Origin of the sequence: Leclercia sp. (assembly GCF_036780805.1) — a bacterium.
In the GTDB taxonomy this organism is placed as follows: Bacteria; Pseudomonadota; Gammaproteobacteria; order Enterobacterales; family Enterobacteriaceae; genus Enterobacter.
In genome coordinates, this window is the sequence record NZ_DAIQCE010000001.1 from 519,044 (window position 1) to 574,907 (window position 55,864).

59 protein-coding genes and 1 pseudogene (2 of these 60 cut by a window edge) are annotated in these 55,864 nt (G+C 57.1%); 33 read left to right on the forward strand and 27 right to left on the reverse strand.

Features of this window, described 5'->3' with window-relative positions; all coding sequences use genetic code 11:
- On the forward strand, positions 1-1,167 hold the 3' portion of the coding sequence (edd, locus tag V7Q49_RS02335; protein ID WP_333849122.1) for a phosphogluconate dehydratase. It extends 645 nt beyond the left edge of the window; 1,167 of the gene's 1,812 nt are visible here — the last part of the coding sequence; the start codon falls outside the window, past its left edge; its stop codon occupies positions 1,165-1,167.
- 39 nt (positions 1,168-1,206) lie between these two features.
- Positions 1,207-1,848 carry a bifunctional 4-hydroxy-2-oxoglutarate aldolase/2-dehydro-3-deoxy-phosphogluconate aldolase gene (locus V7Q49_RS02340; RefSeq protein ID WP_106993318.1) on the forward strand — a complete coding sequence of 214 codons (642 nt, stop codon included), beginning with the start codon at positions 1,207-1,209 and terminating at the stop codon, positions 1,846-1,848.
- 89 nt (positions 1,849-1,937) lie between these two features.
- Here the strand turns inward: V7Q49_RS02340 and purT are convergent, their stop codons facing one another.
- Positions 1,938-3,116 carry a formate-dependent phosphoribosylglycinamide formyltransferase gene (gene purT, locus V7Q49_RS02345; protein WP_333849123.1) on the reverse strand — a complete coding sequence of 393 codons (1,179 nt, stop codon included), beginning with the start codon at positions 3,114-3,116 and terminating at the stop codon, positions 1,938-1,940.
- Positions 3,117-3,264: 148 nt separating this feature from the next.
- Between purT and yebF the strand changes: the two genes are divergently transcribed.
- The 3 genes from yebF (at position 3,265) to ptrB (ending at position 6,528) form a co-directional block, all read left to right on the forward strand.
- Positions 3,265-3,618 carry a protein YebF gene (yebF, locus tag V7Q49_RS02350; RefSeq protein ID WP_333849125.1) on the forward strand — a complete coding sequence of 118 codons (354 nt, stop codon included), beginning with the start codon at positions 3,265-3,267 and terminating at the stop codon, positions 3,616-3,618.
- A gap of 87 nt (positions 3,619-3,705) precedes the next feature.
- Complete coding sequence (locus tag V7Q49_RS02355; RefSeq protein WP_333849126.1) at positions 3,706-4,356, forward strand: tellurite resistance TerB family protein; 651 nt, start codon at positions 3,706-3,708, stop codon at positions 4,354-4,356.
- A gap of 90 nt (positions 4,357-4,446) precedes the next feature.
- Entirely contained in the window at positions 4,447-6,528 is a 2,082-nt protein-coding gene (gene ptrB / locus V7Q49_RS02360; protein ID WP_333849130.1) for an oligopeptidase B, read from the forward strand.
- Here ptrB and exoX read toward each other — a convergent pair.
- The 3 genes from exoX to V7Q49_RS02375 form a co-directional block, all read right to left on the reverse strand.
- Positions 6,510-7,172, reverse strand: a complete 663-nt coding sequence (exoX, locus tag V7Q49_RS02365; protein WP_333849131.1) for an exodeoxyribonuclease X — start codon at positions 7,170-7,172, stop codon at positions 6,510-6,512. The two genes, ptrB and exoX, sit on opposite strands and share 19 nt — an antisense overlap.
- A 24-nt stretch (positions 7,173-7,196) precedes the next feature.
- Positions 7,197-7,853 carry a nitrilase-related carbon-nitrogen hydrolase gene (locus V7Q49_RS02370; protein ID WP_333849132.1) on the reverse strand — a complete coding sequence of 219 codons (657 nt, stop codon included), beginning with the start codon at positions 7,851-7,853 and terminating at the stop codon, positions 7,197-7,199.
- Between the two features lie 107 nt (positions 7,854-7,960).
- The gene (locus V7Q49_RS02375) at positions 7,961-8,191 is read right to left on the reverse strand and encodes a DNA polymerase III subunit theta (RefSeq protein ID WP_333849133.1); all 231 of its coding nucleotides are present in this window, start codon (positions 8,189-8,191) and stop codon (positions 7,961-7,963) included.
- A 134-nt stretch (positions 8,192-8,325) separates the two neighbouring features.
- On the opposite strand from V7Q49_RS02375, the gene yobA reads away from it, so the two are divergent.
- Genes yobA through V7Q49_RS02390 form a run of 3 tightly spaced genes read left to right on the forward strand, consistent with a single transcriptional unit; the run spans position 8,326 to position 9,927 of the window.
- Positions 8,326-8,700, forward strand: a complete 375-nt coding sequence (gene yobA / locus V7Q49_RS02380; RefSeq protein WP_333849134.1) for a CopC domain-containing protein YobA — start codon at positions 8,326-8,328, stop codon at positions 8,698-8,700.
- Position 8,701: 1 nt separating this feature from the next.
- Positions 8,702-9,574, forward strand: a complete 873-nt coding sequence (gene copD, locus V7Q49_RS02385; RefSeq protein WP_333849136.1) for a copper homeostasis membrane protein CopD — start codon at positions 8,702-8,704, stop codon at positions 9,572-9,574.
- A 14-nt stretch (positions 9,575-9,588) separates the two neighbouring features.
- Entirely contained in the window at positions 9,589-9,927 is a 339-nt protein-coding gene (locus tag V7Q49_RS02390; RefSeq protein ID WP_333849137.1) for a YebY family protein, read from the forward strand.
- 400 nt (positions 9,928-10,327) lie between these two features.
- Here the strand turns inward: V7Q49_RS02390 and V7Q49_RS02395 are convergent, their stop codons facing one another.
- Positions 10,328-11,275 (reverse strand): VirK/YbjX family protein, encoded by a 948-nt coding sequence (locus V7Q49_RS02395; RefSeq protein ID WP_333849138.1) that lies wholly within the window; start codon positions 11,273-11,275, stop codon positions 10,328-10,330.
- Between the two features lie 178 nt (positions 11,276-11,453).
- Between V7Q49_RS02395 and pphA the strand changes: the two genes are divergently transcribed.
- Positions 11,454-12,098 carry a protein-serine/threonine phosphatase gene (pphA, locus tag V7Q49_RS02400; RefSeq protein WP_333849140.1) on the forward strand — a complete coding sequence of 215 codons (645 nt, stop codon included), beginning with the start codon at positions 11,454-11,456 and terminating at the stop codon, positions 12,096-12,098.
- Here pphA and V7Q49_RS02405 read toward each other — a convergent pair whose 3' ends face one another.
- The 5 genes from V7Q49_RS02405 to yebS all read right to left on the reverse strand — a co-directional run bounded on the left by V7Q49_RS02405 (position 12,099) and on the right by yebS (position 18,142).
- Positions 12,099-12,290: a YebW family protein gene (locus tag V7Q49_RS02405; protein WP_333850471.1), complete on the reverse strand. Its 192-nt coding sequence runs from the start codon at positions 12,288-12,290 to the stop codon at positions 12,099-12,101. It abuts the gene before it with no gap.
- 104 nt (positions 12,291-12,394) lie between these two features.
- The gene (locus tag V7Q49_RS02410) at positions 12,395-12,634 is read right to left on the reverse strand and encodes a YebV family protein (protein ID WP_032611546.1); all 240 of its coding nucleotides are present in this window, start codon (positions 12,632-12,634) and stop codon (positions 12,395-12,397) included.
- Positions 12,635-12,737: 103 nt separating this feature from the next.
- Positions 12,738-14,180, reverse strand: coding sequence for a 16S rRNA (cytosine(1407)-C(5))-methyltransferase RsmF (rsmF, locus tag V7Q49_RS02415; RefSeq protein WP_333849141.1), 1,443 nt, complete (start codon positions 14,178-14,180; stop codon positions 12,738-12,740).
- Between the two features lie 76 nt (positions 14,181-14,256).
- On the reverse strand, positions 14,257-16,890 hold the full coding sequence (locus V7Q49_RS02420; RefSeq protein WP_333849142.1) for a PqiB family protein: 2,634 nt from the start codon (positions 16,888-16,890) through the stop codon (positions 14,257-14,259).
- On the reverse strand, positions 16,859-18,142 hold the full coding sequence (yebS, locus tag V7Q49_RS02425) for a membrane integrity lipid transport subunit YebS (RefSeq protein WP_333849143.1): 1,284 nt from the start codon (positions 18,140-18,142) through the stop codon (positions 16,859-16,861). The genes V7Q49_RS02420 and yebS overlap by 32 nt, the downstream gene beginning before the upstream one ends.
- Positions 18,143-18,273: 131 nt before the next feature.
- On the opposite strand from yebS, the gene V7Q49_RS02430 reads away from it, so the two are divergent.
- The 4 genes from V7Q49_RS02430 to htpX all read left to right on the forward strand — a co-directional run bounded on the left by V7Q49_RS02430 (position 18,274) and on the right by htpX (position 22,698).
- Positions 18,274-18,771, forward strand: a complete 498-nt coding sequence (locus tag V7Q49_RS02430) for a GAF domain-containing protein (RefSeq protein ID WP_333849145.1) — start codon at positions 18,274-18,276, stop codon at positions 18,769-18,771.
- Positions 18,772-18,868: 97 nt separating this feature from the next.
- Complete coding sequence (gene proQ / locus V7Q49_RS02435) at positions 18,869-19,555, forward strand: RNA chaperone ProQ (protein ID WP_039030800.1); 687 nt, start codon at positions 18,869-18,871, stop codon at positions 19,553-19,555.
- Between the two features lie 19 nt (positions 19,556-19,574).
- A complete protein-coding gene (gene prc / locus V7Q49_RS02440) occupies positions 19,575-21,623 on the forward strand; it encodes a carboxy terminal-processing peptidase (protein ID WP_333849146.1) in 2,049 nt (682 codons plus the stop codon).
- 193 nt (positions 21,624-21,816) lie between these two features.
- Positions 21,817-22,698: a protease HtpX gene (gene htpX, locus V7Q49_RS02445; protein ID WP_333849147.1), complete on the forward strand. Its 882-nt coding sequence runs from the start codon at positions 21,817-21,819 to the stop codon at positions 22,696-22,698.
- A gap of 46 nt (positions 22,699-22,744) precedes the next feature.
- Here the strand turns inward: htpX and V7Q49_RS02450 are convergent, their stop codons facing one another.
- On the reverse strand, positions 22,745-24,118 hold the full coding sequence (locus V7Q49_RS02450; protein ID WP_333849148.1) for an MFS transporter: 1,374 nt from the start codon (positions 24,116-24,118) through the stop codon (positions 22,745-22,747).
- Positions 24,119-24,296: 178 nt separating this feature from the next.
- Between V7Q49_RS02450 and kdgR the strand changes: the two genes are divergently transcribed.
- A complete protein-coding gene (gene kdgR / locus V7Q49_RS02455) occupies positions 24,297-25,088 on the forward strand; it encodes a DNA-binding transcriptional regulator KdgR (RefSeq protein ID WP_333849149.1) in 792 nt (263 codons plus the stop codon).
- A gap of 54 nt (positions 25,089-25,142) precedes the next feature.
- On the opposite strand, the gene V7Q49_RS02460 is transcribed toward kdgR, so the two are convergent.
- Positions 25,143-25,382, reverse strand: coding sequence for a YobH family protein (locus V7Q49_RS02460; RefSeq protein WP_231312098.1), 240 nt, complete (start codon positions 25,380-25,382; stop codon positions 25,143-25,145).
- 158 nt (positions 25,383-25,540) lie between these two features.
- On the opposite strand from V7Q49_RS02460, the gene mgrB reads away from it, so the two are divergent.
- The 7 genes and pseudogenes from mgrB to rlmA all read left to right on the forward strand — a co-directional run bounded on the left by mgrB (position 25,541) and on the right by rlmA (position 30,766).
- Positions 25,541-25,684, forward strand: a complete 144-nt coding sequence (mgrB, locus tag V7Q49_RS02465) for a PhoP/PhoQ regulator MgrB (RefSeq protein ID WP_103180034.1) — start codon at positions 25,541-25,543, stop codon at positions 25,682-25,684.
- 73 nt (positions 25,685-25,757) lie between these two features.
- Positions 25,758-26,048, forward strand: coding sequence for a YebO family protein (locus V7Q49_RS02470; protein ID WP_333849150.1), 291 nt, complete (start codon positions 25,758-25,760; stop codon positions 26,046-26,048).
- Positions 26,049-26,067: 19 nt separating this feature from the next.
- The gene (locus V7Q49_RS02475) at positions 26,068-27,057 is read left to right on the forward strand and encodes an MBL fold metallo-hydrolase (RefSeq protein ID WP_333849151.1); all 990 of its coding nucleotides are present in this window, start codon (positions 26,068-26,070) and stop codon (positions 27,055-27,057) included.
- Positions 27,058-27,584: 527 nt separating this feature from the next.
- A pseudogene (locus V7Q49_RS02480) lies at positions 27,585-27,729 on the forward strand (DUF2627 domain-containing protein).
- A gap of 12 nt (positions 27,730-27,741) precedes the next feature.
- Entirely contained in the window at positions 27,742-27,951 is a 210-nt protein-coding gene (gene cspE / locus V7Q49_RS02485) for a transcription antiterminator/RNA stability regulator CspE (RefSeq protein WP_001062678.1), read from the forward strand.
- 217 nt (positions 27,952-28,168) lie between these two features.
- Positions 28,169-29,887, forward strand: coding sequence for a peptidoglycan glycosyltransferase FtsI (ftsI, locus tag V7Q49_RS02490; protein WP_333849153.1), 1,719 nt, complete (start codon positions 28,169-28,171; stop codon positions 29,885-29,887).
- Between the two features lie 63 nt (positions 29,888-29,950).
- Positions 29,951-30,766 (forward strand): 23S rRNA (guanine(745)-N(1))-methyltransferase, encoded by an 816-nt coding sequence (rlmA, locus tag V7Q49_RS02495; RefSeq protein ID WP_333849154.1) that lies wholly within the window; start codon positions 29,951-29,953, stop codon positions 30,764-30,766.
- Here rlmA and mntP read toward each other — a convergent pair.
- The 5 genes from mntP to manX form a co-directional block, all read right to left on the reverse strand.
- Entirely contained in the window at positions 30,763-31,326 is a 564-nt protein-coding gene (gene mntP, locus V7Q49_RS02500) for a manganese efflux pump MntP (protein WP_333850472.1), read from the reverse strand. The genes rlmA and mntP overlap by 4 nt on opposite strands.
- A gap of 390 nt (positions 31,327-31,716) precedes the next feature.
- Positions 31,717-32,175, reverse strand: a complete 459-nt coding sequence (locus V7Q49_RS02505; RefSeq protein ID WP_333849155.1) for a DUF986 family protein — start codon at positions 32,173-32,175, stop codon at positions 31,717-31,719.
- Between the two features lie 58 nt (positions 32,176-32,233).
- Positions 32,234-33,085, reverse strand: a complete 852-nt coding sequence (locus V7Q49_RS02510) for a PTS mannose transporter subunit IID (protein WP_039030789.1) — start codon at positions 33,083-33,085, stop codon at positions 32,234-32,236.
- Between the two features lie 12 nt (positions 33,086-33,097).
- Positions 33,098-33,895 carry a PTS mannose/fructose/sorbose transporter subunit IIC gene (locus tag V7Q49_RS02515; RefSeq protein WP_333849157.1) on the reverse strand — a complete coding sequence of 266 codons (798 nt, stop codon included), beginning with the start codon at positions 33,893-33,895 and terminating at the stop codon, positions 33,098-33,100.
- A 46-nt stretch (positions 33,896-33,941) separates the two neighbouring features.
- Complete coding sequence (gene manX, locus V7Q49_RS02520; RefSeq protein WP_142489936.1) at positions 33,942-34,913, reverse strand: PTS mannose transporter subunit IIAB; 972 nt, start codon at positions 34,911-34,913, stop codon at positions 33,942-33,944.
- Positions 34,914-35,230: 317 nt separating this feature from the next.
- Between manX and V7Q49_RS23495 the strand changes: the two genes are divergently transcribed.
- Together V7Q49_RS23495 and yoaE are read left to right on the forward strand one after the other, a co-directional pair.
- Positions 35,231-35,389: a protein YoaL gene (locus tag V7Q49_RS23495; RefSeq protein ID WP_442913053.1), complete on the forward strand. Its 159-nt coding sequence runs from the start codon at positions 35,231-35,233 to the stop codon at positions 35,387-35,389.
- Entirely contained in the window at positions 35,377-36,936 is a 1,560-nt protein-coding gene (yoaE, locus tag V7Q49_RS02525; protein ID WP_333849159.1) for a CNNM family cation transport protein YoaE, read from the forward strand. Before V7Q49_RS23495 ends, yoaE begins: the two co-directional genes overlap by 13 nt.
- Here yoaE and V7Q49_RS02530 read toward each other — a convergent pair whose 3' ends face one another.
- From V7Q49_RS02530 to pabB, 4 genes are all read right to left on the reverse strand, one after another.
- A complete protein-coding gene (locus tag V7Q49_RS02530; protein ID WP_333849161.1) occupies positions 36,937-38,529 on the reverse strand; it encodes an EAL domain-containing protein in 1,593 nt (530 codons plus the stop codon).
- A 164-nt stretch (positions 38,530-38,693) separates the two neighbouring features.
- The gene (gene sdaA, locus V7Q49_RS02535; protein WP_333849163.1) at positions 38,694-40,058 is read right to left on the reverse strand and encodes an L-serine ammonia-lyase; all 1,365 of its coding nucleotides are present in this window, start codon (positions 40,056-40,058) and stop codon (positions 38,694-38,696) included.
- A 183-nt stretch (positions 40,059-40,241) separates the two neighbouring features.
- Positions 40,242-40,820, reverse strand: coding sequence for a CoA pyrophosphatase (locus V7Q49_RS02540; RefSeq protein WP_333849164.1), 579 nt, complete (start codon positions 40,818-40,820; stop codon positions 40,242-40,244).
- A 3-nt stretch (positions 40,821-40,823) separates the two neighbouring features.
- Positions 40,824-42,176, reverse strand: coding sequence for an aminodeoxychorismate synthase component 1 (gene pabB, locus V7Q49_RS02545; RefSeq protein ID WP_333849165.1), 1,353 nt, complete (start codon positions 42,174-42,176; stop codon positions 40,824-40,826).
- 61 nt (positions 42,177-42,237) lie between these two features.
- On the opposite strand from pabB, the gene V7Q49_RS02550 reads away from it, so the two are divergent.
- Entirely contained in the window at positions 42,238-42,423 is a 186-nt protein-coding gene (locus tag V7Q49_RS02550) for a YoaH family protein (RefSeq protein ID WP_333849166.1), read from the forward strand.
- Positions 42,424-42,429: 6 nt separating this feature from the next.
- Here V7Q49_RS02550 and V7Q49_RS02555 read toward each other — a convergent pair whose 3' ends face one another.
- The gene (locus V7Q49_RS02555; protein WP_333849167.1) at positions 42,430-42,774 is read right to left on the reverse strand and encodes a RidA family protein; all 345 of its coding nucleotides are present in this window, start codon (positions 42,772-42,774) and stop codon (positions 42,430-42,432) included.
- A gap of 127 nt (positions 42,775-42,901) precedes the next feature.
- Here V7Q49_RS02555 and V7Q49_RS02560 point away from each other — a divergent pair, with 127 nt between their 5' ends.
- From V7Q49_RS02560 to rnd, 5 genes are all read left to right on the forward strand, one after another.
- A complete protein-coding gene (locus V7Q49_RS02560; protein ID WP_333849168.1) occupies positions 42,902-44,812 on the forward strand; it encodes an ATP-dependent DNA helicase in 1,911 nt (636 codons plus the stop codon).
- 66 nt (positions 44,813-44,878) lie between these two features.
- Entirely contained in the window at positions 44,879-45,574 is a 696-nt protein-coding gene (tsaB, locus tag V7Q49_RS02565) for a tRNA (adenosine(37)-N6)-threonylcarbamoyltransferase complex dimerization subunit type 1 TsaB (protein WP_333849170.1), read from the forward strand.
- 37 nt (positions 45,575-45,611) lie between these two features.
- On the forward strand, positions 45,612-46,205 hold the full coding sequence (locus V7Q49_RS02570; RefSeq protein WP_333849171.1) for a Slp family lipoprotein: 594 nt from the start codon (positions 45,612-45,614) through the stop codon (positions 46,203-46,205).
- 204 nt (positions 46,206-46,409) lie between these two features.
- Positions 46,410-48,095, forward strand: coding sequence for a long-chain-fatty-acid--CoA ligase FadD (gene fadD / locus V7Q49_RS02575; protein ID WP_333850473.1), 1,686 nt, complete (start codon positions 46,410-46,412; stop codon positions 48,093-48,095).
- Positions 48,096-48,180: 85 nt separating this feature from the next.
- Complete coding sequence (gene rnd / locus V7Q49_RS02580; protein WP_333850474.1) at positions 48,181-49,296, forward strand: ribonuclease D; 1,116 nt, start codon at positions 48,181-48,183, stop codon at positions 49,294-49,296.
- A gap of 91 nt (positions 49,297-49,387) precedes the next feature.
- Here rnd and minE read toward each other — a convergent pair whose 3' ends face one another.
- Genes minE through minC form a run of 3 tightly spaced genes read right to left on the reverse strand, consistent with a single transcriptional unit; the run spans position 49,388 to position 51,189 of the window.
- Positions 49,388-49,657 carry a cell division topological specificity factor MinE gene (minE, locus tag V7Q49_RS02585; protein WP_032611475.1) on the reverse strand — a complete coding sequence of 90 codons (270 nt, stop codon included), beginning with the start codon at positions 49,655-49,657 and terminating at the stop codon, positions 49,388-49,390.
- 3 nt (positions 49,658-49,660) lie between these two features.
- Positions 49,661-50,473: a septum site-determining protein MinD gene (gene minD, locus V7Q49_RS02590; RefSeq protein ID WP_106993274.1), complete on the reverse strand. Its 813-nt coding sequence runs from the start codon at positions 50,471-50,473 to the stop codon at positions 49,661-49,663.
- A 23-nt stretch (positions 50,474-50,496) separates the two neighbouring features.
- Positions 50,497-51,189 carry a septum site-determining protein MinC gene (gene minC / locus V7Q49_RS02595; protein WP_333849172.1) on the reverse strand — a complete coding sequence of 231 codons (693 nt, stop codon included), beginning with the start codon at positions 51,187-51,189 and terminating at the stop codon, positions 50,497-50,499.
- Positions 51,190-51,314: 125 nt separating this feature from the next.
- Between minC and V7Q49_RS02600 the strand changes: the two genes are divergently transcribed.
- From V7Q49_RS02600 to V7Q49_RS02610, 3 genes are all read left to right on the forward strand, one after another.
- A complete protein-coding gene (locus V7Q49_RS02600) occupies positions 51,315-51,590 on the forward strand; it encodes a YcgL domain-containing protein (RefSeq protein WP_333849174.1) in 276 nt (91 codons plus the stop codon).
- A gap of 47 nt (positions 51,591-51,637) precedes the next feature.
- Positions 51,638-52,297: a fumarylacetoacetate hydrolase family protein gene (locus V7Q49_RS02605; protein ID WP_333849175.1), complete on the forward strand. Its 660-nt coding sequence runs from the start codon at positions 51,638-51,640 to the stop codon at positions 52,295-52,297.
- Between the two features lie 93 nt (positions 52,298-52,390).
- The gene (locus V7Q49_RS02610) at positions 52,391-52,834 is read left to right on the forward strand and encodes a YcgN family cysteine cluster protein (RefSeq protein WP_333849177.1); all 444 of its coding nucleotides are present in this window, start codon (positions 52,391-52,393) and stop codon (positions 52,832-52,834) included.
- 100 nt (positions 52,835-52,934) lie between these two features.
- On the opposite strand, the gene dsbB is transcribed toward V7Q49_RS02610, so the two are convergent.
- Both dsbB and nhaB read right to left on the reverse strand, forming a co-directional pair.
- The gene (gene dsbB, locus V7Q49_RS02615) at positions 52,935-53,465 is read right to left on the reverse strand and encodes a disulfide bond formation protein DsbB (RefSeq protein ID WP_333849178.1); all 531 of its coding nucleotides are present in this window, start codon (positions 53,463-53,465) and stop codon (positions 52,935-52,937) included.
- Positions 53,466-53,607: 142 nt separating this feature from the next.
- On the reverse strand, positions 53,608-55,146 hold the full coding sequence (gene nhaB, locus V7Q49_RS02620; RefSeq protein ID WP_333849179.1) for a sodium/proton antiporter NhaB: 1,539 nt from the start codon (positions 55,144-55,146) through the stop codon (positions 53,608-53,610).
- Between the two features lie 197 nt (positions 55,147-55,343).
- On the opposite strand from nhaB, the gene fadR reads away from it, so the two are divergent.
- Positions 55,344-55,864: the 5' portion of a fatty acid metabolism transcriptional regulator FadR gene (gene fadR / locus V7Q49_RS02625; RefSeq protein ID WP_333849180.1), read on the forward strand. The gene runs 199 nt beyond the window's last position; 521 of the gene's 720 nt are visible here — the first part of the coding sequence; the start codon lies at positions 55,344-55,346; the stop codon falls past the right edge of the window.

Genomic DNA, 55,864 nt, shown 5'->3' on the forward strand with positions numbered 1-55,864 from the left:
CACGCGCCGGGTACCTGCACGTTTTACGGCACCGCCAACACCAACCAGATGGTGGTGGAATTTATGGGGATGCAGCTGCCGGGCTCGTCGTTTGTTCATCCGGATGCACCGCTGCGCGAAGCCCTGACCGCCGCCGCGGCGCGTCAGGTGACCCGTTTGACCGGGAACGGCAACGAGTGGATGCCGCTCGGGAAAATGGTCGACGAGAAAGTGGTGGTCAACGGTATCGTGGCCCTGCTGGCAACCGGCGGCTCCACCAACCACACCATGCACATGGTAGCGATGGCCCGTGCGGCGGGCATTCTGATCAACTGGGACGATTTCTCTGACCTGTCTGAAGTGGTGCCGTTGATGACCCGTCTCTACCCGAACGGCCCGGCGGACATTAACCATTTCCAGGCAGCGGGCGGTGTGCCGGTGCTGATGCGCGAGCTGATGAAAGGCGGCCTGCTGCACGAGGACGTCAACACGGTGGCCGGTTTCGGCCTCCAGCGTTACACCCTGGAGCCGTGGCTGAACGACGGCGAGCTGGACTGGCGTGAAGGGGCGCATGCTTCGCTGGATGATAGCGTGATCGCCACCTTTGATAAGCCCTTCTCTCACCACGGCGGAACAAAGGTGCTGACCGGCAATCTGGGTCGGGCAGTCATGAAAACCTCTGCGGTGCCGGTGGAAAACCAGATCATCGAAGCTCCGGCAGTGGTGTTCGAGAGCCAGCATGACGTGTTGCCTGCCTTCGAAGCCGGTCTGCTGGACAAAGACTGCGTGGTCGTGGTCCGTCATCAGGGACCAAAAGCGAACGGCATGCCAGAATTACATAAACTAATGCCGCCACTTGGTGTATTATTGGACCGCTGTTTCAAAATTGCGTTAGTAACCGATGGACGCCTCTCCGGCGCATCAGGTAAAGTGCCTTCTGCCATCCATGTCACCCCGGAAGCCTACGACGGTGGATTGCTGGCAAAAGTGTACGATGGCGACATCATCCGCGTTAACGGTCAGACCGGCGAGTTGACCTTACTGGTGGATGAGGCGGTCCTTGCCGCACGTAAGCCACATATTCCTGACCTGAGCGCATCGCGCGTGGGCACGGGACGCGAAATGTTCAGTGCGCTGCGCGAGAACCTCTCCGGCGCAGAGCAGGGCGCGACCTGTATTACGTTTTAAGACGACAAGAATTATCGATCTGGCGAGAGAAAAACTCTGATGAAAAACTGGAAAACAAGTGCAGAAGCAATCCTGAAAACTGGCCCGGTAGTGCCGGTTATCGTGGTTAACAAGTTGGAACACGCTGTACCGATGGCGAAAGCGTTGGTTGCCGGTGGCGTTCGCGTCCTGGAAGTCACCCTGCGTACCGCCTGTGCAATGGATGCCATTCGCGCCATCGCCAAAGAAGTGCCGGAAGCCATCATCGGCGCGGGCACCGTGCTGAACCCACAGCAGCTGGCTGAAGTCACCGAAGCCGGTGCGCAGTTCGCCATCAGCCCGGGTCTGACCGAGCCCCTGCTGAAAGCGGCAACCGAAGGCTCCATCCCTCTGATCCCGGGTATCAGCACCGTATCGGAGCTGATGCTGGGTCTGGACTACGGTCTGAAAGAGTTCAAATTCTTCCCGGCGGAAGCTAACGGCGGCACCAAAGCGCTGCAGGCTATCGCAGGTCCGTTCGCCAACGTGCGTTTCTGCCCGACCGGTGGTATCTCCCCGGCGAACTACCGTGACTACCTGGCGCTGAAAAGCGTGCTGTGCATCGGTGGCTCCTGGCTGGTTCCCGCGGATGCGCTGGAAGCGGGCGACTGGGATCGCATCACTAAGCTGGCGCGCGAAGCGGTAGAAGGCGCGCAGCAGTAAGATGGTGTTTTGCCGGGTGGCGGCTTCGCCTTACCCGGGCTACGAAATACATCAAACGCGATAAAAACGGGCCGACAGGCCCGTTTTTTTTATCCTGCAACCTGCACGCTGGCAGCGGCCTGTTTCGCCCGCTCTACCGCTTCTTCCACGTTTTCGCCTGTCGCCAGCGCGACGCCTAAGCGACGCGAACCCTCTATTTCCGGCTTACCAAACAGACGCAGCTGCAGGCCCGCGCCTACGGCGGCATCGACGTTATCAAACGTGACGTTCTGGCTGGTCAGCTGCGGCAGGATTACCGCCGACGCCGCCGGGCCATACTGACGCACGCCGCCGACCGGCAGGCCAAGGAAGGCGCGAACGTGCAGGGCGAACTCGGAGAGATCCTGGGAAATCAGGGTTACCATGCCGGTATCGTGCGGACGTGGAGAGACTTCACTGAAAATCACCTCATCGCCGCAGACAAACAGCTCGACGCCAAACAGACCGTGGCCGCCCAGAGCCAGCACCACTTTACGGGAGATCTCCTCGGCGCGCGCGCGGGCCAGAGGGCTCATCTGCTGCGGCTGCCAGGACTCACGGTAGTCGCCATCTTCCTGGCGATGGCCAATCGGATCGCAGAAGTGTACGCCATCGACAGCGCTGACGGTCAACAGGGTGATCTCAAAATCAAACTTCACCACGCCCTCAACGATTACCCGTCCGGCGCCTGCGCGGCCACCCTGCTGGGCGTAATCCCAGGCCCGATCCAGCTGGTCGGCGCTGCGTACAAAGCTCTGCCCCTTGCCGGAGGAGCTCATCACCGGCTTAATGATGCACGGGTAGCCAATCTCATTCACCGCCTGCAGGAAATCGTGCTTGCTGTCGGCAAAACGGTAGCTTGACGTCGGCAGGGCCAGCTCTTCCGCCGCCAGGCGGCGAATGCCTTCCCGGTTCATGGTCAGCTTCGCAGCGCGGGCGCAGGGCACCACGCGCTGGCCTTCGGCTTCCAGCGCCAGCAGGGTATCGGTGGCGATGGCTTCGATTTCCGGCACTACGAAGTGCGGTTTTTCGGCGGCAATCACCGCGCGCAGGGCGTCGCCATCGAGCATATTAATCACGTGCGAGCGATGGGCTACGTGCATGGCCGGGGCATCGGCATAGCGATCGACGGCGATCACTTCAACCCCTAAACGCTGGCATTCAATCGCCACCTCTTTGCCCAGTTCACCGGAGCCGAGCAACATTACGCGCGTCGCTGCCGGGCGCAGCGCAGTTCCTAAACGAGTCATAATCATCCCCCTGAAAAAGTTGCGCGCAGTATAAACGAAAACGTTTGCGTCTGTCTTGCTTCGCGGAAATCAGCTGCGCCGACAGGCGGTTATTTGCATCGCCACATTTTTCGACCATGCTTTTGGGGAGCCAATACAGGAGATCGTAATGAACAGAACAGGGGTAGTAATGGCGCTGGCGCTGCTGGGTGCCAGCCTGACGGCGCAGGCAGCCGATGAGAAAACCGTGAAGTTTCCAGCCTGTGAAGGCCAGGATGCCGAGGGCATTGCCGCCAGCGTGAAGCGGGACTATCTGCAAAACCGCATCGTGCGCTGGGCCGACGATCAAAAGACCCTCGGCCAGGCCGACCCGGTGGCGTGGATCAATCCGAAGGAGGTGAAGGGTGAAAACGATCGCTGGACCGTCCCGCTGACGGTGCGCGGTAAAAACACCGATATTCACTATCAGGTTAAAGTGGACTGTAAAGCGGGCAGCGCGCAGTACCTGTCACCGAAAAAGTGAATTTTCGCTTCTTTTGTCGCGGCAGACATTTCCTGACATCCCCTCGCTTAGGCTGTGAGATTCATCCACCGTTAAGTGAGGGAAATCATGTCAAACTGGCTGAATCAATTGCAGTCTCTACTTGGGCAGAAAACGGGATCTACCTCGGGTGAAGGGCTGAGCAAAATGCTCGCACCAGGGGCGCTTGGCGGTCTTGCCGGGCTGCTGGTGGCGAACAAAACCTCGCGTAAGCTGCTGGCGAAATACGGCACCGGCGCCCTGCTGGCGGGCGGCGGCGCGATTGCCGGCACCGTGCTGTGGAATAAATACAAGGATAAGGTGCGCGCTGCCCATCAGGGTGAACCGCAGTTTGGTCAGCAGACCTCGGCGCTGGATGTGCGCAGCGAAAGGCTGATCCTGGCGCTGGTCTTTGCGGCGAAGAGTGACGGCCACATTGACGACCAGGAGCGCACCGCTATAGAGCAGCAGCTGCGGGAAGCGGGCGTGGAGGAGCAGGGCAGAGCGCTGGTGGCCCAGGCCATTGAGCAGCCGCTTGATCCACAGCGTCTGGCGCAGGGGATCAAAAATGAAGAGGAAGCGCTGGAACTCTATTTCCTGAGCTGTGCGGCGATCGATATCGATCACTTTATGGAGCGTAGCTATCTCGATGCGCTGGGCGATGCGCTGAAAATCCCGACCGAGGTCCGGGAGGGGATTGAGCAGGATATTCGCCAGCAAAAACAGGCGCTCCCCGGCTAACTTTTTACCCCAGGGTATCCCGTTTCGCTTGCATCGTGCGCATGTTTTGCCAACCTTATAGGGTGTTAAACGTAAAAGAATCATACTGACATGCCACCTAAAGCCCAACGCATACCGCACGCTCTCACCGCGCACGGTGACACGCGTATCGACAACTATTACTGGTTGCGCGACGATACCCGCTCACAGCCGGAGGTACTGGACTACCTCCACGATGAAAATGACTATGGCCGCCGGGTCATGTCGACGCAGCAGGCGCTGCAGGATCGTCTGCTGAATGAAATGGTGCAGCGCGTTCCGCAGCGTGACGTCTCGGCGCCCTGGAGTCGCAACGGTTATCGCTACCGACACGTCTATGAGCCCGGTAACGAGTACGCCATCTATCAGCGCCAGTCGGTGCTCTGCGCCGAGTGGGAGGCGTGGGAAACGCTGCTGGATGCCAACCAGCGGGCGTCGCACAGCGAGTTTTATACCCTGGGCGGCATGGCGGTATCGCCGGATAACGCCATTATGGCGCTGGCCGAAGATTATCTGTCCAGACGGCAGTATGGCTTACGGTTCCGCAATCTGGAGTCCGGGAACTGGTATCCCGAGATGCTCGATAACGTCTCCCCCGATTTTATCTGGGCTAACGACTCGGAGACGGTCTACTACATCAAAAAGCACGCCACCACGCTGCACCCCTTTCAGGTTTGGCGACATACGGTAGGCACCGCCTCCACCAGCGACGAGCTGGTCTATGAGGAGAAAGACGAAACCTTTTACGTCAGCCTGCATAAGACTACCTCGAAACACTACGTCATCATCTTCCTCGCCAGTGCCACCACCACCGAGGTGCTGCTGCTGGATGCCGAACTGCCGGACGCCCAACCGCTGTGCTTTATGCCGCGCCGTAAGGATCATGAGTACAGCCTCGACCACTTCCAGCACACCTTCTATTTGCGATCCAACCGGGAGGGCAAAAACTTTGGCCTCTACAAAACCAAAGTGCGTGACGAGCGCAAATGGGAAGTGCTGATCCCGCCGCGCGACCAGGTGATGCTTGAGGGCTTTACCCTGTTTACCGACTGGCTGGTGGTGGAAGAGCGTCAGCGCGGGCTGACCAGCCTAAGACAGATCAATCGCAAAACCCGGGAGGTGATCGGTATCGCCTTCGACGATCCCGCCTACGTGACCTGGATTGGCTATAACCCGGAGCCGGAAACGTCGCGCCTGCGCTACGGTTACTCCTCCATGACCACCCCGGACACCCTGTTCGAGCTGGATATGGACACCGGGCAGCGCAAGGTGCTGAAGCAGGCTGAGGTCAAAGGCTTTGACGCTGAACTCTATCGCAGCGAGCACGTCTGGATTGTGGCCCGCGACGGCGTCGAAGTACCGGTCTCGCTGGTCTACCACAAGCACCATTTCCGCAAGGGCAAAAACCCGATCCTCATCTACGGCTACGGCTCCTATGGATCCAGCATTGACGCCGATTTCAGCAGCAGCCGCTTAAGCCTGCTCGACCGGGGCTTTGTCTTTGCCATCGCCCATATTCGCGGCGGCGGCGAGCTGGGGCAAAAGTGGTATGAAGACGGCAAATTCCTGAAAAAGAAAAACACCTTCAATGACTATCTCGATGTCTGCGAGGGCCTGCTTGAGTTGGGCTATGGCGACAGGAAACAGTGCTTCGCCATGGGGGGCAGTGCGGGCGGTATGCTGATGGGCACCGTGATCAACGAACGCCCGGGGCTGTTTAAAGGCGTGGTGGCGCAGGTGCCGTTCGTCGATGTGCTGACCACCATGCTCGACGAGTCTATTCCGCTGACCATCGGGGAGTATGAGGAGTGGGGCAACCCGCAGGATCCGACCTACTACCGCTACATGAAGGCCTACAGCCCCTACGACAACGTGGAGGCGAAAGCCTATCCGCACATGCTTGTCACCACCGGCTTGCACGACTCCCAGGTGCAGTACTGGGAGCCGGCGAAGTGGGTGGCGAAGCTTCGTGAAATGAAGACCGACGATAATTTACTGCTGCTCTGCACCGACATGGATGCCGGGCACGGGGGGAAATCCGGACGCTTTAAATCCTATGAAGGGGTGGCGCTGGAGTATGCCTTTATCGTCGGGCTGGCGCAGGAGACCCTGACAGCCCGGTCTGGAGACGCAGATCAGGATCCGCCCAGATAGTGCTTCAGGGTGAGACGCAGCTCGGGGCTCATTCTGTCGAGGTTGTTATACAGCCAGCGCAGATAGCCCGGATCTTTATCTGCCACTTCCGCCACCGCTTTCCCGCGGTATTTACCAAAGGTAAAGGTGGTCAACAGCGCCGGACGTCCGGTGATGTCGGCCATCTCATCCGGAGACCAGCCGGTGGTGTTCATGATATCAATCAGCAGCGCGGCGGTAATGTAGCAGTCGTACAGGGCGCGGTGATGATGCAGCCCCTCCGGCGTTCTGACGCTGAGTTTGCGCGACTTATAGAGCGCCATGTTGCTGTATTTGATCCCCGGCCATAAGCGCCGGGCCAGTTTCATGGTGCAGATCCACTCCCCCGGCATCTCGGGCAGCACGCGGCGATCGAAGCTGGCGTTATGCGCCACATACCACGCGCTGCCGTGGTAGTGGGGGATCACCTCTTCAATCCAGGGTTTGTCGGCCACCATGGCCTCGGTGATGCGGTGAATAGCCATTGCCTGCGGGCTAATGGGGCGATCCGGACGCACCAGATGGCTGCGTGGATTGACGATCTGCCCGTTCACAACATCGACAGACGCCACTTCCACAATCCCTCCCTGCAGATCGCAGGTTTCGGTGTCGATGACACGTAGCATGGCTCTCTCCTGGCCGTAAAAGGTCTAGCGTAATGGAATGATCTCACCTTGCCAACTCTGCTCAACATAGCGGCCCGTTAATAATACCTCTCCGCGATCGGCGCGCAGGATTAACTGCCCGCGGGCATCCCACAGGGCGCTGCCGCCGTCGTGGTTTGCCACCAGCACCGCAATTGCGTAGCGGTGGGCAAACCGCTGCAACCAGGCAAAAGAGGCCGGCCGCTCGGCTTCACTCATCGCCATGCCGCGGGTAAACAGCGTGGCGTTGGGCGTGATACCGGGCTGGTCGGCATGAGCATCGACAAGGGTCAGGCCGCTGTTTCGGCTCTCCAGGCAGGCACCTGCTTCATGCGGGTAGAAAACGGCCTGGGGCTGAGTTGGGCTAAACCACGCCAGCCCGCGCTGGCGCTGGCCGTTGTCGTCCACCGTGATCCCGGCAATAACCGAGACGTTACATGCCTGCGCAGCATCATGCAGGGTCGCGAGCTGCTGGCGTACGGGCGGGGCAGGAAGTTGGCTGTCAGGTAAGACCGGACCGGTTAAGGAGAGTTCCGGAAAGAGCAGCAAATTGCACTGCTGGCGTGCGGCGGCGGTAATAAAACGAAGATGGTGCGCGACGTGTTCGTCCACGCAGTGATGGGTCGGCTGGTACTGAGCAGCCGCAATTGTCCAGTGAGACATCGTGATTTCCTTATGCACGGAGTCGCAGAGATTCATAAAGCCCCTGAATGAATCAGGGCTTTTTATCCTGGCATAATCTGTGTAAGGAACTGTAACTGCGGGTAAGGTTACTTAACTTTCGGCTCCCACGGCAGGCGCGAGAGGTTAACTGAGGCCAGTCGATGCGCGATCAGGCGTTCGCGAAACCAGTCGCGCAGGTGTGCCGGTTGTTCCCGCTCTACCACTTCAGCGATCACCGGCATATTGTAGCGCTCTTTGAATGCCACGCCCGCAGCGGCTAAATCCACATTCACTTTGTCCATCTCCTCCTGTGGGAGGGTGGCGAGATTTGTCTTCATAACCGTCTCCTTCATTTGCGGGCCAACGTTACCCAAACGGCAGCGCATTGACAAGCCCGGGCGATGATCCTCGACTGGATCATTATACAGAGTTATCCTCTGACAATCAGGCATAACAAAAAGGAATGTATGTGATGGCGATGCGCCTTTCCCGTGCTGTCTGCACGCTGACTCTGTTACTGACCACGCTGACGACGCCGGTTGTCTTTGCTCATGCCCATTTGCAGCATCAATACCCCGCGGCCGATGCCGCCGTTGATGCGGCACCTCAGGCATTAACGCTCAACTTCTCCGAGGGAATCGAACCGCGGTTTAGCGGCGTGTCCATTACGGATGATAAACAGCAGCCTGTCGAAACCGGGGCGGTAAAACGCAACGAGAAAGATCCCACTCAGCTGATCGTGCCGATGAACGTTCCGCTGACGGCAGGCACTTACCAGGTGGACTGGCACGTAGTCTCCGTGGATGGCCACAAAACCCAGGGTAGCTACCGTTTTAGCGTGAAGTAACATGCTGGCGGCCTGCTACGTTACGCTGCGCTTTGTCCATTTTTCCGCCCTGATGGTGCTGTTCGGTAACGCCCTGTATGGCACCTGGCTGGCACCCGTGTCCCTGCGGCGTTTGCTGATGCGGCGTTTTCGCCGTCGGCAAAAAACGGTCGCGCTTATTGGCCTGCTTTCGGCGCTGTTAATGCTGGCGCTGCAGGGCGGGATGATGGGCAATGGCTGGCAGGATGTTATCAGTGCGCCAACCTGGTTTGCGGTGCTTACTACCCAGTTTGGCCGGATCTGGCTGTGGCAGATGATCCTGGCCCTGATGACCCTCTGGATTGCCTGGCTGGAGCCACGGAAAGCCGTACCGCTGATCCTGCTGTTTACCGCCGCGCAGTTCATCCTGCTGGCGGGAACCGGGCATGCGGCGATGCATGAGGGCGTTCTGGGCAGGGCGCAGCGCAGCAATCATGCCCTGCATCTGCTGTGTGCCGCCGTCTGGCTGGGGGGCTTATTGCCGCTGCTTTTTTGCCTGCGCCTGTCGCGCGGACGCTGGCGGGAAGCCGCCATCTTCACCATGATGCGCTTCTCGCGCTACGGTCATCTGGCGGTGGCGGGTGTGATACTCACCGGAGTGGTTAATACCCTGCTGGTCCAGGGCTGGGTAGCGCCGTGGCACTCGGCCTGGGGGCGACTGCTGTTGTTGAAATGTGCGCTGGTGGCAATGATGGTGGTAATTGCTCTGGTGAATCGGTATGTTCTGGTGCCGCGATTTCGTTCCGGCGATGGACGTGAGCAACGTTATTTTATCAGGATGACGCAGACTGAGGTTGTGCTGGGGGCGCTGGTTCTGGCGGCAGTCAGCCTGTTCGCGACCTGGGAACCCTTCTGACGAGGTGGAACACAATGAAAAAAACCGTACTTTCTCTCTTGTTGCTGGCCTGTTCCGGCACGGCGCTGGCGGCACCGCAGGTGATCACCGTCAGCCGGTTTGAAGTGGGTAAAGACAAATGGGCGTTTAACCGGGAAGAGGTCATGCTGACCTGCCGTCCGGGGCATGCGCTGTATGCCATCAACCCGAGTACGCTGGTGCAGTATCCCCTGAACGATGTGGCGCAGCAGCAGGTCGACAGCGGTAAGAGCAACGCTCAGCCGATTTCGATTATTCAGGTTGATGACCCGCAAAATCCGGGGCAGAAGATGAGCCTGGCGCCGTTTATTGAACGCGCAAATACGCTCTGCTAGTTTACCGCTTCCAATAAAAAAAACCGCAGGCTTCTCTTCGGAAGCATTGCGGTTTTTGTGTTTAAGGACAGGCTAACGCTTTTTTTCAGGCCACTTTTGCTGCGGACTGGAAAACCTGGCGTCGTCATCTATTCTTAAAGTGCAAGGCGACTTAGCCTGCATTAATGCCAACTTTTAGCGCACGGCTCTCTCCCAAGAGCCATTTCCCTGGACCGAATACAGGAATCGTATTCGGTCTCTTTTTATCTGTTGAAAGTAAACGCATTTTCCTGTTGCGGACTTTAACAGATGGGCAACATCCTCTGTTCTTCGTTAAACCATACCACACTACGCCCGGCGGAAGTCCAGCGCTTTTTAGCGCTTGTGTTAAATTTTTGCCTGTTACCGATGAAAGCAAGTATTAGCGGCAAAACCGGGCGCGGATGGCCTGCTCAATCTCATCCAGTAGCTGAAAACGACGGCGGTACTCGGCGCGTTTTTTACTGGCGATGCTCTCCAGTGATTTACGCTCCATGCCGAATGGCAGGGTCCAGCGGAAGGCATTATCCTGTTTACCGCCCAGCGAGGCCCAGAACTCGTCATAGCTGGCGTGGAGATGGCGACCTTTGCTCAAGCGGTAGCGCAGGGCGCGAAAAACATGGCCCTCATCACTGACGCCGTAAAGGGCAGCGATCCCTGACTGCTTCGCCAGATTGAAGACGGCTTCGAGCAGAATACGTTTGGGGAAGAGGCCATGACAGGCACGTGTGGCGTTTTTGATCGTCTCCCGGCCAACATCCCGGCGCGGCCCCTGCAGGCCACCAATCACCAGCGCGCTGCGCCCGTTTTCCGCAACAACGCTGAAGGTCAGACTCGCCAGCAGGGTATTATCCCCGGCACGTAACCAGAGCGTGGTTTCTCCCTCGCGTTCGGCCTTCACCGCAGAGGTGGCATAGATCGTATAGCTGGCGTCGTCTTTGGTGGCGAACTGTAGCAGTGGAAGCGGCATCGGACTGGTAAAGAGGTGAGCCAGGCCGCTCTCCGGCAGGGCATCAATCCAGGCGTAGTGGTGCAGGATGGCCTGCGCGCGCTCACCGGCCGTCAGCCCGCGGGTGAGATACTGGCGCTGGGTTTTCACCGGCAACGTTGGCTGCGCCTTTAGCAAGGTTGAGAAATCATCGCGGCGGGAGATCGTCTCCAGCATGCGGGTGGTCGAGGACCAGAACAGCAGGGTGCGCAGGAAGAATTTCAGCCGATAATCGCGCTTCTGCCACAGCGGGCCGGGCATAAGATCGCCTTTCGCCAGGGCGACAATAACGGAAGAACGGTGCGTGTATGGCACCTCAGCAGGCAGGATAGTATTTGACACGATGATGACCTCTTTATAATTCTGCAATCATCTTAAAGGTCATCGGATAATCATTTAACCGTTGCTAAACCTTTATTTCCGCTTTGTTTAATAACGATTGAGGTTATTAAACGAGGCGCCTGTCTGTCCCCGTCAATGCACATCCCGTAAGGGCTATACTTGATCCTGAGGAGGCGCTATGTATCTAAAACTTGATGGTCAGAACTGGCGGCACGTCTGGGTGGTAAGCGATCTTCATGGGTGTTATCAACTGCTTATGGATGAAATAAAGCACCGACATCTTAATCCATATGAGGATTTACTTATTTGCGTCGGCGATCTAATCGATCGCGGGCCGGACAGCGTGAAATGCCTGCAGTTATTAAATGAAAACTGGTTTTATGCGGTGCGTGGCAATCATGAACAGATGGCGCTGGACGCCCTGCATAATAAGAGCTTCGGGCTGTGGCTGATGAATGGCGGGGTCTGGTTTGCCGAATTAAAGGGGCAACAAAGGGAGCAGGCTCTCGACCTGTTGAGGCGATGCGAAACGTTGCCATGGATTATCGAAATCACCTGCGCCAACGGCGTGAACGTGATTGCCCATGCCGATTACCCGTCATCTCAGTATGAATGGGAGAAACCGGTCGCGAAGCAGAGCATTCTGTGGGACAGGGATCGCCTGCGGGAATTGATGAATGGCGAAGAGGAGGGGATAGCCGGGGCAGATCACTTCTGGTTTGGCCATACGCCGCTCAACGCGCGGTTTGATTGCCAGAACCTGCACTATATTGACACCGGGGCGGTGTTTGGCGGGTCGTTGACCCTGGCGCAGCTGCAATAATTAGAGGTCGGCATACTCCTGGGCCGGACGCCAGAAACCGTCGACGAAATCTTCTACCGGGTAGCAGCCGCCGTGGCGGATCCGCTGATCGTCCATCGACGCCTCGCACTGAAGTTCGGTGCGATAGACGTCCACAACCAGGTCTTCGCAGCCCGCATCCAGATAACAAATAAACAGCACCAGTGCGTACATCATGCCCCTCAGCATTCACTATCGTATTAATATTGTAGGGGATGATTCAGGGAAGGGGAAAATACGTTAACAAATAACCCGCCTGCGGGCGGGTTCTCTCCGAATCATGCAAGGCGCATAATCCAGGCATCGGAACCTTGATCGTAATGCTCACGGTACAGTACTGAGTGTTCGCCATCGAGGAGAGCCGGGACGCTGGTATCTGCATCCCAGGCGTCGAGCTGCATGCACAGATCGGGGTCAGACTTGCAGGGGATGGTTAACGTTCGTTCGCCCTGCGTATCGCCGTTTAACTCGGCATCATCGATTTCGAATGCGCCAATGCGCACATTGGTTTTCGTCATAATGCTCTCCATCATCTCGCTGTGTTCTGGTACGACCAGTATAGTCGCCCACTTTTCAGCCTGGTCAATGGAGAGCAAAAGCGCCAGTAAAAAAATGCCTTTTTTAGCTCGCGTCGACGTTACCGGTAAACAAGCGACCGTCGCGAACCAGCTCGCGCGGGTAGCTATTTTTCAGGCGTGAGCCCACTTTTTTCGCCAGCCCGATGGGGAAACCCTGATACGTCACCACCACTTCATCCCCGGCAGGAGACGCCTGCGGCCAGACATCGCGCCCGCGATACCACTCTTCGGCTTCCTGCTGGGTTAAGGCAAAGGTGTTGTCCTGGCCGGCCAGGGCGATCGTTGCCTCATGCTGCCAGCGATAACCCTTGTTGTGCGTTTCGGCCAGTCGAATGCCGAGGCGGGAGAAACGCACTTTACCGATCAGCGGCTCAATTTCGGTCGGGAATAACCACACCTCTTTGTCACGCTGCCACAGGCGCAGGTTATCGTCCCATTGCAGACCCGCCTGGTTTGCCGCAGCGGTAAGCTGCGCGGCTTCGCGCGTTTTGAGCGGCGTAAACGGGAAATTGCCCACCTTGAATTTCGGGGCGGGCAGCGGGGCGATGGCGGCGGTTTTGCGCAGCCGCGCCACGAAGAAGCCTTCGCAGTCGTAGATGTGCGGGAAGACGTGCAGGAAGCCTTCCGGGGTGACGCATTCACCCGCGCTGGCGAACAGGTCATTCAGCGGCAGAAATTCCACCGCGTCGGGATACTGCGCTTTCAGCCACAGGCAGACCGCTTCGTTCTCGTCGCGGTTAAGGGTGCAGGTGGAGTAGACCAGGGTCCCGCCGGGGCGCAGGGCATGGAAGGCACTGTCGATCAGCTCGCGCTGGGTGGCGGCGATCTCCAGATTGCTGGCCACGGACCAGTTCTTCAGCGCGTCGGGATCTTTGCGCACTACCCCTTCGCCGGAGCAGGGGGCGTCCAGCAGGATCGCATCAAAGGCTTCCGGCAGGGCGGCGCCAAACACGCGGCCATCAAAATGAGTCAGTGCCACGTTGCGGATCCCGCAGCGGCTGATGTTGGCATGAAGCACTTTGACGCGGCTGGCAGAGAACTCATTGGCGAGGATTGCGCCCTGGTTATTCATCCGCGCGGCGATTTGGGTGGTTTTGGAACCCGGGGCCGCCGCCACGTCCATCACCCGGGCGGGCATATTGTCGTCGGCAAACAGCGCGGCAACCGGCAGCATGGAGCTGGCTTCCTGAATATAAAACAGCCCGCTCAGGTGCTCGGCGGTGCTGCCCAGCGGCAGGGCTTCTTCGTCGTCACGTTCGATCCAGAACCCCTCTTCGCACCACGGAACCGGCGTCAGCTGCCAGCCGTAGGGGGCGACCAGCGTGAGGAAATCCGCGACGCTGATTTTCAGGGTATTGACGCGCAGGCTGCGGCGCAGCGGGCGCTGGCAGGCGGCGATAAACGCATCAAGAGCGAGAGGGTCAGGCAGAGCCTGGCGCATTTGCGCCAGAAATTCATCTGGCAGATAGACGGGACGTTGAGACACGAGCGCACCACAGGGAGTAAAAAGAGGCGCGCAGTGTACCACAAAGGCTCCGGTGGGTTGCACCGGAGCGCAGGCATTAACGTGGCAGGGCGGTTCCCCACGTGCGCCACTCTTTCGGCTCGCTCTCCTGCAGCAGGAAGTGCTTGCCGGGCTGAGATTTCGGTGCCAGCGGCGTATCCGGCGGCGTCGCGAAGGCGATCCCCCCACGGATAAACTGATTGAAGGTCCCGGTTTTCACTACCCCGCCGGTCAGGCCGAAATCAAGCGAGTAGCCGGAGGCCAGCCAGAAGACCGAGTTGTTACGCACCAGATGCTGATAACGATCGCTGATGCGCAGGGCCACCATCACCCGGTCGGAGAGGGTCCCCAGCGTCAGGCCGGTGACCGTACCCACTTCCATGCCACGGAACAGCACCGGTGTCCCGATAGCGAGCGATGCCGCATCCGGCACCTCCACCACGATGCTCAGGCCATCAAGATAGCGTGAGTCGGTGATGGTCGCTTCCTGCAGCTCGAAGTCGCGGCGCGGTTTACCCTGGCCAGGCTCGACGTTGATATAGGGCTGGAGGATGGTATCCAGATGCTCCACCCCCGCGGCGGAAATCTGCGGGGTGATCACCGAGAAACGGGTTCCGGTGCGGGCGAAGTTATCGACATACTCCGGATAGAGCACCGCCGTGGCCTGCACCTCATTGCGGGCGGTAATCAGCTTCAGGCTCTGGACCTGACCAATATCAATCCCCAGATAGCGCACCGGCATCCCTTCGGCGAGCTTGCCCGCATCAAAGGCGTGCAGGGTGATCTGGCCGCCTACCGCGCGCGCAGCGGTTTCAGACGGATAGAGGATCCGCTTGTCGCCTTTGCGCTGGCTGGCGCTGGCGCCGCTCAGGTTGTCAAAGCTGATAGCACCGCGCAGGGCGCGGGAGAGCGGGGAGGCCTGCACCGTCAGCCCGCTGCCGTTCAGCTGCACTTTGGCCCCGCCTTCAGCCCAGAACACGCTGTTGCTGGTCAGCAGCTTGCGGTATTCCGGTTTGATATGCAGTTCAATATCAAAGGCATTCGCGCGCGGGCGCACGAGGATCACTTCCCCCACTTCGAATTTACGATACAGCACCACCGAGCCTGCCTGTACGTCCGGCAGGGTGTCGGCCACCAGCGTAAGCGTGGTGGTCGGCAGATCGCTCAGGCTGTTTTCCAGGGCTTTGTCCAGGTTGGCATACAGCGGGTAGCTGTCGCGCATGGCGCCTTTCTCACCCGGCAGGATGCGGATCCCGCCGCTGATCCACTCGCTGGCGCTGGCTGCCAGGAACTCGACGCCGTCGAGCCCGACTTTGACATCCACCCGGCTGTTGACCACGAATTTGCTGTCGCCATGCACCAGCTCGCGGTATTGCGGATCGATCGCCACCTCAAAGGTGACCCCTTTGCTGGTGAGCGAACGCTCAAGCACCTGGCCAATCTGCACGCCATGTAAAATCAGCGGCTGGCCGGCGTCGATACCGTAGCTTTCCGGGGCGCTAAGGCTCACGGTCAGGACGCCAGGTTTTTGTAACAGCGCTTTATCGGCCGGGGCGATGGTGAAATGATCGACCGGTTCGCCGCCGCCGGGGATCAGCTCAAAGGTACTGCCGGTGAGCAGGCTGCTGACGCTGGGGTTGCTGAGCGACAGCTTAGGACTGCGCATTTCGATGCGCGTTTTTTCCCGCAGCAGATCGACTACGCTCGGGTCAACGGTCATTTCCCCGGTCACCAGACCGCCTGGATTGAGCGTCATTTTGGTAAGCTGTCCCACCTGCAGCCCCTGATACATCAGCGGCGTGGAATCGGCCTTCAGGCCATCTGCAGAGGGAAGGGTCAGCTTGACGATCACGCCGCGCTGGCTGTGGGCCAGATCTTTGTACAGGCCGAAATCATCTTCCTGGGTGGCGGGCTCAGATCCCTCCGGTGAGTCGAAGGCGATAGCGCCATTCACCAGCGCCGCCAGGCTTTCCAGCTTCACTTTGGCCCCGCTCAGGCTCAGGTCGGCATCGACCCCGGAGACGTTCCAGAAGCGACTGCCTTTTTTCACCAGCGAGGTGAAGCGCCGCTCGATCAGCACGTCGATGGTCACCCCCTGCTTGTTAGGGGTGATGGCGTAATCGTAGACGCGACCGACGGGGATCTTGCGGAAGTAGACCAGCGACCCGCTGTTCAGTGAGCCCAGATCCGGCGCGTGCAGATGAATCATCAGATCGCCGTTGTTGAGCCGGTATTTCGGCTGGGTATCCAGGGCGGTAAAGTGATCCTGTGGCTCACCTTTACCCGGCATCATGCCGATATAGTTCCCGCCGACCAGCGCATCCAGCCCTGACACTCCCGCCAGCGAGGCTTTTGGCGTCACCAGCCAGAACTGGGTCTCTTCCCGCAGGGCATCCTTCATGTCGGACTTGATGCTGGCGCGAACCTCAATTTTATTCAGGTTCTTGTCCAGCGAGATATCCTCGACGGTCCCCACTTCAACCCCCTGGAAACGCACGGGCGTACGACCCGCAACGATGCCGTCGGCGCTCTGGAAATCAATGGTAATGGTATTGCCGCGATCCTCGTAACTGGTCCAGATTAACCAGCCGGCGATCATCAGCGCGATAACCGGCAGCAACCAGAAAGGGGAAATACGACGTTTTGTTTTAACTCGCGCTTCAGTCGGCGAAGCTGGCGTTTCCTGACTCATGTGCATCCCAAAGTAAGCGGCTATCCAGCCATTCCACTGCAAGAATAGTCAATATCACCGCAGTGCCGAAATAAAGCGCTGCGGGTCCCATAGTAAAAGCAAGGAGCTGATCGCGATTGATCAGCGACATCATCAACGAAATAACAAACAGATCCAGCATTGACCAGCGGCCAATCCAGGTCACGAAACGCAACAGCAGTATGCGGGTTCTCAGCCCCTGTTCACATTTGAAATGAATGCTGACGAGCAGGGTAAACATCACGACAACTTTGGTAAAGGGCACCAGAATACTGGCGATAAACACCACGGCCGCAACGGCAATGTTGCTCTGCGCCAGCGAGATAATGCCCGACATAATGGTATCTTCCTGACGCGCCCCGTTGACGTATATCACCGAGATGGGCAGCAGGTTAGCCGGTAACAGCAATATCAGCGAGGCGATCAGCGCCGCCCAGCATTTTTGCAGGCTGTTGTGGCGGCGCAGGCGCAGCGGAATATGGCAGCGCGGGCAGCGGCCGCGGGCGTCTGGCAGCCCGGTATAGTGGCAGCCCAGACAGATCCGCAGATCGGTATTGTAGCGGGTAGCGGGGCGCTGGGGATAAAACCGCTCCCAGAGCTGCTCCACGTTCAGGTGGATGAGGGTGAGAATGCTCAGGATCACCAGCGCGATAAAGGCGAACAGGCCGCTGCCGGGCTGCAGCCAGGCGTAATCCTGCACCTTGATTGAGGCCACGACGATCCCTACCAGGTAGATATCCAGCATCACCCACTCCTTGAGCCTCTCAAGCATCAGAAGCACCGGGCGCAGGTTCATCCCCAGAATATTGCCAAACCACAGATAGGCGATGGCGGCTACCAGTACCACCGGCGCGCCGACGGTACAGAACAACACCATCGAGGCGGTGAGGGGATCGCCCTGGCGGGTCATCTGCCAGATCCCCTCCAGCAGGTTGGCATCGATGCGCTGGCCTAACAGGTGCAAACTGAGCAGCGGCTCGCTCCAGGCAAAGGGCATCAGCAGCATCATGGTGACGGCCATCGCGGCCAGTCGCGTCAGGGACCAGTCGCGTCCATCGCGGATTTTTGCGTTGCACCGCGGGCAGAAAGCACTTTGGTATGATTTCATCTTTGGCAACGTAAAAAGCGTATCGCATTGTGGGCAACGCTGATAATGTTCACGGGGCAGCGCATCGCCGACCGCATGCACAGTAATCTTTTTCGCCGGTGTTATTTTCGGTGTTTTAAGAGCCATCGGTCGCGCTAAAAAAGGATAGTTAATAGTTATCTTAACTCATGAATGGATTCATCTTGAGCATGAACGTAAATAATGCTTATTTTAATAGGCTATGCTGTAATTTTGTAAGACAACCAAGTGATTGAATAATGAACAAAACAGAATTCTACACGGATTTGAACCGTGACTTTCAGGCATTGATGGCGGGTGAAACCAGTTTTTTAGCCACGCTGGCGAATACCAGCGCGTTACTCTTCGAACGTCTTTCTGATGTGAACTGGGCCGGTTTCTATCTGCTGGAAGGCGAGACGCTGGTGCTGGGGCCCTTCCAGGGCAAACTGGCCTGCGTACGTATTCCGGTCGGGCGCGGCGTGTGTGGTACCGCGGTAGCGCAAGACCAGGTGCAGCGTGTTGACGACGTCCACGCGTTCGACGGGCATATCGCCTGCGACAGCGCCAGCAATGCTGAAATCGTACTTCCTCTGAAAGTGAATAATCAGATTATCGGTGTACTGGATATCGACAGCACGGTCTTCAATCGCTTTACCCGCGAGGATGAGCAGGGGCTGCGCGAGCTGGTGGCGAACCTTGAAAACGTTCTCGCCGCGACCGATTATCATAAATTCTTTGCGAGCGTCGCAGGATAATCAACGGATAACGTAGCATTTAGCGATGGCGTCATTATAATGACGCCTGTTCATGCCTGCGGCTTGTCGGCAACGTCCGTTGTAATCAGGAAATTTCATGGAAAATCAACCTAAGTTGAATAGCAGTAAAGAAGTTATCGCGTTTTTGGCCGAACGTTTTCCTCAATGTTTTAGTGCCGAAGGCGAAGCTCGTCCCCTGAAGATTGGTATTTTTCAGGATCTGGTAGAGCGTGTTGAAGGTGAGATGAACCTCAGCAAAACCCAACTCCGCTCCGCCTTACGTCTTTATACTTCGAGCTGGCGTTACCTGTACGGTATCAAAGCGGGCGCGACGCGTGTCGATCTCGACGGCAACCCTTGCGGTGTGCTGGATGAGCAACACGTTGAGCACGCCCGTAAGCAGCTCGAAGAAGCCAAAGCGCGAGTTCAGGCTCAGCGTGCTGAACAGCAGGCGAAGAAACGCGAAGCGGCCGCGGCCAATGGCCAGGAAGAAGCGCCTCGCCGTGAACGTAAGCCACGTCCTGCCCCACGTCGCAAAGAGAACACCGAGCGTAAGCCACGTGCTGAGCAACCTGCGGCAAAAGCCCCGCGTGCGCCTCGTGAAGAGCCGCGCCACACCCCGGTTTCTGACATCACCGCCCTGAGCGTCGGTCAGTCTCTGAAGGTGAAAGCGGGTAATAATGCTATGGATGCCACCGTACTGGAAATCACCAAAGATGGCGTTCGTGTACAGCTGACTTCTGGTCTGTCAATGATTGTACGCGCAGAACACTTGTTGTTCTAAAACGGAGGCCAAGCCCGGCATGAACACATTTTTTAAGCTCACCGCGCTGGCTGGCCTGTTTGCGATAACAGGCCACGCTTTCGCTGTGGACGAGATTACGCGTGTCGATCAAATTCCGGTACTGAAGGAAGAGACTCAGCACGCAACGGTCAGTGAGCGCGTCACCTCGCGCTTCACCCGTTCGCACTATCGTCAGTTCGACCTGGATAAGGCCTTTTCGACAAAAATTTTCGACCGCTATCTGAACCTGCTGGACTACAGTCACAACGTCCTGCTGGCGAGCGATGTCGAACAGTTTGCCAAAAAGCAGTCTGAGGTTGGCGACGAGTTACGCAGCGGCAAGCTGGACCTGTTCTACGACCTGTATAACCTGTCGCAGAAACGCCGTTTCGAGCGCTATCAGTATGCGCTTAAGGTGCTTGAACGTCCGATGGACTTCACGGGTAACGACACCTTTAATCTTGACCGCAGTAAGTCGCCGTGGCCGAAAGATGAAGCCGAGCTGAATGCGCTGTGGGACAGCAAAGTGAAGTACGATGAGCTGAGCCTCAAACTCACCGGTAAAGATGAGAAAGAGATCCGCGAAACGCTGACCCGCCGCTACAAATTTGCCATTCGTCGCCTGGCGCAAACCAACAGTGAAGATGTGTTCTCGCTGGCGATGACCGCCTTCGCGCACGAAATCGATCCGCACACCAACTATCTCTCTCCGCGCAACACCGAGCAGTTCAACACCGAAATGAGCCTTTCCCTTGAAGGGATCGGTGCGGTGCTGCAGATGGACGACGATTACACCGTGATCAACTCCATGGTTGCCGGTGGCCCTGCCGCCAAGAGCAAGGCGATTAGCGTAGGCGATCGCATTGTGGGTGTGGGTCAGGTAGGCCAGAACATGGTCGATGTTATCGGCTGGCGTCTGGATGATGTGGTTGCCCTGATCAAAGGGCCGAAGGGCAGTAAAGTCCGTCTGGAAATTCTGCCTGCCGGTAAAGGCACCAAGACCCGTATCGTTACCCTGACCCGTGAGCGTATCCGTCTGGAAGATCGCGCGGTGAAAATGTCGGTGAAAACCGTAGGTAAAGACAAGGTCGGCGTGCTGGATATTCCTGGCTTCTACGTAGGCCTGACGGACGACGTCAAGGTTCAGCTGCAGAAGCTAGAAAAACAAAACGTTAAGAGCGTGATTATCGATCTGCGTACCAACGGCGGCGGTGCCCTGACGGAAGCGGTTTCGCTTTCGGGCCTGTTTATTCCGTCCGGTCCGGTGGTACAGGTACGCGACAACAACGGTAAAGTGCGTGAAGACGCCGATACCGATGGCGTTGTTTACTACAAAGGCCCGCTGGTGGTGCTGGTCGATCGCTTCAGTGCTTCGGCATCGGAGATCTTTGCCGCCGCCATGCAGGATTACAGCCGCGCATTGATTGTGGGCGAACCGACCTTCGGGAAAGGCACGGTACAGCAGTATCGTTCCCTGAACCGCATTTACGATCAGATGCTGCGCCCGGAATGGCCGGCGCTGGGCTCGGTACAGTACACCATTCAAAAGTTCTATCGCGTGAATGGCGGCAGTACTCAGCGTAAAGGCGTGACTCCGGATATCATCATGCCGACAGGCACTGAAGAGACGGAAACCGGCGAGAAGTTCGAGGATAACGCGCTGCCGTGGGATAGCGTAAATGCTGCCACCTACGTGAAGTCGGGCGATATGACTCAGTTTGGTCCGGCGCTGTTGAAGCAGCATGACGATCGCATCGCCAAAGATCCTGAGTTCCAGTACATCGTGAAGGACATTGCCCGTTTCAATGCCCTGAAAGCGAAACGCAATATCGTCTCTCTGAACTACGCTCAGCGTCTGAAAGAGAACGAAGAGGACGATGCAACACGTTTGGCGCGTATTAACGACCGCTTTAAACGTGAAGGTAAACCGCTCCTCAAAAAACTGGACGACCTGCCGAAGGACTACCAGGAGCCCGATCCGTATCTTGATGAGACGGTGAAGATCGCCATTGACCTGGCGCAACTGGAAAAAGACCATCCTGTCGGCGACCCCGCCCCGGCAAAATAACCCTCAAACAGGCACAAGAAATTGTGCCTGTTTTTTTGTTAACCGCATCCTGCCGTCAGCCAGTCATTTCATTATGTAAAGTTGTGTCTTTCTGGTGACTTACGTCGCGGCAATCCTTGAAAATATGCGGAATACCCATACGATGTGGGTAATCGCATAGTGCGTTTTGTTAAACTGAGGTTAAAAGAATATTATGATGCGAATCGCGCTCTTCCTGCTCACCAACCTTGCGGTCATGGTGGTCTTCGGGCTGGTACTTAGCCTGACAGGAATTCAGTCGAGCAGCGTTCAGGGCTTGTTAATCATGGCGCTGCTGTTTGGTTTCGGTGGCTCCTTTGTCTCGCTGCTGATGTCCAAGTGGATGGCGCTCAAGTCCGTGGGCGGCGAGGTTATTGAGCAACCGCGTAACGATATGGAACAGTGGCTGATGACCACCGTTGCCAACCAGTCCCGCCAGGCGGGTATTGCCATGCCGCAGGTCGCGATCTATCACGCGCCGGATATCAACGCCTTCGCCACCGGAGCGCGTCGTGACGCCTCTCTGGTAGCGGTCAGTACCGGCCTGTTGCAGAACATGAGCCGTGACGAAGCCGAGGCGGTTATTGCCCATGAGATCAGCCACATTGCCAACGGCGATATGGTAACCATGACCCTGATTCAGGGCGTGGTGAACACCTTCGTTATCTTTATCTCGCGTATTCTTGCGCAGATTGCCGCAGGCTTTATGGGTGGCGATCGCGAGGAAGGAGAATCCAGTAACGGCAACCCGCTGATCTACTTTGCGGTCTCCATGGTGCTGGAACTGGTGTTTGGTATCCTGGCGAGCATCATCACCATGTGGTTCTCCCGTCACCGTGAGTTCCATGCGGATGCGGGCTCAGCCAAACTGGTGGGCCGTGAGAAGATGATTGCCGCGCTGCAACGTCTGAAAACCAGCTATGAGCCGCAGGAAGCCTCCAGCATGATGGCGTTCTGCATCAACGGTAAATCAAAATCGCTGAGCGAGCTGTTCATGTCCCACCCACCGCTGGACAAGCGTATTGAAGCGCTGCGTAGCGGCGAGTACCTGAAATAACGGCTTCGTATCGCAAATAAAAAGCGCGTCCCTGGACGCGCTTTTTTTATGCCTGCGAACGTGGCTGCGTTATCCGCAGCCCGCTGATGATGGCCGCGACGGTAGCCAGCGTGCCGGCAGTCAGCAGCGCCAGATGCGTGCCGCTTTGCCCGGCCAGGTTGAACATCAAGGCCACCAGCGCCGCGCCGGTACTTTGCCCCAGCAGGCGGGCGGTCCCGAGCATGCCGCTCGCGCCGCCGCTGCGATGGCGCGGAGCGGCGGTAATGATAGTGTGGTTATTTGGCGACTGGAACAGACCAAAGCCCGCCCCACAAAGCACCATCCGCCAGATAATATCCAGATCGTGCGGTGCCGCGGGCAGCAGGGCGAGGGCGAACAGACCGGCCGCCATTATCACCATCCCCAGCGCCCCCAGCAGTCCCGCATGCACCCGCTCAATCAGATAGCCTGCCAGCGGTGCCATTACCATGGTAGCCAGCGGCCAGGGCGTTAACAGCAGACCCGTTTCCACTTCCGAGCGGCCAATGACGCTCTGCAGGAAGAAGGGCAGGGAGACCAGGGCCAGCATCTGCGCGCAGAAGGAGCATATCGAGGTGCAGATGGAGAGGGAGAAGAGCGGAATACGCAGCAGATCCACCGGCAGTAACGGCACCGGCAGCGCCAACTGACGACGCACGAAGAAGAAGCCGATCGCCAGCAGCGCCACGACCTCGGCGGCAATCAACGTCAGCGATTGCCCCTGGGCGAAACCGCTCAGGGCGGTGATTAGCAGGCCAAAGGTGAGGGCGTTCATCACCGCGCTCGGCAGATCGAATTTAGGCATGCTGCTTTTTGGCCCGTTGGCGGGTAAATAGCGCAGGGCGAACAGCAGCGCCACGATCCCCAGCGGGACGTTAATCAGGAACAGCCACTGCCAGGAGGCCACCGAGAGGATCGCCGCGGCGATTGTCGGGCCTGCCGCCGAGGAGACGGCGACAATAAAGGAGTTGATCCCCATCCCCCGGCCCAGATGCCGATGCGGGTAGATAAGACGAATCAGCGCGGTATTGACGCTCATCAGCGCCGCGCCGCCAAACCCCTGAACAATGCGCGCCAGCGTCAGGGTGTGCAAGGTGTCCGAAAGGGCGCAGAACAGGGAGGTGAGGGTAAAGACCACCAGTCCGCACTGATACACCCGGCGGTAGCCAAACATGTCTCCCAGGAAAGAGAACGAGAGTAGCGAGATGACAATCGCTATCTGATAGGCGTTAACGATCCAGATCGAACTGGCAGGCGAGGCATTCAGGTCGCTGGCGATGGTCGGCAGGGCGACGTTGGCGATGGCGCCATCCAGCACGGCCATGGAAATACCGATGATAATGGTCGCAATGGCACCATAGCGCTGCGGTAAAGGCAGGCCATCTGTGGAGATTTTTGTCATGAGAATGAATCAGAAGCACGGGTTATTATTAACAGGGTAACGATATTATCACTGTTATTTCGGTTATATGTCGCAGATTTGTAACCAGGTAAGCCAGGATTGATTGCAGCAATGCGGCGGCGAATTTATAATAAAAACCGGTTCTGAATTTTATAAAACACTTGCGTTGAGGTGATTAATGGCAATCGCGGATTTGGATAAACAGCCAGATTCTGTTTCTTCTGTGTTAAAGGTGTTCGGCATCCTGCAGGCGCTTGGCGAAGAGCGCGAAATTGGTATTACTGAGCTGTCCCAGCGTGTGATGATGTCAAAAAGCACCGTTTACCGCTTTTTACAGACCATGAAATCACTGGGTTATGTTGCTCAGGAAGGCGAGTCTGAGAAGTACTCCCTGACCCTGAAGTTATTTGAACTGGGCGCGCGCGCGCTGCAGAACGTCGATCTGATCCGTAGCGCGGATATTCAGATGCGCGAACTCTCTCGTCTGACGAAAGAGACGGTGCACCTGGGTGCGCTGGATGAAGACAGCATCGTCTACATCCATAAGATCGACTCCATGTATAACCTGCGCATGTATTCACGCATTGGCCGCCGCAACCCGCTGTACAGTACCGCTATCGGTAAAGTCCTGCTGGCATGGCGCGACCGCGAAGAAGTGAAGCAGATCCTCGAGAACGTCGAGTACAAACGCAGCACTGAACGCACCATCACCACCACTGACGAGCTGTTAACGGTGCTGGATAAAGTGCGTGAGCAGGGTTATGGCGAAGATAACCAGGAGCAGGAAGAAGGCTTGCGCTGCATCGGCGTACCAGTATTCGACCGTTTCGGCGTGGTGATTGCCGGCCTGAGTATCTCCTTCCCGACGCTGCGTTTCTCGGAAGAGCATCTTCACGAATACGTGGAAATGCTGCACACGGCGGCGCGGAAGATTTCTGAGCAGATGGGTTACAACGACTATCCGTTCTGAGTTATTCCTGCATAAAAAAACGCTGCCTGATGGCAGCGTTTTTTATGTCCGGGATCAGCCGTTATCGACCACTGTCTCGCTCTTTCGCAGCAGCGGGCAGCGTGAGAGACCGATAATGCCGCTGTCAGAATGAATATACTGCGCAGTGCTAAACCCGCGTGCGGTGAGGTACTGGCACTGGATACCCAGCCCGCCAGCATTCTCTTTACTGCCCGTCAACACGCCGTAGCCTGCGAGCAGTAAGCCCGTCCAGATCAGGGCTATAACAATCAGTGTGCGAATAAAAAAGCGCATTATTGCCTCATTTTTTTGATGACTGTCGCTTAGCGTAACCGATACAGTCGCGTTAACAAGCCTATGATTCCGAAAGGCCGATCTTCACGTTACAGTTAGGCATGGTTTAAGTTGTGCATGATAACCTGGCATCAGGCAGTTATGGGACGGAGAGTGGAGTGAAAAAAATACGCTGGGTAATTCTGGTGCTGGTATTGGTGGCCTGTGTGTTGCTCTGGACGCAGACCATCAATGTGATGTGCGACCAGGATGTACAGTTTTTTAGCGGTATTTGTTCTATCAATAAGTTTATCCCCTGGTAACAGGCATTTTTATCGCAAATGATTTCCTTCCTTAACGCGAGTGCTAGAATGGGCGTTTTTATTGGGGGGTGAAATGGGTGAGTTAGTGAATTCCGGGATGCTTAATGTGGCATCTCTGGCGATTTCGGTGGTATTGCTGATCGTGGGGCTGGTGCTGTGGTTTTTCGTCAACCGAGCAAGCTCCCGTTCCAATGAGCAAATCGAACTGCTGGAAACATTAGTCGATTTGCAGAAACGACAGAACGCGCTGCTGCGCCGCCTGTGCGAAGCCAATGAACCGGAAGAGAAAGAAGCACCAAAAGCGGCAGAAGAGACGGCTGACAGCCAGGACGATGACTTTATTCGTCTGGTAGCCGAACGCTAACCAGTCAGGGGAGGTGAGTATGGCCTGGAGCAATCCCTGGTATAACGCCTCCCTCGCGCATCACACCCCGCAGGGTTTCCGCAATCCAAATAACGCTGAGCATCAACCCGGCGATGTCGAACGCTGGCAGAAAGAACGAAAAGCCGCCGGTCTGCCAAAACCGCCCGAACAGGGCTACGACCAGTTTATTCGTCAGTGGTGGCAGCCTGTCACCTTCAATACCGATGATGAAGACGGCGTCTGGTTTCTGGGACATGCCAGCCTGCTGCTGCGCCTGAACGGAAAATACATTCTCACCGATCCGGTGTTTTCCCGCCGCGCCTCCCCGGTGCCCTTTGCCGGGCCGATCAGAAAAACGCCCCCGGTGATGAGCGTTGCGGCGCTTCCGCCACTGGATGCGCTGGTCATCTCCCATAATCATTTTGATCACCTCGACTCCGCCACGTTCCGCCAGCTTCTGCGGCGCTTCCCGCAGCTGACCATTTTCGTGCCGTTAGGCCTGGGGGAGTGGTGTCATCGTCGCGGGGCAAAACAGGTTGTCGAACTGGACTGGTGGCAAAGCTATACCTTCGAAGGGCTGGGGTTCACCGCCGTCCCGGCACAGCACTGGAGCATGCGCACCCTGTGGGATCGTAACCGCTCGCTCTGGTGTGGCTGGGTGTTTGAGGGGCAAAACCAGCGCTTCTGGTTCAGCGGTGATACCGGCTACACTCCAGAGCTGCTGACCATTGCGCAGCGGCTGGGAAAACTGGATACCATTGCCATACCCGTCGGTGCCTATGCTCCCCGCTGGTTTATGTCGGTGCATCATATGGATCCGCAGGCGGTGGTGGCGCTCTGGCAACAGCTGGGCATGCCTCGGGCGATCCCGATCCACTGGGGCGTGTTTGAGCTGGCGGATGAGTCGCTGGATGAACCGGTCAGAGAGCTTGCTCAGGCGTTGACGGATTTATCGCTGCCGGGCGACAACTTTCAGCCCTTACGTATTGGTCAATATTTACCCATATAAACTATTCTTTGTTCGTTCAGTATTTATTCCTTATTAAACCGACGCCGATCATATTTTATTTTAATCGAAACGTTTTGATTGCTTTTTTTTGAGCAATGTTCATAAAAATATCATTATTTTGCCGCATGGCGACAATCAACGTTGCGGTGTATATAAGTTAAACAAGCGAAGCGCCAGATGTTGTTTTTTTTCAAAGAAACAAATGCCTGCCGTTGCGATAAAATCAGCATAACTTCTTACCAAATGTTCTAACGGAAATAACTGCCGCACGAAATCGGCCTCGCTTGCTGGACGACATGAAGTTATTGGTCTAAGGTAAAAAAGTCTTTGATAACAGCGTCTACCCTGACGGTTACTGATCGAGCAACATACGGGCTATGTATACACGTAAGTGCATTACTGTGCAGATTGTGGCAAATCAGTCCCTGAATTTGTGCGGCTGATCGAGACACGTTTAAAAATGGCTTGCCATTATTTAAGTTGTGTGTGATAACACGGTTTGGGTCAAACGAGGTACAGTTCTGTTTATGTGTGGCATTTTCAGTAAAGAAGTCCTGAGTAAACACGTTGTCGTTGAATACCGCTTCTCTGCCGAACCTTATATTAGTGCCTCATGCAGTAATGTCTCAGTTTTATCTCAGTGAATGCCCGCGGGCTAAGAAAACATTCTAAGGAATTTTGCAAATGGCAAAGATTAAAGGTCAAGTTAAGTGGTTCAACGAGTCTAAAGGTTTTGGTTTCATTACTCCTGCTGACGGCAGCAAAGATGTGTTCGTACACTTCTCTGCAATCCAGGGTAACGGCTTCAAAACTCTGGCTGAAGGCCAGAACGTTGAGTTCGAAATTCAGGACGGCCAGAAAGGTCCGGCTGCTGTTAACGTAACCGCTATCTGATCGAACCCCTGCCTTGTCTGAAGCGTTCCGACGTTTCAGTTGCAGAGATAAAGCCTCGCGTATGCGGGGCTTTTTAATGCAATCTTTTCAAAGTGTTACCATCAACGTTTCTGTTTGCAGTTTGTTGCAAAGCTGCGAGAGTATTAGCATTGTTTTCCCCCTCAGGTTGCAAATTTGCCGTTAAATCAGGGCGTTGTTATTCAGCCCTGGAGCCCTGGTGAAAAAGAAACCCGTCAATCCCGCAGCAAACTTCACCCCGTTACGTTTTGCCCTTCTCTGTCTGGCCATTTTGGGTAGTCTGGTCTTCCTGTTAGGGCGCGTCGCCTGGCTGCAGATTGTAAAACCGGATCCACTGGTCAAGCAGGAGGATATGCGCTCGCTGCGGGAAGTCGCGATTAACGCCCCCCGAGGGATGATTGTCGACAGGGAAGGGCGACCGCTGGCGGTGAGCGTGCCGGTGCAGGCGGTATGGGCCGATCCGAAAACGGTGCTGGCAAAAGGCGGGGTCGGGTTTGACGATCGCTGGCAGGCGTTAGCCAACGCCCTGCATCTGTCGCTCACCACCCTTTCCGCGCGGATTAACAGCAATCCGCAGGGACGTTTTATCTATCTGGCCCGCCAGGTGGATCCTGCCCAGGCCCAGTGGATCGACAAACTCCATCTGCCGGGTATCAGCCTGCGCGATGAGTCCCGACGTTTCTACCCGGCCGGACACGTGGCGGCCAACCTTATCGGTTTTACCAATATTGACGGGCAGGGCATCGAAGGGATCGAGAAAAGTTTTAATGCGCAGCTGACCGGCAAGCCCGGCCTGCGACGCGTCCGTGAAGATCGCTACGGGCATGTGATCGAGAACATTACCGAAGTCCCACCAGTTCCTGCGCATAACATTCAACTGAGCATTGACGAGCGGCTGCAGACGCTCACGGAGGATGCGCTGGACAATGCCGTGGCGTGGAATAAAGCGGAGTCGGGCGCGGCGGTACTAATCAACGTGCAGACCGGGGAGATCCTGGCGATGGCCAGCTTCCCGGATTTCAACCCGAATAACCGTGACGGTGCCACCCTGAATGATTTTCGTAATCGCGCTATCAGCGACACCTTTGAACCGGGCTCCACCGTCAAGCCGCTGGTGTTGATGACTTCGCTGCAGCAGGGGCTGGTGCAGCCGGACAGCGTTATCGACACCCACCCCTACACCCTGGCCGGACATCGCATCCGCGACGTCGGTTACTACCCGGAGCTGACGCTGACCGGCATCCTACAAAAATCGAGCGACACCGGCGTGTCCCGCCTCTCGCTGGCGATGCCGATCCAGCGGCTGCTGGATACCTATCACGGGTTCGGTTTTGGTCGCTCTACCGGCCTCGGACTAACCGGGGAGAGCAGCGGTCTGTTGCCTGAGCGTAAGTTCTGGAGCCAGCTGGATCGCGCCACCTTTGCGTTTGGTTATGGCCTGATGGTTACGCCGCTCCAGCTGGCGCATGTCTATGCCACCATTGGCAGCTATGGCCTGGAACGCCCGCTCTCCATCACCCGCATCGACCCGCCGGTCATCGGTACCCAGGTGATGCCTGCCCCAATTGTGCAGGAGGTGGAACACATGATGGAGAGCGTGGCACTGCCGGGAGGCGGCGGGGTCAAGGCGGCGGTGCGTGATTACCGGGTGGCGGTGAAGACCGGTACAGCGAAAAAAATCGATGACGGCGGCAACTATGTCGATAAATACGTGGCCTATACCGCGGGCGTCGCGCCGGCCAGCCGTCCGGTGTTTGCCCTCGCGGTGGTGATCAACGATCCGCAAAACGGTGCCTATTACGGCGGGGCGGTATCGGCACCGGTGTTCAGCCAGATTATGGGCGACGTGCTGCGCATCGAAAACATCAAGCCTGATGGCTTACCGGCCGATTCCAGCCATCTCATTGTAATGCGTTAAGGCCGTTTTATAGCGGGGCGATTAGCGGTACACTTTCGCCCTTTATGATTGTCCGGAGTTCCCATGACATTCTGCTGTCCTCTTTGCCACGCGCCCCTGACGCACACGGATAAAAGTTACGCCTGCCCGCAGGGGCATCGGTACGATATGGCGAAAGAGGGCTATGTCAATCTGCTCCCGGTGCAGCATAAGCGTTCCCGCGATCCGGGCGACAGCGCGGAGATGATGCAGGCCCGCAGAGCTTTTCTCGATGCCGGCCATTATCAGCCCCTGCGCGACGAGGTTGCCGGTAAGCTGGCAGCATTACTGCCTGAAGGGGTGACATCGATCCTCGATATCGGCTGCGGAGAAGGGTATTACACCGCCGCCTTTGCCGATACCGCACAGGAAAAGGGTGCCGCGACCTTTGGTCTGGATGTCTCTAAATCCGCCATTCGTGCCGCGGCCAAACGCTATTCACAGGTCACCTTTTGCGTGGCGTCCAGCCACCGTCTGCCGTTCGAAGAGCGCAGCATGGATGCGGTGATTCGCATCTACGCGCCCTGCAAAGGCGAAGAGCTGGCCCGGGTGGTGAAAGAGGGCGGCTGGGTGATTACCGTCACGCCGGGCCCGCGTCACCTGATGGAGCTGAAGGGGCTGATTTATAGCGACGTCCTGCTGCATGCGCCGCACTCAGAGCAGCTGGCAGGTTTTGCGCTCCGGGAGGAGCAGTCGCTGGCGTATAACATGTCCCTGAGCGGAACTGAGGCGGTGGCGCTGTTGCAGATGACGCCGTTTGCATGGCGGGCAAAACCGGAGGTGTGGGAGACGCTGGCAAAGCAGGAATACTTCAGCTGCCAGACAGATTTTAGCATCCACTGCTGGCAGCGCGTCGGTTAACCGGCGAAGTGGCTCCACATGATTTGAGCCCCGATACCAATCAATACCACGCCGCCGAGGATCTCGGCGCGTTTCCCTAACAGCGGGCCGATAAAGCGGCCAACCATCATCCCGAGGGTGGACATGATTAAGGTCGCGCAGCCAATGGCCAGCGCGGTGGCAATGATGTTCACCTGAAGGAACGCCAGCCCTACGCCGACGGCCATCGCATCAAGACTGGTGGCAATGGCGGTAGTGACCAGCAGCCAGAAGCCGTGACGCTGAACGGGCTCGTCTGCATCAACATCGTTACGAATGCCTTCGATAACCATACGTCCGCCGAGGAAAGTCAGCAGGATAAAGGCGATCCAGTGGTTCCACTCCAGTACGAACTGGCTGGCGAGCATCCCCAGACCCCAGCCGATCAGCGGCGTCAGGGTTTCGATAGCACCAAAGATAAGACCGGTACGCAGGGCTTCGGAGAACTTAGGTTTATGCAGCGTGGCGCCTTTACCCATGGAAGCAGCAAATGCATCCATAGACATACCAAAGGCCAGAAGAATTGTTGCAGAGAGGTTCATTAGCGCGTCCAGACCGGGAATATCCATATGACACATCACTGCCCCCAGTAAACAGCAGTTGATGCGTCTATGGTCTCGCCTGATCGTGCTGCCTGACGCAGAAACAATCCGTACGTGCCACGTTTTGCAACGAGTATGTTGACACGTACATTTCCGGCATGCCGGAAATCGGCTACTCCCCAACGACGGGCGCAACCTTAACATATTTTGAGAAGTTAAAACAACAACCTGAATGTATTATTTGACTGGCTGTTTGATAACGATTTTCATTTAGATTTTGATGTGAAAATAACGTTAATAATATGGCGTGTATTCCCTGAGAAAATATAGCTTTGGCTATAAGACAAAGTAACTTTCTCGTCAAAATATAGCCAATGCTATTATTCTATCTCATTGAGTTTTAACAAGTAATTTGTATATCTTCTCCAGGTCGTCAATATTCTTCACCCGGACAAGCAGACGACGCTGCTCTAATTGCATCACCAGCACGCCGTCTTCCGATAAATTCATCTCTTTAATGCGGTTATATTCTATCCAGACATTGGCGAAAAAGAATCCAGTAGGTTTAAAGATTATTTTCGGCACCCGCATCCAGAACAGATAAAACGCCATTAATGCCAGGGCACATAATAACCATGTGGTTAATAACGCCCCCTGACTCATCACGTTGTTATAAATCAGGATCATCAGCAGGCCGGCAAAGATGACGGCATCAACGCGGCCGCGGCGAAGCAGGGGGATCGTTAGCAACGTCGCGCCGTTGCGGCGGGGCATGATCAATTCGTCGTAGATGGCATACGCCAGAAGGGCAACTATAAAGACAACCAGTACGATGTCCGTGACCGTCATTCATCCTCCGGATAAAAAAAACGGGGGCATTTATGCCCCCGGTGTATTCAATACAACCTTACAGACCCAGCAGACCGATAGCGTAACCCACGATACCGATAACGAAGAAGCCGACGATGATCCACAGCGCATTGACCTTCTTACGCAGCAGCCACATACAGGCGAAGGTTAACAGCAGCGGCACCAGGCCCGGCATCAGCTGGTCAAGGATGGTTTGCACGGTGGTGACGCGCGTCTGACCATCCTGGCCGGTGATGGTAGACACCACCAGCGGGATGTTGACGTGCGTCCACTTGTTCACCAGCGCCCCCATGACAAACAGGCCGAGGATTGACGCCCCCTCAGTCAGTTTCTGCAGGAAGCCGCCGCCCATGTCCTGAACGATATCCACGCCTTTACGGTAGCCGTACGCCACGCCGTAGTAACGGGTTGCCAGACGCACCACGTTGAACAGGATAAAGAACAGCAGAGGACCGAGCAGGCTGCCGCTCATGGCGATACCTGCACCCAGCGCCGCGAAGACCGGACGCACGGTACCCCAGAAGATCGGGTCACCGACGCCTGCCAGCGGCCCCATCAGACCCACTTTGATACCGTTGATGGCACCATCGTCGATCTCGGCACCGTTCGCACGCTGCTCTTCCATCGCCAGAGTTACGCCCAGTACCGGGGCCGCAACGTAAGGATGGGTGTTGAAGAATTCCAGGTGACGCTTAATCGCCTGACGACGCGCTTCGTTGTTTTCCGGGTACAGGCGTTTGATCGCTGGCACCATCGAGAAGCAGAAGCCCAGCGCCTGCATACGTTCGAAGTTCCATGAACCCTGGAACAGGTTAGAACGGATGAACACGCCACGAATATCCCCTGGAGTCAGTTTTTTCTGAGGGGTAGTTTTAGTCATATCAACCATGTCGCTCACCTGCTAGTCCAGTTCGTTATCGAGATCGTTATTACCAGCAACCTGTGCACCACCGGCTACGCGGTTATATTTCGGGCTCAGCTGGATGTAGAGGATAGCCATTACCGCACCAATCACACCCAGTGCCACCAGGTTGAAGTTGGTGAAGGCCGCGGTAACAAAACCGAGGTAGAAGAACGGCATCAGATAGCCTGCGCGCATCATGTTGATGACCATCGCATAACCCACTACCACGATCATGCCGCCGGCAATGTTCAGACCGCCGGTCACGACTTCAGGAATGGCGTTCAGCATGCTCTGAACTTCGCTGGTACCCACAGAAATCGCCACGATGACCGCCGGAATAGCAATACGCATCGCCTGCAGGAACAGGGACGAGACGTGGAGCCAGGAGAGGGCCGTCAGGTTGCCGTTCTCCGCCGCCTTATCAGCCGCATGCTGGAATGCAACGGTGATGGTACGCACGATGATGGTCAGAACCTGGCCTGCCGCCGCCAGCGGGATAGCCAGCGCGATACCGGCACCGATGTTTTGATGGCCGGCGATAACCAGAACGGTAGAAATAATGGAGGCGAGCGCCGCATCGGGTGCAACCGCAGCACCGATGTTCATCCAGCCGAGGGCGATCATTTCCAGGGTACCACCGATGATAATACCGGTTTTCATATCCCCGAGAACGGCGCCGATTAACGTACAGGCAACCAGCGGACGGTGAAACTGAAATTCATCAAGTACGGATTCCATACCCGCTATACAAGCGACGACGAACACCAGCACAATCTGAAGAGTGGTAATCTCCATTGTACTTCTCCTATGACATAAGCTTTATGTGAAAATCAGCGCAGGGTTATTTCCCGACTTTGCCGATCAAATCCATCATTTTCAGTTTCTGGTCGGTGGAAACCTTACGGGCTTCCAGTTCGATACCGCGTGCATTCAGTTTGTTGAAGGCTTCGATATCCTTCTCATCGACTGAAATCGCGTTATTCACTTGGGTTTTACCCTGGCGGAACGCCATACCCCCAATGTTGACGGACTTGATGTTCACGCCGCCTTCGACCACGCGCTCCACGTCGGTCGGATTGGTAAACAGCAGCATGATGCGTTCGCCCGCATATTTCGGGTTGTTATAAACACGGATCATTTTGGCGACGTCCACCACGTGTGCGGTCACGCCCGGTGGAGCTACCTGGGTAAGAAGGGTTTTACGGACCGTATCGGCGGCCACTTCATCGCTCACCACGATGATGCGCTGAACGTTGGTCTCTTTGGTCCAGCGTGTCGCCACCTGGCCATGGATCAGACGGTCGTCGATACGCGCAAGGCCAATCTGCATGTAATCGTTCGGGCCCATCGGCTTAAGCGGGGCAGCGGGTTTCGCCGCGGCAGCAGCCACCGGGGCAGGTTTTGCAACCTCGACCGGTTTCGCTTTTAGCGCTTTCACGCCTTCGCGACCGGTTTCGACCGCCAGCGCCACCAGCTCGTCAAAGCTCGGGTTGTCGTCGCGTGCCATCAGGGTCTCAACCAGCATCGGAATATTGACCCCGGCGACCACCTCGTGCTGCTCTTTATCGACCACAATGCGGCTGGCGGCGTTAAACGGGCTGCCACCCCATGTGTCAACAAGGAACAATACGCCGCTGCTGGTATCCAGTCTGGACAGTTGAGCCGTGTATTTCTCTATCAGTGTCTCGGCGTTTTCACCGGGAACGAAATCGATCCAGCCGACGTTTTCCTGTTCGCCTAAAAGCATTTCTGCGGTTTTAAGTAACTGCTCTGCAGCCCAACCATGTGTGCCTATAACAATAGCAATAGTCACTTGCTACCTCCTTTTATTATCGTTAATGCCCATAACGAGTCAGGACATTAGTGATCTTCTTCGAAAGAACGAATCGATTCAGATAAGGGTTAGAGTTCAATTAACGAATTCTTACGCGATTTATTTTAGACAGTGAAAAAATAATTTATGTGATGAAGATCCGTAATTTAGCCTAAGCCAATGAGATATTTCTGTGATCAAAAAAAGCGCTGAAACATCTGTTTGCAAAGGAAAGTAAATCTTTGCCATAAAGCCCAGGTCTCTGATATGTTTAGCGTCCGTTTACTTGTCAGGAGTATTGGGCAGTAGCCCACTGTATGGACCGTCACCGACGCCAGTCACACACCCGGCCAACTCTGGCCAGCCTTACCGGCGATTCGCGCCACTCACTGTTTACGCCTTTTACCGTTTCGCCCGCCTTTGCCGCGGCGCCGTTTAGCCATTCCTTTAGCAGGAGCTTGTCATGGAATTCTTAATGGACCCGCAAATCTGGGTAGGATTGCTCACGCTTGTCGTGCTTGAGATTGTACTCGGCATCGATAACCTGGTGTTTATTGCCATCCTTGCGGATAAACTTCCGCCTAAACAACGTGATAAAGCACGATTAATCGGCCTGTCACTGGCGTTGATCATGCGCCTTGCGCTGCTGTCGGTCATCTCCTGGATGGTGACGCTGACGCAACCGCTGTTCACCGCATTCGACTTCACCTTCTCAGGGCGTGACCTGATCATGCTGCTGGGGGGGATATTCCTGCTCTTCAAGGCCACAACCGAGCTTCATGAACGGCTGGAAAACCGCCAGCATGACGATGGGCACGGCAAAGGCTACGCCAGCTTCTGGGTGGTGGTACTGCAAATTGTGGTGCTGGACGCCGTCTTCTCCCTCGACGCGGTAATTACCGCCGTCGGTATGGTGAATCATCTCCCGGTGATGATGGCCGCCGTGGTCATTGCGATGGCGGTGATGTTGCTCGCCTCGAAGCCGTTGACACGATTCGTCAACCAGCATCCGACCGTGGTAGTGCTCTGTCTGAGCTTCCTGCTGATGATCGGTCTGAGCCTGGTGGCAGAAGGTTTCGGCTTCCATATTCCGAAAGGCTATCTGTACGCCGCAATTGGTTTCTCGATCATTATAGAGATGTTTAACCAGATTGCCCGCCGCAACTTTATTCGCCAGCAGTCGAACCAGCCGCTGCGTGCCCGTACCGCGGATGCGATTTTGCGTCTGATGGGCGGCCGCCGTGAAGCCAAAGCGCAGCAGGACAGCGATAACCATGTCCCGGTGCCGGTTCCGGAAGGGGCCTTTGTGGAAGAAGAGCGCTATATGATCAACGGCGTGCTGTCGCTGGCCTCGCGCTCCCTGCGTGGCATCATGACCCCGCGCGGCGAGATCAGCTGGGTCGATGCCAGCCTGAGCGTGGCGGAAATCCGCCAGCAGCTGCTCTCCTCCCCGCACAGCCTGTTCCCGGTCTGTCGCGGCGAGCTGGATGAGATCATCGGCGTGGTGCGTGCGAAAGAGATGCTGGTGGCGCTGGAAGAGGGCGTGGATGTGGAAGCCATTGCCGCGGCCTCGCCTGCCATCGTGGTGCCGGAGACCCTCGACCCGATCAACCTGCTGGGCGTGCTGCGCCGTGCCCGGGGTAGCTTTGTTATCGTGACCAACGAGTTTGGCGTGGTGCAGGGTCTGGTGACGCCGCTGGACGTGCTGGAAGCGATTGCCGGTGAGTTCCCGGATGCCGACGAAACGCCGGAAATCATTAACGATAATGATGGCTGGCTGGTAAAAGGTACCACCGACCTGCATGCGCTGCAGCATACGCTGGGTCTGGAACATCTGACCAATAACGACGACGATATCGCGACGGTGGCCGGTCTGGTGATTGCCGTTAACGGTCAAATTCCGCGTTCCGGTGATGTGCTTGAATTACCGCCGCTGAAGATAACGATCGTGACCGCCAATGATTACCGCGTTGACCTGGTGCGCATTGTTAAAGAGCAGTCTGCCCACGACGAAGAAGAGTAATCAGGGTAACGACGGCATCATGTTCCCGTTGTGAGGGGGTGGCGGAGGTGAACTCTTCGCCAGCCACTGCGGGAAATCCCGCAACGGCATGGGATGCGCGTACAGGAACCCCTGCAGAATTTCGACGCCGTGCAGGCGAAGATGTCTCGCCTGGTCACAGGTCTCCACCCCTTCGGCCACCAGCTCAATGTTCAGGCGCTGGGCCAGAGCAATAATAATATCCGTCACCGTCGAATTAACGGCATCAGTGCCAATCGCGGCGGTGAAGGATTTATCAATTTTCAGCACTTCCGGATTGAGTTTCTCCAGCCACGACAGCGAGCTGTTGCCGGTGCCGAAATCATCGATCGCCAGCTTGACCCCCTTCTGATGCAGGGCCTCCACAATGTTGTAATCCATCTCCAGCAGGGTTTCGCGCTCGGTAAGCTCAATTACCAGCTGCTGCGCGGGCTTGGCGCTGAACCAGACGCTGTTCAGATCGTGGAGAAGCATCCCGTCGCGAAAGTGTTCGGCCGCGACGTTGATGCCAATATGAAACCCCGACGCGGGCGGGAATATCGCCAGATGGCTGACGGTTTCAATCAGCACATAGCGGGTCAGGGGGACAATCAGGTTGTGCTCTTCCGCCAGCGGGATAAAGATATCCGGGGATATCCACCCCTGCCGCGGGTTATTCCAGCGCAGAAGGATCTCCACCCCCACGCAATCCTGATTTTTGGCATCGATCAGCGGCTGGCAAAACAGCTCAAACTCACCGGCAGCCAGCCCGTAATTAATCTCCCGGGTGAAACTCATGCGGCTGGCGGTGGCAAGCCAGGCGATATAGCCCACCAGCATGGTGAATATCACCGCCAGGGGCAGCTGGGAGGGCAGTTTTCTCAGCGCCAGGTCCGTCGGGCCAGGCCCGTTAACGGTAATGGTGAACGGGAAATTGCTCGAGGCCTGCTGATACACCGTCTCATCGCTGTCAAACATCAGCGCATCCGAGAGCTCGCGCTCATGGTTCAGGTGTTTACCGCCCACGCTGAGGTTAACGTCGTTGATGATTGGCAGTTGGGGCTCCAGCAGCAGCCTGGCAATGAGATCGATATTGACAATCTCCATCACCCCATCGTCACTCTGGCCGGGCACCGGATACCACTGAATAAGCACCGGGCTGCCTTTTAGCAGAGCCTGGTCGGTGGTAAGGAGCAGCAAAGGCTGGGAGGCGGGCAGTCGGGGCTGGAACTCGCTGATGGGAATATCGCGATTACCGAACATACTGGAACAGTAGAGAATACCGTCCTTGATCAGGCCAATCGATCGCACGGTTTGCAGGGAGGCGGCCTGTTTACGCAGTAAAAAATTGACCTCAACGCACGGCAGGCCGATCAGCGGCTGGACCACGTCGCGGCCGGTCTCCAGCGGCTGGAGGATCTTATCCAGCGTCTCGACAGCATGCGACACGAAGGAGACGGTAGATTCCTGATTTAAATTGCGCTGCGAAATAAAGCCAACGGTTAAGGTGCAAACGAGAGTGGTAAGTGACAGCGCCACGCAGACGATAATTCGTTTGCGGCGATAATCGGTAATTATCCTGTGAGCTGTTTGCATGCCACGGCCACCCGAAGAACCACTGGCACCAATGCCCGTGGCAACTCAGGTAGTGTAGTGGGCATTATTTCAGGTAACGAGAAAAGGTCATAAAATTCGCCCATCTGTATCAGATGGGCGAAGGAGGTATGAAAGACGAAAGTTGCAGCGGCTCCGTGAGAGGATTAGTCGCACTGCACCTTGATGGCCAGACCGCCGCGGGAGGTTTCGCGGTATTTGGCGTTCATGTCTTTGCCGGTTTCGTACATGGTTTCGATCACCTTATCCAGCGAGACGCGCGGTTCGCTGGTACGGCGCATCGCCATCCGTGAGGCGTTGATCGCTTTCACCGAGGCAATGGCGTTACGTTCGATACAAGGCACCTGCACCTGGCCGGCAACCGGGTCGCAGGTCAGACCGAGGTTATGCTCCATGCCGATCTCCGCCGCCACGCACACCTGTTCCGGGCTGGCACCCAGCAGTTCAGCCAGACCGGCTGCCGCCATTGAGCAGGCCACGCCCACTTCACCCTGACAGCCCACTTCAGCGCCGGAGATGGAGGCGTTCATCTTATACAGCGCACCCACCGCGCCCGCGGCGAGGAAGTAGCGGATATAGATATCCGGGCTCACCGACTCGATAAAGTGATCGTAGTAGGCCAGTACCGCCGGAACGATACCGCAGGCACCGTTGGTCGGCGCGGTCACCACGCGGCCACCGGCGGCGTTCTCTTCGTTTACCGCCAGGGCAAACATGTTGACCCAGTCGATCACGTTCATCGGATCGTTGGAGTACTTATCGGTCGTCACCAGCATCCGGCGCAGGGCAGAGGCGCGACGCGGCACGCGCAGCGGGCCCGGCAATACGCCTTCGGTGTTAATGCCGCGATCGATACAGGCGCGCATGGTCTGCCAGACGTTGGCGAAATAGTCTTCAATCTCTTTCTTGCTGTGCAGCGCCAGCTCGTTCTGCATCACCATGCCGGAGAGGGACAGGCCGGTCTCATGGCAGTAATCCAGCATCTCTTTCGCCGATTTGAACGGATAAGGCACCTGCACATCACCCGTTGCGTCCTGGCCGAAATGCTCTTCGTCGACAATAAAGCCGCCGCCGATGGAGTAATAGGTTTTGCTGTAGACCACTTTGTCGCCGCTGAAGGCGTGGATCTGCATCCCGTTTTCATGCAACGAGAGGTTGTCGCTGCGAAAACGCATGCCGTCGTCCTGTGGGAAGTCCACTTCCTGCCGGCCATTCGCCAGCAGCAGACGACCGCGCGTTTCCACGTCGCGGATAAACGCCGGAATGGCGTCAATATCTACGGTATCCGGCATATTTCCGGCCAGACCCATAATAATGGCGATATCGGTGTGGTGGCCTTTACCCGTTAACGACAGTGAACCGTAAACGTCCACGGCCACGCGGGTAATGCTGTCCAGTAATCCTTTTTCGACCAGGTCATCGACGAACTGTTTACCGGCCTTCATCGGGCCTACAGTGTGGGAAGAAGAGGGACCAATCCCCACTTTGAACATGTCGAATATACTAATCACTTTAACACTCCTGACAGGGTTACCGGGTTTCCAGTAACGATGTAATAACTTCGCATAGTGTAAGAGGGAAGCCCGCCGTCAGCTCAACTATTCACATGAATTTAACTAATGCCTGGGGCGGATTTAACTAATAGCGGGAGGCGGATCGCAAAGGTGCAAAAAAGCGGCGAATGTAAAGTATAGTCAAGGTTTCAGGCCGATCTGCAGCGCCAGCTCGCGAATAATTCCCGCCGTCATGCCCCAGACAAAATAATGCTGATACCAGGAGAGCCAGACCCGATGATCGTGGCCACGGCGTTGAATATCCAGCGGATGATAACGGCCCAGACGCAGGGCTTCCGCCAGCGGCATTTCGAACACCGACTCCACTTCGTCCACGCTGGCGTGATAGTGCAGATCCGGCGGGATAATGCCCACCACCGGCGTCACCTGAAAACCCGTCACGCTGTCCACCGGAGGCAGAACGCCAATCACCTCGACTTTGTGCGGGGGAATAGCCACCTCTTCCTCGGCCTCACGCAGGGCGGCGGCAATTAACGAGGCGTCGGTGTTGTCCACCGCGCCGCCGGGAAATGCCACCTGACCGGCATGTTTACGCAGCTTCGCCGAGCGCCGGGTCAACAGCAGGCCGGGCTGCTCCCGACGCACCACCGGGATCAACACCGCCGCCTGACGCTGGTTCAACGATGTGCTGTTCACCTGCGGGCGCAGAAGCTGAAAACGCGATAAAAAATGATCGAGGGTCAGGTCGAGGGTATTCACCAGTTAGCACTCCAGTTGTTGCAGAATACGATTCACTTTATCAAAGGTTTCCTGATATTCCGCCGCGGCCTGGCTGTCAGCCACGATCCCGCCGCCTGCGGAACAGTAAATTTGTCCCTCTACCGCCGTCAGGGTACGAATGGTGATGCTGGTGTCCATGCCGCCGCACAGGCTGAGATAGCCGATGCTGCCGCACCAGGCGTTACGACGATGGGGCTCCAGTTCGTCGATGATCGCCATCGCCCGCACTTTTGGCGCGCCGGTGATCGACCCGCCCGGGAAGGCGGCACGCAGCAGATCGCACGCGGTCTGCGTGTGGGGCAGACGCGCGGTAATGGTGCTCACCAGATGATGCACGGCAGGGAAGGGCTCCACCACGAACAGTTCCGGCACCCGCACGCTTCCCGGCTCCGCCACCCGGCCAATGTCATTGCGCATCAGATCGACAATCATCAGGTTCTCAGCGCGATCTTTCGGCGAGGCGGCCAGCTTCTCCGCCTGCTGGCGATCGGCTTCCACATCCGCGAGGCGCGGCAGGGTGCCTTTGATCGGCCGGGTCTGGATGGTGCCCTCCGCCAGATGGATAAAACGCTCCGGCGACAGGCTGAGGATAACCCCCTCTTCAAGACGCAAAAAGGCGCTGAACGGGGCGCGGTTGTTGGCATTCAGCCGGGTAAAGGCCTGCCACTCGTCGCCCTCATAGCGGGCCTGGAAACGCTGGGCCAGATTGACCTGATAGCAGTCGCCGCTGTGCAGAAACGCCTGCACGCGGTCGAATTTCTCATGGTACTCCGCCGCGGTCATATTAGCCTGCCAGTCGGAGGTGAGTCTGAACGCGGGCAGATTGTCGGGTGCGCGTTGTGATTCAAGCCACGCCAGCCGGGCCTCAGCATCGCCATGACAGACCAGCGACACCTGCTGACGATGGTGATCGACCACCACCGCCCAGTCGTACAGGCCCACGGCCATGTCCGCCAGGGTGATATCGCGCCCGGCAAGTTCCGGCAGCTGTTCAAAGCGGCGGCCAAGGTCGTAGCCGAACAACCCCAGCGCGCCGCCCTGGAAGGGCAGGTCCGGGTTCGGCGTGCAGGACAGATTCATATCGTCAATGGCTCGCTGGAGCAGACTCAGCGGGCAGGCGTCAGAGTGAACCCCGTCAATCAGCGTATCCGTCCCGTGGGTCACCAGCGTGGCGCGGGGGTCGGCCACCAGAATGTCAAAGCGGCTGTAGGGGTGATCCGCGTGGCCGGAGTGCAGCAGCATCGCCCACGGCAGATGGCTGATTGGCGCAAACCAGAATTCTGCGGCGTCCGAACGCCAGGGTAATGTCAAAACAGTGGGGGATAACGGGTTCATGGGTGGTAGACTACCGGGCAGCGTGAAATAATTAGCGCTGATAATTTAGCAGGAGTTGACGATGTTTGCAGGTTTACCTTCACTGAGCCACGACCAGCAGCAAAAGGCCGTCGAGCGCATTCAGGAGCTGATGTCCCAGGGGATGAGCAGCGGACAGGCTATTTCGCAGGTGGCAGAAGAGCTACGCGCCAACCATACCGGCGAGCGGATCGTGGCGCGTTTTGAAGATGAGGATGAAGAGGAGTAACGCCCCTTACACCGCCGCGATAATCTTAATTTCAACCTTATACTGCGGTTTCATCAGCGTCGCCTGTACCGTGCAGCGTACAGGCGCGTGACCTGCCACGACCCACTCATCCCAGGCTTTGTTCATTGCCGCAAAATCGTCTTTATTGGCCAGGAAAAGGGTCGCATCCAGAATGCGGGACTTGTCGCTGCCCTGTTTTTCCAGCACCGCGTCGATCTGCGCCAGGGTATTGGCGGTCTGCTCATAGGCATCGGCATCCAGATTCGCCGGGACGCCGGTGTAGTACAGGGTCTGGTTATGGATCACCACATCTGACCAGCGGGCTTCGGCATCAATGCGCACAATTGTCATTCACGTTTCCTCGTTAGTGTCTGTTTCAGCGGGCAAGACTGCCATATTGTTTTGCCTGCGTCACTCTCGACTGGCGCGAGAACGATCGGCCTGACATAATCCCCTGTGCAAAAATACAGGGGGCAGAGTGGCAGACGATTTCGCAGCAGACGGACAGTTAGCAAAGGCAATTCCCGGCTTTAAGCCGCGCGAGCCGCAGCGTCAGATGGCGCACGCGGTGGCCGAGGCGATCGACAGCGCCCAGCCGCTGGTGGTGGAAGCGGGCACCGGCACCGGTAAAACCTATGCCTACCTCGCGCCCGCGCTGCGCGCTAAAAAGAAGGTGATCATCTCCACCGGCTCAAAAGCGTTGCAGGATCAGCTCTACAGCCGCGATCTGCCCACCGTCGCCAAAGCCCTGAAATACAAAGGCCGTCTGGCCCTGCTGAAAGGGCGCTCCAACTACCTCTGTATTGAACGCCTCGAACAGCAGGCGCTGGCGGGAGGCGATCTGCCGGTGCAGACCCTCAGCGACGTTATCATCCTGCGCAGCTGGGCTAACCAGACTCAGGACGGCGATATCAGCACCTGCGCCAGCGTGGCCGAAGACGCCGCCGTCTGGCCGCTGGTCACCAGCACCAACGACAACTGTCTGGGCAGCGACTGCCCGCTGTACAAAGACTGTTTCGTGGTCAAAGCGCGTAAAACGGCGATGGATGCCGACGTGGTGGTGGTCAACCACCACCTGTTCCTGGCGGATATGGTGGTGAAAGAGAGCGGTTTTGGCGAGCTGATCCCCGAGGCCGACGTCCTGATCTTCGATGAAGCCCATCAGCTCCCGGATATCGCCAGCCAGTATTTCGGCCAGTCTCTCTCCAGCCGCCAGCTGCTGGACCTGGCGAAAGATTTCACCATCGCCTACCGCACCGAACTGAAAGATACCCAGCAGCTACAGAAGTGCGCTGACCGTCTGGCGCAAAGCACGCAGGATTTCCGCATGCAGCTGGGCGATCCGGGCTATCGCGGCAATCTGCGCGAACTGCTGGCCGATCAGCATATTCAGCGCGCGCTGCTGCTGCTCGATGACGTCCTGGAACTCTGCTACGACGTGGCTAAGCTCTCCCTCGGGCGCTCGGCCCTGCTGGATGCCGCTTTCGAGCGCGCCACGCTCTACCGCGCCCGTCTGAAACGGCTGAAGGAGTTTAACCAGCCAGGCTACAGCTACTGGTACGAATGCAATTCGCGCCATTTTACCCTCGCCCTGACGCCGCTCACCGTGGCCGATAAGTTCCAGGACGTGATGGCGCAAAAGCCGGGCAGCTGGATCTTTACCTCCGCCACGCTGTCGGTCAACGACGATCTGCACCACTTCACCGAACGTCTTGGCATCGCAGAGGCCAAATCCCTGCTGCTGCCGAGCCCGTTTGATTACGCCACCCAGGCGCTGCTCTGCGTGCCGCGTAATCTGCCTCTGCCCAATCAGCCCGGCGCCGCTCGCCATCTGGCGGCGATGCTCAAGCCGATGATCGAGGCCAATAACGGCCGCTGCTTTATGCTCTGCACCTCCCACGCCATGATGCGCGACCTGGCGGAGCAGTTCCGCGCCACCATGACTCTGCCGGTGCTGTTGCAGGGTGAAACCAGCAAAGGCCAGCTGCTGCAGCAGTTTGTCACTGCGGGCAACGCGCTGCTGGTGGCGACCAGCAGCTTCTGGGAAGGGGTGGACGTGCGCGGCGACGCGCTGTCGCTGGTAATTATCGACAAACTGCCCTTTACTTCGCCGGACGATCCGCTGCTGAAGGCGCGGATGGAAGACTGCCGCCTGCGCGGCGGGGATCCCTTTGACGAGGTGCAGCTCCCGGATGCGGTCATCACCCTTAAGCAGGGGGTGGGGCGTTTGATCCGCGACGTGGACGATCGCGGGGTGCTGGTGATCTGCGATAACCGACTGGTGATGCGCCCTTACGGGGCCACCTTTGTCGCCAGCCTGCCGCCGGCACCGCGTACCCGGGATATCGATCGCGCGGTGCGTTTCCTGGCCGCGTCTCAGTCGGAGTAATTTGCTGACGGGTGTGTTAAAATGCGCGCCTTTTTGTGACTGACCCTTGCGAGAGCGCGACAACACATGCGAATTCTGGCTATTGATACCGCCACAGAGGCCTGCTCTGTAGCCCTGTGGAACGACGGTAAACTCTGTGCTCATTTCGAAGAGTGCCCCCGGGAACATACCCAACGTATCCTGCCTTTGGTGAAGATGATCCTCACCGAGGGCAACACCTCCCTGAATCACCTCGATGCCCTGGCCTATGGTCGCGGCCCCGGCAGCTTTACCGGCGTGCGTATCGGTATCGGCATTGCTCAGGGGCTGGCGCTGGGCGCTGAACTACCGATGATCGGCGTCTCGACCCTTGCCACGATGGCGGAGGGTGCCTGGCGCAATACCGGCGCCACCCGCGTACTGGCCGCTATCGACGCCCGCATGGGCGAAGTCTACTGGGCAGAATACACCCGCGATGAGCAGGGCGTCTGGCATGGTGAAGAGAGCGAAGCTGTACTCACCCCGGACGCAGCAGGCGAACGCATGAAGCAGCTTTCCGGTGAGTGGGCAACCGTCGGCACCGGCTGGCCAGCGTGGCCAGAGATGGCCAACGACAGCGGTCTGACCCTGGTGGACGGCAAGGTACTGCTGCCTGCCGCCGAAGATATGCTGCCTATCGCCCGTCAGCTGCTGGCCGCAGGAAACACCGTGGCGGTCGAGAAGGCCGAGCCGGTTTATTTGCGAAACACCGTAGCGTGGAAGAAACTTCCGGGCCGGGAGTGAATCTCAGTATCAGAGTCTGAGAAAAAGGAGTCGCATCATGGCGGTTCAAAAATATGTGGTTCGCCTGCTGACCGTCGGGGCGCTGGCCCTGGCATTAACAGGATGTGTCTCTGTACCTGATGCGATCAAGGGCAGCAGCCCGACGCCGCAGCAGGATCTGGTTCGGGTGATGAACGCCCCGGAACTGTACGTCGGCCAGGAAGCACGCTTTGGCGGCAAAGTGGTGGAGGTGATGAACCAGCAGGGGAAAACCCGTCTGGAAATTGCCACCGTTCCGCTGGACAGCGGCGCGCGGCCGATTCTGGGTGAAGCCTCGCGCGGGCGCATCTATGCCGATATTAATGGTTTCCTCGACCCGGTGGATTTCCGTGGCCAGCTGATCACCGTTGTCGGTACCATTACCGGCGCGGAGCAGGGCAAGATTGGCAACACGCCGTATAAATTTATGACCCTGCAAACCAACGGCTACAAGCGCTGGCATGTGGTGCAGCAGGTGATGATGCCGCCGCAGCCTATCGATCCCTTCTACTGGGGCCCGCATCCGTGGCGCTATGGATATGGCTACGGCTACGGCGGCTGGCCAGGTTACGGTCCCGGACCGGCTCAGGTTCGGACGGTGGTAACAGAGTAACTCTCTGTTATGACTAAAGAAGAAACAGCGGCCCTGCCGCTGTTTCGTTTTTTTAACCGCTATAACAAAAATAAATAGTGACGCGCTTCGCAACCTTAAATCCGGGCAATTAATAAACTGGTACGCTGAGTTAATATTATGTTAACGACTTGTTTATTAACCGGGGCTGTGATGACGACGAACACGCATTTCAGAGGTGATGTAGTGAAGAAGGTTTGGCTTAACCGTTATCCTGCGGATGTTCCTGCAGAGATCAATCCTGACCGTTATCAATCCCTGGTTGAACTGTTTGAAAACTCCGTGACGCGCTACGCCGATCGACCTGCGTTTGTGAACATGGGCGAGGTAATGACCTTCCGTAAGCTGGAAGAGCGCAGCCGGGCATTTGCGGCCTACCTGCAACAGGGTTTAGGCCTGCAAAAAGGCGACCGCGTGGCGCTGATGATGCCTAACCTGCTGCAGTATCCGGTAGCGCTGTTCGGCATCCTGCGCGCCGGGATGATCGTGGTTAACGTCAATCCGCTGTACACCCCGCGTGAGCTGGAGCACCAGCTCAACGACAGCGGCGCCTCGGCAATTGTGATTGTCTCCAACTTTGCGCACACCCTGGAAAAAGTGGTCGACAAGACCCAGGTGAAACACGTCATTCTGACGCGGATGGGCGATCAGCTCTCCACCGCCAAAGGGACGCTGGTTAACTTCGTTGTTAAATACGTCAAACGTCTGGTGCCGAAATACCACCTGCCGGACGCTATCTCCTTCCGCCGGGCCCTGCACAACGGCTACCGGATGCAGTACGTAAAACCGGAGGTAGTTCCTCAGGATCTGGCCTTCCTGCAATACACCGGCGGCACCACCGGGGTAGCAAAAGGCGCGATGCTTACCCATCGCAACATGCTGGCCAACCTCGAGCAGGTGAACGCCACCTACGGGCCGCTGCTGCATCGTGGCAAAGAGCTGGTGATCACCGCGCTGCCGCTCTATCACATCTTCGCTCTGACCATGAACTGCCTGCTGTTTATCGAACTTGGCGGACAGAACGTGCTGATCACCAACCCACGCGACATTCCGGGGCTGGTCAAAGAGCTGGCGAAATATCCCTTTACCGCCATGACCGGGGTGAACACCCTGTTTAACGCGCTGCTGAACAACAAAGAGTTCCAGCAGCTCGACTTCTCGACCCTGCATCTGTCGGCGGGCGGCGGAATGCCGGTGCAACAGGCGGTGGCCGAGCGCTGGGTCAAGCTCACCGGGCAGTACCTGCTGGAGGGCTACGGCCTGACCGAGTGCGCCCCGCTGGTGAGCGTGAACCCGCACGACATCGACTACCACAGCGGCAGCATCGGGCTGCCGGTGCCCTCCACCGAAGCCAAACTGGTGGATGACGACGATAACGAAGTGGCACATGGCGAGCCGGGCGAGCTGTGCGTCCGCGGGCCGCAGGTGATGCTGGGCTACTGGCAGCGCCCGGACGCTACCGACGAAATCATCAAAGACGGTTGGCTGCACACCGGTGACATCGCGGTGATGGATGACGAAGGTTTCCTGCGCATCGTCGATCGTAAGAAAGACATGATCCTGGTCTCCGGGTTCAACGTCTATCCGAACGAGATCGAAGACGTGGTGATGCAGCACAACGGCGTGCTGGAAGTGGCCGCGGTGGGCGTACCGGCGGGCAGCAGCGGCGAAACGGTGAAAATCTTTGTGGTGAAAAAAGATCCTTCCCTGACCGAAGAGGCGCTGATCGCCTTCTGCCGTCGCCAGCTGACCGGCTACAAAGTGCCGAAACTGGTGGAGTTTCGCGACGAGCTGCCCAAATCGAACGTCGGGAAGATATTACGACGAGAATTACGTGACGAAGCGCGCGCCAAAGTAGACAATAAAGCCTGAGCTTCGTGTTAGTCACCCAAGACGCCGGCCATGCCGGCGTTTTTTTATGGGCGCAAACCAAAGAGAGTATGATTTGAATTACCAGATGATCACCACCAACGACGAGCTGGCTTCGCTGTGCGATGTCACCCGTGACGCACCCGCCATCGCGCTGGACACCGAGTTTGTCCGTACCCGCACCTATTACCCGCAGCTGGGTCTGATTCAGATGTATGACGGTAAACATGTGTCGCTTATCGACCCGCTGGGGATCACCGACTGGGCGCCGATGCGTGCGCTGCTGCTGGATACCGCCATCACCAAATATCTGCATGCCGGAAGTGAAGATCTGGAAGTTTTCCTCAATACCTTCGGCATCATGCCGGAACCGCTGATCGACACCCAGATCCTTGCCGCGTTTGCCGGTCGTCCGCTGTCCTGGGGCTTTGCCGCCATGGTGGAGGAGTACACCGGGCTGGCGATCGACAAGAGCGAATCCCGCACCGACTGGCTGGCGCGCCCGCTGACGGAACGCCAGCTCGACTACGCGGCGGCGGACGTGTTCTACCTGCTGCCAATTGCCGGTCAGCTGATGAAAGAGGCCGAAGCCTCCGGCTGGCTGCCTGCCGCCCTGAATGAGTGCCGGATGACGCAGCTGCGTCGTCAGGAGACCACCGATCCGAAAGAGGCGTGGCGCGACATCAGCAATGCCTGGCAGCTGCGCACCCGCCAGCTGGCCTGTCTGCAGCTGCTGGCCGACTGGCGTCTGCGTAAGGCGCGGGAGCGCGACCTGGCGGTGAACTTCGTGGTGCGTGAAGAGCATCTGTGGGCCGTGGCACGCTATATGCCGGGTAGCCTGGGCGAACTGGACAGCATTGGCCTTTCCGGCTCAGAGATCCGTTTCCACGGCAAAACCCTGCTGGCGCTGGTGGCGAAAGCGCAGGATTTGCCGGAAGAGGCACTGCCGCAGCCGCTGTTAAACCTGATGGATATGCCGGGTTATCGCAAAGCGTTCAAGGCGATCAAAGCCCTGGTGCAGGAAGTGGCAACGGAGAGCAAAGTCAGCGCCGAGCTGCTGGCCTCACGTCGTCAGATCAACCAGCTGCTGAACGCGCACTGGAAGCTGAAACCGCAGAACGGTACGCCGGAACTGATGGCAGGCTGGCGCGGGGAACTGATGGCCGATCGCCTGAATGCGTTACTGGAAGAGTATCCGCAGTAACTGTGCTCTGTAACCCCCGGCGGCGCGATGCTTGCCGGGGCTACAAATCCGTAGGCCGGGCAAGCATCGCGCCGCCCGGCAACAGCTACGCTTAAGAACGCGACTCTTCCGCTTCCGGCAGGGTCACGTTGAGCTCCAGAATCGAGATATCCCCGTCCTTTTGCTCCAGCTGTACGGTCACCATTTCCGGGTCAATCTGCACGTACTTACAGATCACTTCCAGAATGTCTTTACGCAGCTGCGGCAGGTAATGCGGTTCCGCGTCGCTGCGGCGGCGTTCTGCCACGATAATCTGCAGACGCTCTTTTGCGATGTTGGCGGTGCTTTTTTTCCGCGAGAGAAAAAAGTCGAGTAATGCCATAACTTATCCTCCGAACAGGCGTTTGAGGAAACCTTTCTTCTCTTCTTCGATGAAGCGGAAAGGACGTTCTTCTCCGAGCAGACGATCTACCGTGTCCGCATACGCTTTACCGGCGTCTGCGTTAGCGTCGAGGATAACCGGTTCACCCTGGTTAGAGGCACGCAGCACGGATTGATCTTCCGGGATGACGCCAACCAGTTTGATGCGCAGGATCTCGAGCACGTCTTCCATACTCAGCATATCACCTTTATTGACACGACCCGGATTATAACGGGTCAGCAGCAGGTGCTCTTTAATCGGTTCCTGGCCATTTTCCGCACGGCGGGATTTTGAGGCGAGGATCCCTAAAATACGGTCGGAGTCGCGCACGGACGACACTTCCGGGTTGGTGGTGATGATGGCTTCATCGGCGAAGTAGAGCGCCATCAGCGCGCCGGTTTCGATGCCTGCCGGTGAATCGCAGACCACGAAATCAAACTCCATTTTTTTCAGCTCATCGAGCACTTTTTCCACGCCTTCACGGGTCAGCGCATCCTTGTCGCGCGTCTGTGAAGCGGGAAGAATATAGAGATTGTCGGTACGTTTATCTTTAATCATTGCCTGATTCAGCGTGGCGTCACCCTGAATCACGTTCACAAAATCGTACACCACGCGGCGTTCACAACCCATGATCAGGTCAAGGTTACGCAGGCCGATATCGAAATCGATAACGACGGTTTTCTTTCCCTTCTGGGCCAAACCAGTAGCGATGGCCGCGCTGGAGGTGGTCTTGCCAACGCCTCCTTTACCCGAAGTAACAACAATAATGCGTGCCATAGAAATTCCTTGTTAAAAAGGGATCAATTCAACGGTTGAACGGTCAAAGCGTTGTCTGCCAGCCGCAGACGTGCCGCTTTACCAGAAAATTCGGCCGGGATGTTATCGCTCAGCCAGTAAACACCTGCGATGGAGACCAGCTCCGCCTCCAGGTGGGTACAAAAAATTTGCGCATCGCGATCGCCGCTGGCACCTGCCAGCGCGCGGCCTCGCATTGAGCCATAAATATGGATATTGCCATCCGCAATCAGCTCTGCACCCGCGCTGACGTGGTTGGTCACAATCAGGTCACAGTTTGGCGCATAAATGCGCTGACCGGAACGCACGGGCAGATCAATCAATCGCGTTTTTGTGACAGGGGTAACAGGGGGTTCTGGCGGGGCAGGGGGCTCTGCGCGTGGAGCTTTGTCTTTGCCTTCGTTCAGCAGCGGAAGACCCGCCCGATCGATTTCGGCTTTCAGCTCAGCGTCTTTGCAGCCGCTGATGCCCACAATCCGCAGGCCGGTGGCGGTAACCGCCTGTTGCAAATGGTGCCAGTTAACCGGCGCGTCGAGGCCGCTTACGTTAATGACCACGGGCGCATGTTTCAGAAATGCGGGCGCCTGCGCGATTTTGTCTTCTAACGCCTGACGAATAACCTCGGGTTTTGCTTCATGCAAATGAACCACTGATAAGGTGAAGCTACTGCCTTTAAGCTCGATGGGCGTGTTTGACATCCTGGCCTTACTCAATTTGCTTTTACCACGACCTGTGCGGCGTGATATTCCGAAGAGTATCAGGCATGTTATAGTCACAATTATATTGAGGCAAGTCACCCTCCCGCTTAATTCAGAGTAAATATATGTTTTGTGTGATCTACAGAAGTACCCAGCGCGACCAGACCTACCTGTATGTCGAAAAAAAGGACGATTTTTCCCGCGTGCCTGAGGCATTGCTGAAAAACTTCGGTAAGCCGCAGCTGGTGATGCTGATGCCCCTCGACGGGCGCAAGCAGCTGAGCAACGCCGATCTGGAAAAAGTCAAAACAGCCTTAACCGAACAGGGCTATTATTTACAACTCCCTCCGCCGCAAGAGAATTTACTCAAACAGCATCTTGAGGCGCAGGGGAAAAAATAGTTTAAGAATTATCTGTCAGCGTCACATTAACCGTTCAGGGGACGTATATGTATCAACATCATAACTGGCAAGGCGCTTTACTGGATTATCCGGTAAGTAAAGTCGTCTGCGTAGGCAGTAATTACGCAAAGCATATTCAGGAAATGGGAAGTGCGGTACCGGACGAGCCGGTGCTGTTCATTAAACCGGAAACGGCGCTCTGTGATATCCGCCAGCCGCTGGCATTACCCCAGGGGCTGGGATCGGTTCACCATGAAGTGGAGCTGGCGGTATTGATTGGCGCCACGCTGCGTCAGGCCTCTGAAGATCATGTCCAGAAGGCGATTGCCGGTTATGGTGTGGCGCTGGATCTGACCCTGCGCGACGTGCAGGGCAAAATGAAGAAAGCGGGCCAGCCGTGGGAAAAAGCCAAAGGCTTTGATAATTCGTGCCCCATCTCCGGGTTCGTTCCGGTGGCGGAATTTAAAGACGATCCGCAGAACACCACCCTGAGCCTGAAGGTCAACGGCGAGGTGCGTCAGCAGGGCTCCACCGCCGACATGATCCACAAGATTGTGCCGCTGATTGCCTATATGAGCCGGTTCTTCACCCTTAAACCGGGCGATGTGATCCTCACCGGCACCCCGGAAGGGGTAGGCCCGCTCTCCGGCGGCGACGAGCTGGAGCTGGCCGTTAACGGCCTGTCACTTAAAACCCGCGTGCTGTAATCCCCGCTTGCCGCCCCTTTTGGGCGGCAAAACTTGCATCGAGGTGCCAGACTGGTTATAAGGTGCGCTTTATTTTGACGTGTGGACATCCTTATGAGCGAAATCCCTTTCTGGCAAACCAAGACTCTCGACAACATGACCGACGCCGAGTGGGAATCGCTGTGCGATGGCTGCGGGCAGTGCTGCCTGCATAAGCTGATGGATGAAGACTCGGACGAAATCTATTTCACCAACGTTGCCTGCAACCAGCTGAATATCAAAACCTGTCAGTGCCGTAACTACGAGCGCCGTTTTGAGTTAGAGCCGGACTGCATCAAGCTGACCCGCGACAACCTGCCCACCTTCGAATGGCTGCCGCCGACCTGCGCCTACCGCCTGCTGGCGGAAGGGAAAGATCTGCCGAAGTGGCACCCGCTGCTGGCCGGTTCGAAAGCGGCGATGCACGGCGAGCGCATCTCGGTGCGCCACATTGCGGTGCGGGAATCCGAGGTGCGGGACTGGGAAGACCATATTCTGAATCATCCCAATCGCAGCTAATAAAAAACCCGCCGAGGCGGGTTTTTTTATTGCCGGGTGGCGCTGCGCTTACCCGGCCTACTAACAACGTAGGCCCGTACAAGCGCAGCGCCGCCGGGCATTAACGGCCAAACAGATCGCGTTTCTTCGGTTTAAACGGCTGGGCAATCAGCACCAGCAGCGCCACGACCAGGAAGGCCGCAAAAATACCTACCAGCCACTGCGGCATCTCGAGGGTCAGGAACTCCCACTGGCGCACGGAGCAGTCACCGCTTGCCACGAAGACCTGCGGCAGCCACTTATCCAGCGGCAGCCAGCTCGGGAAGCGGGCGGCAAAATCACAGGTCTGGAACGGTGACGGATGCAGCTGGATCATGGTGTGCTCCCAGGCCAGCTGGAGGCCTTTACCGGCGCTGTAGAGCCAGATGGCAATCGCGCCGTAGCGCAGCGGGCTTTTCGGGGCGATGGCGCCGACCAGGCCTGCACCCATCACGCCAAACAGCGCGCAGCGTTCATAGATACACAACACGCAGGGCTTCAGCAACATCACGTGCTGGAACCACAATGCCACCATTTCGAGCGCGAAGGCGGTCAGGGCCAACAGCAACCATGCTCCGCGTCCACGCGAGCACTGGTTCAAAAATTTCAACATAATCATTTCCCTGGAACAGGTATAGAAAGCGCAGTGTAAACGAAAACAATTCGCGCGCCAGCCTCAGCGCGCAAAATATAACGTAATCGGATATTTATCATTCGAAAGTGCAACCGGGCAGGAAACTGCCCGGTTTACTCACTTAATGCGCCGTCAGTATACCCGTCTGCAACATCCATTGGGTAAAAGGAATGAGGGTAATTTTGACGCACAGCAAACCGACGACGGTTAATACCACCGTGTAGGGCAGCGCCATCCACACCATCCGGCCATAAGAGAGCCTTATCAGTGGTGCCAGCGCCGAAGTGAGCAGGAACAGGAACGCCGCCTGGCCGTTCGGCGTAGCAACGGAGGGCAGGTTGGTCCCGGTGTTGATCGCCACCGCCAGCAGCTCAAACTGCTGCTGGTCTATCGCGCCGCTTTGCAGCGCGGTTTTGGCCTCATTAATATAGACCGAGCCGACAAACACGTTGTCGGAGATGGCCGACAGCAGGCCGTTAAACAGATAGAACAGCGACAGCTGGGCATCCGGCTCGGCCTGCAACACGTAGCGGATGATCGGCGCAAAAAGCTGCTGGTCGACAATCACCGCCACCACCGCGAAAAACACCGCCAGCAGGGCTGTAAAGGGCAGTGCTTCGGTAAAGGCTTTGCCGATAGCGTGCTCGTCCGTGACGCCGGTAAAGGAGGTCGCAAGGATAATGACCGACAGGCCGATTAACCCCACCTCCGCCAGATGAAACGCGAGGGCGAAAATCAGCCAGACGCCAATGATCCCCTGAAAAATCAGCCCCAGCTTCTGCTGCCGGGTACGTTTGCTGCGGCTTTCATCATCATAACGCTGCAATACCTCACGCACCGGGGTCGGGAGCAGGGTACCGTAGCCAAACCATTTAAACTTCTCCACCAGCCAGCAGGTCAGCAGGCCGCACACCAGCACCGGCACGCTGACCGGGGAAATACGCAGGAAGAAGTCGGTAAAATTCCAGCCCACGGCTTTGGCGATGATCAGGTTCTGCGGCTCTCCGACCATGGTCATCACCCCGCCCAGCGCAGTGCCCACGCCCGCGTGCATCATCAGGCTGCGCAGAAAGGCGCGGAACTGCTCCAGTACCTCACGCTGGTGGGCATCGACGTGGTTATCATCCTGCAGGTTATCTTCCGGCTGCGCGGAGGCCACCCGGTGATAGATCCCGTAGAAGCCGATGGCGACGCTGATCACCACCGCGACCACGGTCAGCGCATCGAGGAAGGCCGATAAAAAGGCGGCCGCAAGGCAGAAGGCCAGCGACAACAGCGTTTTCGAGGGGATGCTCAGCAGCAGGCGGGTAAAGATGAACAGCAGCAGCTGCTTCATAAAGTAGATCCCGGCCACCATAAACATCAGCAGCAGGAGCACTTCCAGATTCGTTGCCAGCTCCTCTTTCACATGTTCGGCGCTGGTCATGCCGATGGCCACCGCCTCGAAGGCCAGCAGGCCGCCCGGCAGCAGGGGGTAACATTTCAGCGCCATCGCCAGGGTAAAGATGAACTCCGCGACCAGCAGCCAGCCTGCGGTGAAGGGATCGAAAACAAAGATCAGCGGGTTAAGCACCAGAAAAACAACCAGGGTCACTTTATACCAGTCAGGTGACTGGCCTAAAAAATTGCGCCACAGGGCGCGGCTATAAGACATTTCCACAACAGATTTCCTTGCCCGTCACATAATTACGTCTTCAGTATACGCAAAGCGTGCCGGGCAAGGCGCGCAGGCCCGACTTTTAAATGATAAAAATAAAACGGCGATCCCTTTTTTCTCGCCTCGCTGCGCTATCTGCCTCAGTCTGCCTCTGGTATGATGAGTGAATTTTGTAAAAAGCAGTTAATGGAAAACTCACTATGGTCATTAAGGCGCAAAGCCCGGCGGGTTTCGCGGAAGAGTACATTATCGAGAGCATCTGGAATAACCGTTTCCCCCCTGGCTCGATCCTTCCCGCAGAACGCGAACTCTCTGAACTGATTGGCGTCACACGTACCACCTTACGTGAAGTGTTGCAGCGACTGGCCCGCGATGGCTGGCTGACGATCCAACACGGCAAACCGACCAAAGTGAATAACTTCTGGGAAACGTCGGGTCTGAATATTCTTGAAACGCTGGCGCGCCTCGATCACGAGAGCGTACCGCAGCTGATTGATAATCTGCTCTCCGTGCGTACCAACATCGCCACCATCTTTATTCGTACGGCGTTCCGCCAGCACCCGGATAAGGCGCTGGAAGTGCTGGCGCGTGCCACCGCCGTGGAAGATCACGCCGATGCTTTTGCCCTGCTGGATTATAACGTCTTCCGCGGCCTGGCATTTGCCTCGGGTAACCCGATCTACGGCCTGATCCTCAACGGCATGAAAGGGCTCTACACCCG

Excerpts from the sequence above, each read along its gene's own strand:
- V7Q49_RS02340 (WP_106993318.1), top strand. The coding sequence starts at position 1,207 with ATGAAAAACTGGAAAACAAGTGCAGAAGCAATCCTGAAAACTGGCCCG.
- purT (WP_333849123.1), bottom strand. The coding sequence starts at position 3,116 with ATGACTCGTTTAGGAACTGCGCTGCGCCCGGCAGCGACGCGCGTAATG.
- yebF (WP_333849125.1), top strand. The coding sequence starts at position 3,265 with ATGAACAGAACAGGGGTAGTAATGGCGCTGGCGCTGCTGGGTGCCAGC.
- V7Q49_RS02355 (WP_333849126.1), top strand. The coding sequence starts at position 3,706 with ATGTCAAACTGGCTGAATCAATTGCAGTCTCTACTTGGGCAGAAAACG.
- ptrB (WP_333849130.1), top strand. The coding sequence starts at position 4,447 with ATGCCACCTAAAGCCCAACGCATACCGCACGCTCTCACCGCGCACGGT.
- exoX (WP_333849131.1), bottom strand. The coding sequence starts at position 7,172 with ATGCTACGTGTCATCGACACCGAAACCTGCGATCTGCAGGGAGGGATT.
- V7Q49_RS02370 (WP_333849132.1), bottom strand. The coding sequence starts at position 7,853 with ATGTCTCACTGGACAATTGCGGCTGCTCAGTACCAGCCGACCCATCAC.
- V7Q49_RS02375 (WP_333849133.1), bottom strand. The coding sequence starts at position 8,191 with ATGAAGACAAATCTCGCCACCCTCCCACAGGAGGAGATGGACAAAGTG.
- yobA (WP_333849134.1), top strand. The coding sequence starts at position 8,326 with ATGGCGATGCGCCTTTCCCGTGCTGTCTGCACGCTGACTCTGTTACTG.
- copD (WP_333849136.1), top strand. The coding sequence starts at position 8,702 with ATGCTGGCGGCCTGCTACGTTACGCTGCGCTTTGTCCATTTTTCCGCC.
- V7Q49_RS02390 (WP_333849137.1), top strand. The coding sequence starts at position 9,589 with ATGAAAAAAACCGTACTTTCTCTCTTGTTGCTGGCCTGTTCCGGCACG.
- pphA (WP_333849140.1), top strand. The coding sequence starts at position 11,454 with ATGTATCTAAAACTTGATGGTCAGAACTGGCGGCACGTCTGGGTGGTA.
- V7Q49_RS02405 (WP_333850471.1), bottom strand. The coding sequence starts at position 12,290 with ATGTACGCACTGGTGCTGTTTATTTGTTATCTGGATGCGGGCTGCGAA.
- V7Q49_RS02410 (WP_032611546.1), bottom strand. The coding sequence starts at position 12,634 with ATGACGAAAACCAATGTGCGCATTGGCGCATTCGAAATCGATGATGCC.
- V7Q49_RS02420 (WP_333849142.1), bottom strand. The coding sequence starts at position 16,890 with ATGAGTCAGGAAACGCCAGCTTCGCCGACTGAAGCGCGAGTTAAAACA.
- yebS (WP_333849143.1), bottom strand. The coding sequence starts at position 18,142 with ATGGCTCTTAAAACACCGAAAATAACACCGGCGAAAAAGATTACTGTG.
- V7Q49_RS02430 (WP_333849145.1), top strand. The coding sequence starts at position 18,274 with ATGAACAAAACAGAATTCTACACGGATTTGAACCGTGACTTTCAGGCA.
- proQ (WP_039030800.1), top strand. The coding sequence starts at position 18,869 with ATGGAAAATCAACCTAAGTTGAATAGCAGTAAAGAAGTTATCGCGTTT.
- prc (WP_333849146.1), top strand. The coding sequence starts at position 19,575 with ATGAACACATTTTTTAAGCTCACCGCGCTGGCTGGCCTGTTTGCGATA.
- htpX (WP_333849147.1), top strand. The coding sequence starts at position 21,817 with ATGATGCGAATCGCGCTCTTCCTGCTCACCAACCTTGCGGTCATGGTG.
- V7Q49_RS02450 (WP_333849148.1), bottom strand. The coding sequence starts at position 24,118 with ATGACAAAAATCTCCACAGATGGCCTGCCTTTACCGCAGCGCTATGGT.
- kdgR (WP_333849149.1), top strand. The coding sequence starts at position 24,297 with ATGGCAATCGCGGATTTGGATAAACAGCCAGATTCTGTTTCTTCTGTG.
- V7Q49_RS02460 (WP_231312098.1), bottom strand. The coding sequence starts at position 25,382 with ATGCGCTTTTTTATTCGCACACTGATTGTTATAGCCCTGATCTGGACG.
- V7Q49_RS02470 (WP_333849150.1), top strand. The coding sequence starts at position 25,758 with ATGGGTGAGTTAGTGAATTCCGGGATGCTTAATGTGGCATCTCTGGCG.
- V7Q49_RS02475 (WP_333849151.1), top strand. The coding sequence starts at position 26,068 with ATGGCCTGGAGCAATCCCTGGTATAACGCCTCCCTCGCGCATCACACC.
- cspE (WP_001062678.1), top strand. The coding sequence starts at position 27,742 with ATGGCAAAGATTAAAGGTCAAGTTAAGTGGTTCAACGAGTCTAAAGGT.
- rlmA (WP_333849154.1), top strand. The coding sequence starts at position 29,951 with ATGACATTCTGCTGTCCTCTTTGCCACGCGCCCCTGACGCACACGGAT.
- mntP (WP_333850472.1), bottom strand. The coding sequence starts at position 31,326 with ATGAACCTCTCTGCAACAATTCTTCTGGCCTTTGGTATGTCTATGGAT.
- V7Q49_RS02505 (WP_333849155.1), bottom strand. The coding sequence starts at position 32,175 with ATGACGGTCACGGACATCGTACTGGTTGTCTTTATAGTTGCCCTTCTG.
- V7Q49_RS02510 (WP_039030789.1), bottom strand. The coding sequence starts at position 33,085 with ATGGTTGATATGACTAAAACTACCCCTCAGAAAAAACTGACTCCAGGG.
- V7Q49_RS02515 (WP_333849157.1), bottom strand. The coding sequence starts at position 33,895 with ATGGAGATTACCACTCTTCAGATTGTGCTGGTGTTCGTCGTCGCTTGT.
- V7Q49_RS23495 (WP_442913053.1), top strand. The coding sequence starts at position 35,231 with ATGGACCGTCACCGACGCCAGTCACACACCCGGCCAACTCTGGCCAGC.
- yoaE (WP_333849159.1), top strand. The coding sequence starts at position 35,377 with ATGGAATTCTTAATGGACCCGCAAATCTGGGTAGGATTGCTCACGCTT.
- V7Q49_RS02530 (WP_333849161.1), bottom strand. The coding sequence starts at position 38,529 with ATGCAAACAGCTCACAGGATAATTACCGATTATCGCCGCAAACGAATT.
- pabB (WP_333849165.1), bottom strand. The coding sequence starts at position 42,176 with ATGAACCCGTTATCCCCCACTGTTTTGACATTACCCTGGCGTTCGGAC.
- V7Q49_RS02550 (WP_333849166.1), top strand. The coding sequence starts at position 42,238 with ATGTTTGCAGGTTTACCTTCACTGAGCCACGACCAGCAGCAAAAGGCC.
- V7Q49_RS02555 (WP_333849167.1), bottom strand. The coding sequence starts at position 42,774 with ATGACAATTGTGCGCATTGATGCCGAAGCCCGCTGGTCAGATGTGGTG.
- tsaB (WP_333849170.1), top strand. The coding sequence starts at position 44,879 with ATGCGAATTCTGGCTATTGATACCGCCACAGAGGCCTGCTCTGTAGCC.
- V7Q49_RS02570 (WP_333849171.1), top strand. The coding sequence starts at position 45,612 with ATGGCGGTTCAAAAATATGTGGTTCGCCTGCTGACCGTCGGGGCGCTG.
- rnd (WP_333850474.1), top strand. The coding sequence starts at position 48,181 with ATGATCACCACCAACGACGAGCTGGCTTCGCTGTGCGATGTCACCCGT.
- minE (WP_032611475.1), bottom strand. The coding sequence starts at position 49,657 with ATGGCATTACTCGACTTTTTTCTCTCGCGGAAAAAAAGCACCGCCAAC.
- minD (WP_106993274.1), bottom strand. The coding sequence starts at position 50,473 with ATGGCACGCATTATTGTTGTTACTTCGGGTAAAGGAGGCGTTGGCAAG.
- minC (WP_333849172.1), bottom strand. The coding sequence starts at position 51,189 with ATGTCAAACACGCCCATCGAGCTTAAAGGCAGTAGCTTCACCTTATCA.
- V7Q49_RS02600 (WP_333849174.1), top strand. The coding sequence starts at position 51,315 with ATGTTTTGTGTGATCTACAGAAGTACCCAGCGCGACCAGACCTACCTG.
- V7Q49_RS02605 (WP_333849175.1), top strand. The coding sequence starts at position 51,638 with ATGTATCAACATCATAACTGGCAAGGCGCTTTACTGGATTATCCGGTA.
- V7Q49_RS02610 (WP_333849177.1), top strand. The coding sequence starts at position 52,391 with ATGAGCGAAATCCCTTTCTGGCAAACCAAGACTCTCGACAACATGACC.
- dsbB (WP_333849178.1), bottom strand. The coding sequence starts at position 53,465 with ATGTTGAAATTTTTGAACCAGTGCTCGCGTGGACGCGGAGCATGGTTG.